Raw genomic sequence first — 55,595 nt, 5'->3', positions numbered from 1 at the left:
GTCGTGCCGATCGACGATGCGGTGGTGCGGGACGAGCAGTGGAACATCGACCTCTATACCCGCGCCAAGCTGGTGCGCCGGCCGGTGAAGGCCGCCGACATCCTGGACCGCAGCTTCAACGACGCGATCCAGGCGGGGCTCAAGGCGAGCTGAGAAAAGGTCGGGGGAAGGAATTCCCCCGGTCAAACCTATAGGTTTGACCCATCTTCTTTTTGTCAGTTGGCGGCTGCGCTTTCCGCCCGCGCAGGAAACCTGAAGGAAAAGATCGGGGTCTGGGGGAATTCATTCCCCCGGCCTTGCTTGCCGGCGCAGCGTCACCGTGCCCCAATCGTCACCGCAACCGTTCGGAGCCGGTGACCTGGAATGCGCGCCCCTTCCACCCCCGCCCCTCTGCCGCCTTCCCTGTACGCCGACACCGCCGTGCCCGCGCCCGCCGCGGCGCCGCTCCAGGGTGAGCAGCGCGTGCCGGTCGCCATCGTGGGCGGCGGCTTCACCGGGCTTTCCACCGCGCTGCATCTCGCCGAACACGGCATCATGGCGGCGCTGATCGAGGCCTCGGAGCCGGGCTGGGGCGCCTCTGGGCGCAATGGCGGGCAGGTCAATCCCGGGCTGAAATGGGACCCGGATCAGGTGGAGGCCGATTTCGGCCCCGAACTGGGCGGGCGCATGATCGCCCTCTCCTACGCCGCGCCGGACCTCGTCTTCGACATCATCCGCCGCCACCAGATCACCTGCGAGGCACGCCAGCAGGGCACGCTGCGCGCTGCCATCATGTTGTCCAACGCCGCCGCAGCCGAGCGCACGGCCGAACAGTGCATCCGGCGCGGCATGCCGGTGGAATACCTCGACCGCGCTGCCGTCGCCGCCCTGACCGGCACCGGGCGCTACGCCGGCGCGATGCTCGACCGGCGCGGTGGCGACCTCAACCCGCTCTCCTATGCGCGTGGGCTGGCGCGGGCGGCGGCGCAGCTCGGCGCGCGCATCCATGGGGGCACGCCGGCCCTGTCGCTCACCCGCGAAGGCGCGCGGTGGCGCATCGCCACGCCCCAGGGCAGCCTGCTGGCAGAGCAGGTGGTGCTGGCGACCAACGGCTATACCGGCGATCTCTGGCCCGGCCTGCGCCGCAGCCTGGTGCCGGTTTTCAGCTCTATCGCCGCCACCGCGCCGCTGCCGGACTCCGTGGCGCAGGCCATCCTGCCGCTGCGCGGTTCCGTCTATGAGAGCGGCAACATCACCGTTTATTACCGGCTCGACCAGGGCAACCGCCTGCTGATGGGCGGGCGCGGCCCGCAACGCCCCATGCAGGACACCGGCCCCGTCCAGTATCTGATGCGCTATGCCGAGCGCCTCTGGCCGGCGCTGAAAGGCGTCGCCTGGACGCATGGCTGGAATGGCCAGCTTGCCATGACGCGCGATCACTACCCGCATCTGCACGAACCCGCGCCGGGCCTGCTCACGGCGCTGGGCTACAACGGCCGCGGCGTCGCGATGGCAACTGCCATGGGCGGGCAACTGGCGCGCCGCCTGCTCGGCACGCCGGTCGAGGAGCTGGACATGCCGGTGCTGCCCATCCGGCCAATTGCCTTCCATCGCTTCTGGCGGCTGGGCGTGATGGCGGCAGTAGCCCAGGGGCGGATCAGGGACCGGCTGGGACTGTAAAAAAGCCCGGGGGAAAGGAATTCCCCCGGGCTTTTCCCGTCAGTGCTGGACGGGCTTGCCGTCTTCCAGCCGCAGCAGGTGCAGCGGGCTGTCGTCGCGCAGTTCCTCCGGCAGCAGGCCGGCCGGGAAGTCCTGGTAGCAGACCGGACGCAGGAAGCGCCGGATGGCCAGCGTGCCGACCGAGGTGCTGCGGCCGTCCGCCGTGGAGGGATAGGGTCCGCCATGCACCATGGCGTGGCTGACCTCGACCCCGGTCGGGTAGCCGTTCACCAGGATGCGGCCGACGCGGCGCTCCAGCACCGGCAGCAGCTTGCGCGCCTCCTCCAGGTCGTGGCTGTCCATCTGCAGGGTGGCGGTGAGCTGGCCTTCCAGCTTCTCGGCCACCTCCCGCATGGCACCCAGATCCGGGCAGCGGATGATCAGCGAGGCGGCGCCGAAGACCTCCTCCTCGAGGCTCGGATCAGCGGCGAAGCTGGCGGCGTCGGTCATGAACAGGGCGGCCTGGCCCTGGGTGGGGCCATTGTGCAGCAGCCCTTCCGCCACCTTCTGCACCTTCGGCGCGCCGGAGAGGCGGGCGACGCCCTCCTGGTAGGCCTTCAGGATGCCAGGCGTCAGCATGGTGGCGGCAGGGGCGGCGCCCAGCGCCTCGGCGGCGGCGGCGACGAAGCGGTCGAGGTCCGGGCCTTCCACCGCCAGCACCAGGCCGGGATTGGTGCAGAACTGGCCGGCGCCCAGCGTCAGCGAGCCGACGAAGGCCTTGCCGATCGCCTCCGCCCGCGCCTTCAGGGCGGCCGGCATCAGGAAGACCGGGTTGATGCTGCTCATCTCGGCATAGACCGGGATCGGCTCGGGGCGGGCAGCGGCGGTCTTCATCAGCGCGGTGCCACCGGCGCGGGAGCCGGTGAAGCCCACCGCCTTGATGCGCGGGTCGGAGACCAGCCCCTGGCCGATGACGTTGCCGGCGCCGAAGAGCATGGAGAAGACGCCTTCGGGCAGGCCGCATTTCCGCACCGCCGCCTGCACCGCACGCCCCGCCAGTTCCGAGGTGCCGGGATGCGCCGAATGCGCCTTCACCACCACCGGGCAGCCGGCGGCGAGCGCGGAGGCGGTGTCGCCGCCCGCCACCGAGAAGGCCAGCGGGAAGTTGCTGGCGCCGAACACCGCGACGGGGCCGAGCGGGATCTGCCGCTGGCGCAGGTCGGGGCGCGGCAGTGGCTTGCGGTCGGGCATGGCGGGGTCGATGCGGGCTTCCAGCCAGAGCCCGTCACGCACCACTTGGGCAAAGAGGCGGAGCTGGCCGGCGGTGCGGGCGCGCTCGCCCTCGATGCGGCCGCGCGGCAAGCCGCTTTCGGCCACGGCGCGCTCGACCAGTTCGTCACCGAGTTCCATCAGTTCCTGCGCGATCGCCTCCAGGAAGGCGGCGCGCTGCTCCAGGCTGGTGGCGCGGTAGGTGTCGGAAGCCGCCCAGGCCAGGGCACAGGCGCGCTCCACCTCAGCCGCCGTGCCGCCGCCATAGGGCGGCTCCATCGTTTCGCCCGTGGCGGGATTGGTGGCGCGGACCGGGCGTTCCGTCCCGCGCAGGCGCGTGGCGCCGATCAGCATTTCGCCGGTCAGGGACATGCGGTCGTTCCTCATCGTTCAGGCGGCAAGCCACTTCGGACCATGCCGCACTTGTCTGATGTCATAGGACAGGCTTTCGGCAGAGGGAGCAAGAGCGGCCGGCGAGGCGCGCCGCCCCTCACCGCGATGCGCGGCTGCGGATCGCGAAGGAGCCGAAGGAGCCGAAGGAGCCGAAGGAGCCGAAGGAGCCGAAGGAGCCGAAGGAGCCGAAGGAGCCGAAGGAGCCGAAGGAGCCGAAGCCTCGGGCATGTCCGGCCGACGCTCAACCGGCGCGGCGACCCCCGCGGGCGGGCTGTGGCGGCACATGGCGGTGAGGCGGAGAGAAAAGAAGCGCCGGCCTCCTCCGGGCGGAGAAGGCCGGCGCGTCAGGGCAGGGCGGAGGCGCTGTCCGGGCGGGCGAAGGGGCCGCTCAGACGGCCATGGCCAGCCCGCCCTCCATTCCGAGGCCGAGATGGGCCCGCCGCGTCCGGGGCGCGGCGGCCTGATGGCGCATCCGTGCGGCCTCCAGGGCGGAGGGGGTCGGCTCCTCCAGCACATAGCCGCGCCCCCAGATGGTGCGCACGATCTCGGCCGAGCCGGCGGCCGCCAGCTTGCGGCGCAGCTTGCAGACGAACACGTCCAGGATGCGCTGGTCCGGCCCGTCCTCCGCACCATAGGAACGCGCCATGAAATGCTCCTTGGTGAGCAGCGTGCCCCGCCGCAGCATCAGCATCTCCAGCACGTCGAACTCGCGGCAGGTGACACGAACGGAACGATCATCGACCGCGACGGTGCGGCGGGTCTGATCCAGCACCACATTGCCGCAGCGGAGCTGGGAGCTGGCATGGCCGAAGCCGCGGCGCAGCACGGCCTGCATCCGCGCATGCAGCAGCGCCAGGGGAGCAGCGCGGCTCAGCACATCATCGGCGCCAAGTTCCAGTGCCGCCAGTTCCTCGTCATGCGTGGGGGAAGCGCTCAGGACAATGACGGGCGCCTGCACACCGCGACGCCGGATGTCCCGCAGAATGGCGAGCGCCTGCAGGCGGATCTCATCCACCTCGAGCAGGATCACATCATAGGGTCCGCTGTGCTGTGCGATCGCGGCGGTCTCGCTGAAGGGGAGGGCGAGGTCGCAGCCATGTCCTTTTTGGACAAGGCTGTCCCGCAACCGCGCGTTATCCTCGAAGGTGCTGGCGAGGAGAATGTACATGGCCCGTCCTTGCGATTTTCGCTGGCGGTGAAAGTCAGAGCCTCTTGGCGCTGGCAAGGAAAAGCTACCTCACGGATCCGTGATACTCAAGACATTCTCATCATGGTTGAAAGAACAGGGCACTTTTCCCCAGACAGGATATTCTTTTTGGATATCTGGTCTTCCAACAGTGATGTCATTTTGATTGAGGATACAATCTCCATTTGAAGACTGATTAGTACAATTTTTAGACGTCATCCAAATATGCGATTTTGTTTCGCGCTCGGCGCACGGTCGCCAGACCCATGGTTGAAGTCAGCCGGTTTGCAGCTCCCTGCCAGAATGCCTCGGAGGCAGAAATTCGGTCACATTTCATTCACCTGCATGGATTATAAGGGCTTCTCTGCCTGTCCGGCGCAGGGCACGCCTGCATCGGCAAGGCGGAGATAGGCGCGCGCAGGGGCATTCCAGGATACGACCCTATTCTCGTTCCGTGAGCAGATCCCGCCGCGAGGGGGCGCATGATCTTTTTTTGGGGAAACCTGCGGTTTCTCTCATTTGCGGTATGCGCCTTACGGCGGCGGGCGAGAGGCCGGATCCGTATCAGGGCCGGAGACGGGGAAGCTCTCTGCCGCTCGGCGGCAGTGTGGCCTGAAGGCAACACAGCACGGAGGACGCGTTCTTCCGCAGCCGGGCAGGCGGGATGATCGTTTGCACCACCATCCGCCGCCCCCCTCGACGGGGCCGGCCCCCACAGGCCGGTGCCTACCCGAAGGCGGGAGGCCGTGCCTCCTTCACCATGATCCGGACGGGGCAGCACCGCCAAGCGCCGCCCCCTCCCCAAGATGCGCCGGCCGGCCCTAGGCCCCGCCGGCCACCGGTGCCGCCGGCACCTCCCAGGCCAGGTCCGGATCCAGCGGCCAGATGGGCCGCGGCACATGCCGGAAGGGCACCCTCGTCAGCACCGGGGTCACCAGTCCCGGACCGTCCACCTCCAGGATCTGCGAATCCGCGAAGAGGTCGTTGAAGCCGGCGCGGAAATGCCCGCGCGACTTCACCACCAGGCCACGCAGGCGGCGCAGGTCGATGCCGAGATGCTCCAGCATCGCCGGATCGTGGCACTGGTGGCGGATCGAGACGAAGACGACGTCGATTCGCTCCTCCAGCCGCAGCCAGGCGGTAGGGCCAAGGGTGAAGGGACGGCCGGCGATGGTGCCGCGGCGGCCGACGATATGGCCGTCACTCAGCGCCATCACCTTCGCCTCGGCCTCCAGCCGCCGGCTGTCGGAATGCGTCTCGGCCCGGTTCAGCACGGCGTGGAATCGGGCACCCGCCCCCCGCGCATGCGCCTCCACCGCCAGTTCCGGGTCGTAGTGGATGGCGAAGGCAGTGTCGGTGACGCCGGCTTCCAGGAAGGCGCGCAGGATGTCGGTGGTGTTGCCCCGCGCGCCGCCGCCTGGATTGTCGGCGACGTCCGCGAAGAGCAGCGCCGGCAGAGCGGGGTTCTCGCAGGCGGCCTTGAGGCGCCGCGCCGCCTCATCGATCGGCAGCAGCCGCGCCACCAGCTCCTGCCGGCGGGACCAGAGCAGCCGGGCCAGCTCGCGCGCCACCGCCTCGGCCGCCGCCTGGTCGCCGCGCGAGGTGACGATCACGCTCATGCCGTTCTTCGGCGAATCGCCCAGGCTGAAATTGGCCAGCACGGAGACGTTCAGGATGCTGCCCCTGCACAGCTCCTGCCCGCGCGCGATGGCCGCGCCATAGGGGCCGCGGTCCGACAGCAGCGACACCGAGGGGGGTAGGATCGGCAGTTTGATGAAGGCCTTGGCGGTCTTCACCCCGCCCAGCAGTTCCAGCATCGCCCGCCCAGCCTCCTGGCCACGCTCGCGCATGTCCACATGCGGGTTGGTCAGGAAGGCGATCAGCAGATCGGTGTGCCGCACCATGGCCGGACTGACATTGGCATGCAGGTCCAGCGTCGAAACGATGGGCACATCCGGGCCGACGATGCCGCGCACCATGGCATAGAGCGCGCCCTCCGGGTCCGGCTCCACCGTGGCGGAGGCGGCGCCATGCGCCTCGATGTAGACGCCGTCGAGCGGCAGGGCCGCCTTCAGCCCTTCCGCCAGGCGGGCGAGATAGCGGTCGAAGAAGCCCTGCTCGGCCGGACCGCTGGCGCCGGCGGAGGTGATGGCGAGCGGCACCGGCTGCCAGGGGCCGGCGGCATCCAGCACCTCGACGAAGCCCTTGATGCCGCCGGGATCGCGCGAGCGGGCGCCGCGGACGTCGTCGAGCAGGTCCTGCCCTTCGAGCCAGAGCTTCTGCCGGAACTCCGCCTCCTCGGCGACCGGGGCGAAGCCGTTCGCCTCGAGCATGAAGCCGAGCAGGGCGATCCTTGGATTGTTGCGCATGGGTCGAGCTTCGTTTCCGATGGAAGCCGGTTCAGGGAGCCGCGGCCAGCAGGTGCCGCAGCAGGCGGCCGAAGCGGGCGTAGGAGACGGAAGGGCCGGGCTGGTCGGTGTCCACGCGGTGGACGACCACCGCCTGCAGCGCGGGCAGCACCAGCAGCACATGGCCGCGCGTGCCGAGCCCGGCGAAGCTGCCCTCCGGCACCACGACGTTGGGGAACATCACCCCCTGCCGCCCGACCCACCACATGTAGCCATAGGCGCCGTGATGCCCGGCCTCGGAGACCGGCAGCACGCTCATCCGCACCCAGTTCTCCGGCACCACCTGCCGGCTAGCGGCCCGCCCGCCCTCGAGGAAAAGCTGGCCGAAGCGCGCCAGGTCCCGCGCCGTCATGCGGAAGGGATAGGCAGGATGCCGCGACTCGGGCAGCGGCACGTAACTGCCATCCTGCTCCGGCCGGAAATCCTCCATGCCACAGGGCGCGGCGATGCGGGCGGCGAAGTCCTGGAAGACGTCGGCCCCCGTGCACTGCCGGAAGACTGTTCCCAGCGCGTTGAAGTCCCAGTTGTTGTAGCACCAGGCCGTGCCCGGCCCGGCACTGTGCCGCGCCGGCTTGATGGCGACCATCCAGGGCGATTCATAGCCGCTCGGGTGGTAGATGCCGGAGCGGACGCAGAGCAGGTCGAGCACCGTGGCCAGCTTCTCGCGCGCGGTCAGGCCGAGCTGGTCGTCAATGCCGAGATCCTCCAGCCGCGCCTCCAGGTCGATCCGTCCCGCCTCCGCATGGATGCCGATCAGCGCCGAGAGCAGGCTCTTGCGGATGGAATGGACGTTGAACCGCGCCGCCACGCGGCCGGCGGAGAGCAGCACGCGCCCGCGCGCCACCACCATCAGGGCCGCGGTGTCGGTGCTCGCGGCATCCTCCAGCGCCGCCCGCAGGCCGGCCGAGGACCAGCCGGCATCCTCCGGCCTGTCCCAGCGCGGCCAGGAGCCGGCATCGGCCTCCGCCGCGCCACCATCGCCGAGAGCTGTCTGCACGGGCTTCGTTCCTTTTGACCATTTTACAGGCGCCCTGACCGATGCAAGGATGGCGCCAGGGAAAACAGGCGGGAAAAGTCTGGCACATGGTTTGCTGGCCGTCCGGCCAAGCGCAAGCGCCTATGCCATGCGAGGGACACTCAGAATGACCGAACATCACCCCGGCCCCGCCATCCGGCGGTCCTGGCGCCGCCTCGCCTTGGCCCTTCTGGCCGGCACCGGCCTCACGGCGATGGCCGAGGGCGCGCGCGCCGCGACGCCCGGCAACGCGATGGTGATGGCCTGGAACATCGACGCCATCAGCACCTTCGACCCGGCGCAGATCGGCGAGGTGGTGACCAGCGAACTGCTGCAGAACACCTGCGACTCGCTGGTGGCCTTCGACCCGAAGGACGAAAGCAAGCTGGTGCCCGCACTGGCCGAGCGCTGGGAGGTCTCGCCGGACAAGCAGCAGATCACCTTCCACCTGCGCGATAGCCTGGCCTTCCCCTCGGGCGCCAAGGCCACCGCGCAGGACCTCGCCTGGTCAATGGCGCGGGTGGTCAAGCTCGGTTTCGGCAACTCGGCAACGCTCACCGAATACGGCTTCACCAAGGACACGGTGGAGCAGCGCATCACCGCGCCGGACGAGCGGACGCTGGTGATGAAGCTGGACAAGCCCTATCCCGTCAACCTCGTGCTGCAGGCCGTCGCCGCGAACCGCGTCGCCACCCTGCTCGACCGCCAGACGGTGATGAAGCATGAGGTGAACGGCGACCTCGGCAACAAGTATCTCGCGACGCACACCGAATGCGTCGGCCCCTACCATCTGCGCCAGTGGAACGCCGGCGAGAGCGTGGTGCTGGAGGCCAACCCGAAATACTGGGGCCCGGCGCCGAAGCTGAAGCGCATCATCATCCGCCACGTCGCCGAGGCGGGCACGCAGCGCCTGCTGCTGGAGAAGGGCGACGTGGACGTGGCGCGCGACCTGACGCCGGAGGACATGCAGGCCATCGAGAAGATGCCCGGCATCACCCTCTCGCGCACGCTGAAGCCGCAGATCGTCTACTGGGGCTTCAACAACGCCAATCCGATCTTTGCCAAGGAGAAGGTGCGCCTCGCGATGCGCTACCTGATCGACTACGAGGGCCTGGGCAAGACGGTGATGGCCTATAACGGCGTGCCGCGCGCCAGCTTCGCGCAGCTCGGCGCCTTCGGCGCGCTGGACGAGAAGGAGGGCCAGCCCTTCAAGCTCGACCTGGAGAAGGCGAAGCAGCTGCTGACCGAGGCCGGCCTCCCCGACGGCTTCGAGGCGACGATGATCTTCGGCACCCTGCCTTATGCGGCGCCGATCGCGCAGCACATCCAGCAGAACGCCGCCAAGATCGGCGTGCGCATCAAGCTGGAGCAGATGGCGAATGCGCAGCTCTTCGCCCGCCATCGCGGCCGCGAGTTCGAGACGGCGATGCTGGCCTGGCAGACCAGCGTTCCGGACGCGCATGGCAATGCCTCGCGCCAGATCTACAACCCCGACAACCGCGCCGAGGCGAAGCTGACGCAGTACCCGTCCTGGCGCCACTCCTTCCAGGACGAGAAGGCCAACAAGATGGTCCAGGCCGCCCTGCTGGAGCAGGACGAGGACAAGCGCGCGGAGATGTACCACGAGCTGCAGCGCGACATGATGCAGCGCGGCCCGACGGCCATCATGTTCCAGTCCATCATGCTCGCCGGCGTGCGCAACACGCTGAAGAACTGGACCTGGAACGGCTTCGCCGCCTACTACGACCTCGCCTCCAAGGAGTAAGGCCCCGATGGCAGAGGCGGCGGCGACATCCGCCCGTCGGAGCGGGGGCGCCGCCCCCGCCCTGCCTGCCTGGGCCGGCACGGCGCTGCGGCTGATCGTCTCGATCGCCGTCACACTGTTCGGCCTGATGGCGCTCACCTTCCTGATTGGCCGGCTGCTGCCGCTCGATCCCGTCGCCGCCATCCTGGGCGACAACGCCACCCAGGAAGCCTATGAGGCGATGCGGGCACAGCTCGGCCTCGACCAGCCGCTCTGGATCCAGTTCGCCCGCTACGTCGGCGACGTGCTGCGGCTCGATTTCGGCACCGCGCTGACCACCGGCAAGCCCGTGCTGGAGGACGTCGCCCGCGTCTTTCCCGCGACCATCGAGCTGGCCACCATGGGCATCCTGATCGGCACCGGGCTCGGCATCCCGCTGGGCGTCTTCGCCGCCGCCTATCGCGACACGCCGCTCGACTATTTCGTCCGTGTTTTCGGCCTGCTCGGCTATTCGACGCCGAATTTCTGGCTCGGGCTGATGGGGCTGGTGCTGTTCTACGCCAATCTCGGCTGGGTCGGCGGCCCCGGGCGGATCGACACCGCCTATCAGTGGGACGTCGAGCCGGTGACCGACCTGCTGCTGCTTGATACCGCCATGGCCGGGCAGTGGGAGATCTTCTGGAACGTCCTCAGCCATATCATCCTGCCCGCCTCCATCCTCGGCTTCGGCGCGCTGGCCTATATCAGCCGCATGACGCGCTCCTTCATGCTGGAGCAGCTGGCGCAGGAATACGTCATCGCCGCGCGGGTGAAGGGGCTTTCCTGGATGCGCACGGTCTGGGTGCACGCCTTCCGCAACGTGGTGGTGCAGGTCATCACCGTGGTGGCGCTGGCCTATGCCTTCCTGCTGGAGGGCGCGGTGCTGACCGAGACGGTCTTCGCCTGGCCGGGCTTCGGCCGCTACCTGACCAACGCCCTGCTGGCCGGCGACATGAACGCGGTGGTCGCCTGCACGCTGCTGGTCGGCGTCATCTTCGTCGGGCTCAACCTGCTGGCCGACCTGCTCTACCGCCTGCTCGATCCGCGGACCCACTGACATGTCCGGCACCTCCCTCTCCCCCACCTCGCTCGGCGCCTGGCTGCGGGCGCCGGTGCCCGCCTCGCCCTTCCAGGCGCGGGTGCAGGCGCTCTGGCTCGGCTGGCGCCGGCTGCGGAGCAACCCGCCGGCGCTGGCGGGCGCGACGATCCTGCTGCTGCTGATCGCTGTGGCGGCCTTCGCGCCGCTGCTCGCCACGCATGACATCTACGCGCAGGACCTGACGGCGCGGCTGCAGCCGCCCTCGGCCGCGCACTGGCTCGGCACCGACGACCTCGGGCGCGACATCTACAGCCGCCTTGTCTATGGCTCCCGCATCACCCTCTACATCGCCTTCCTGGCGGCGCTGATCGCGGCGCCGCTCGGGCTGATCATCGGCACCACCGCCGGCTATCTCGGCGGCTGGACCGACACCATCCTGATGCGGCTGGTGGACATCTTTCTCTCCTTTCCCAGCCTGATCCTGGCGCTGGCCTTCGTCGCCGCGCTCGGTCCCGGCATCGAGAACGCCATCATCGCCATCTCGCTCGCCGCCTGGCCGCCGATCGCACGGCTGGCGCGGGCGGAGACGCTGACGGTGCGCAAGTCCGACTACATCGCCGCCGTGCGGCTGCAGGGCGCCTCGCGCCTGCGCATCATCCTGCATCACGTGGTGCCGATGTGCCTGCCCTCCGTCGTCGTGCGCATCACGCTGAACATGGCCGGCATCATCCTCACCGCCGCCGGCCTCGGCTTCCTCGGCCTCGGCGCGCAGCCGCCCAGCCCGGAATGGGGCGCCATGCTTTCCACCGGCCGGCAGTTCGTCATGACGAGCTGGTGGATCGCCGCCATCCCCGGCTGCGCCATCCTGCTCACCAGCCTCGCCTTCAACCTGTTCGGCGACGGGCTGCGAGACATCATGGACCCGCGCCATGGCTGATCCGGATACCGCCCCCCTGCTCCGCGTGCGCGGCCTGCGCATCACCTTCCCCTCCCCCAGCGGCCCGGTCGAGGCGGTGCGCGGCGTCTCCTTCGACGTCGGGCGGGAGAAGCTCGGCATCGTCGGCGAGAGCGGCTCCGGCAAGTCGATGACCGGGCGCGCGCTGCTGAAGCTCTCCCCCAAGGCGGCGCGCGTCACCGCCGAGCGGCTCGACTTCGCGGGCACTGACCTTCTGGCCGCTTCGGAACGCCGGATGCGCGCCATCCGCGGCGCGCGCATCTCGATGATTCTGCAGGACCCGAAATACTCGCTGAACCCGCTGATGCGCGTCGGGCAGCAGATCGCCGAGACCTGCCGCCTGCACCAGCGCGTCGGCCGTGCCGAGGCGCATGCCAAGGCGATGGCCATGCTGGAGGCGGTGCATATCCGCGACCCGAAGCGGGTGTTCGATCTCTATCCGCACGAGGTCTCCGGCGGCATGGGCCAGCGCATCATGATCGCCATGATGCTGATCACCGAGCCGGACCTGATCATCGCCGACGAGCCGACCTCGGCGCTCGACGTCACCATCCGCCGGCAGGTGCTGACCATTCTGGACGAGCTGGTGATGGGGCGCGGCGTCGGGCTCATCTTCATCAGCCACGACCTCAACCTTGTGGCGGAGTTCTGCGACCGGGTGCTGGTGATGTATGCCGGGCGCATCGTCGAGGAGTTGCGCGCGGCGGACATGCACAACGCCCGCCATCCCTATACCCAGGCGCTGCTGCGCAGCCTGCCGCGGCTCGACCACCCCGTGGAGGAGCTGGCCGTGCCGACGCGCGACCCCTCCTGGCGCGACGGGCCGACCTATCGGCTGGAGGAACTGGCATGAGAAAGAAAGATCGGGGGAAGGAATTCCCCCAAACCCCCTTCTTTTTTCTGTCAGTTCCAGAGCGGCCGAATTCGAAGGAAAAAGATGGGGGTCCGGGGGAATTCCTTCCCCCGGCCTTTCTGGCCAGGGTTCACGCGGCATGACGCTTCCCACACCGCCGGCGCTGGAGGTCATCGACCTCAACATCACCTTCGGCCGCGGCGCCAAGGCCAACCACGCCGTGCAGAACGTCGCCTTCCGCGTGGCCCCCGGCGAGGCCTATGGGTTGATCGGCGAGTCCGGCTCCGGCAAGTCCACCGTGCTGCGCGCCCTGTCGGGGCTCAACACGACCTACGAGGGCGCCATCCTGCTGCACGGCCATGAGCTGCCGCATGTGCGGGACAAGGCCTTCTTCCGCCAGACGCAGATGGTCTTCCAGGACCCTTATGGCTCCCTGCATCCGCGCAAGATGGTCAACCAGGTGCTGCTGGAGCCACTGACCATCCACGGGCTGGACCGGCCGCAGCAGCGGGTGGAGGAGGCGCTGCGGGCGGTCGGCCTCGGCCCGGCCTTCCGCTTCCGCTATCCGCACCAGCTCTCCGGTGGGCAGCGGCAACGTGTCGCCATCGCCCGCTGTCTGATCCTGGAGCCGAAGATCCTGCTGCTGGATGAGCCGACCAGCGCGCTTGACGTCTCGGTGCAGGCGGAAATCCTCAACCTGCTGCACCGGCTGCGGGCCGAGCGGGGCCTGACCTATGTGATGGTCAGCCACGACCTCGCCGTGGTGGCGCATCTCTGCGAGCGGCTGGCCATCATGAACGGCGGCCGCATCGTCGAGGAGATGACGGTGGAGGCGCTGCGCGCCGGCCAGGCGACGGAGCCGTATAGCCGCGCCCTCCTCGCCGCCAGTGCGGGCTATCGGCCCGCTGCCGAGCAGGACACCTTCGCGACGGCCTGAAGCCATCGGCGCCCCCTTCCGGCGCCCCCTCCCCTCGGCAAGGCGGCCGCCGAGGGGAAGGCGGAAGCGGAGACAGGGCATCCATAAGGCCGCCCCGGCTTTTCCTCCGCATCATCCATGGGCCAGCGGCCCCGTGAGGAGGTTGCCAGGGAAAGCGCCATCATTGCCACCTCCCCCGCAGCGTCACCCCACCGCGCAATGCCGCCTGCCTCGTCAAGCATCTTTCCGCCCGATTTGAATCCATAATGGGAAAGGGTTGCAGGAGAATGCATATCGTTTGAACATGCGCCGCTGCTGGGTTGGCTCCCAAGGGGTTTGCGGAGGGTGACATGGACGTCGGCGTTTTCCTGCCCATCGGCAACAATGGCTGGCTCATCTCCACCACCTCGCCGCAATACATGCCAAGCTTCGAGCTGAACCGCGCCATCGTGGAGAAGGCGGAGCGGTATGGCTTCGAATTCGCCCTCTCGATGATCAAGCTGCGCGGCTTCGGCGGCCCCAGCGAGTACTGGGACCACAACCTGGAATCCTTCACGCTGATGGCTGGCCTGGCGGCGGTGACGCAGCGAATCCGCCTCTTTGCCTCGGTGGCGGTGCTGACCATTCCGCCCGCCATCATCGCCCGCATGGCCTCGACCATCGACAGCATCTCGCAGGGCCGCTTCGGGGTGAACATCGTCTCCGGCTGGCAGAAGGCGGAGTACGAGCAGATGGGCCTGTGGCCGGGCGAAGGCTATTTCGCGCGGCGCTACGAGTATTGCAGCGAGTATGTGCAGGTCATGCGGGATCTGTGGACGGAGGGCCGCTCCGACTTCCAGGGCGACTTCTTCCAGATGGCGGATTGCCGCCTCAGCCCGCGCCCTTCCGCGCCGGTCCAGGTGATCGCGGCGGGGCAGAGCGGCCGCGGCATGCGCTTCGCGGCGGAGCATGCGGACTACAACTTCATCAGCAGCACCGGCATCAACACGCCGCAGACCATCGCGCCGCACGCGGTGCGCCTGAAGGCGGAAGCCGCGCGCACCGGCCGCAGGGTGGGAGCGCTGGCACTGCTGATGATCATCGCCGACGAGACGGACGCGGCGGCGATGGCCAAATGGGAGCACTACAAGGCCGGCACCGACCTGGAGGCGCTGGCCTGGCGCGATGCGCAGGCCGCCGCGGATGTGAAGTCCGAGGCCACCTCCACGGTGGGCCGCTTCCTGAACGAGGGGGCGAAGCAGCCCACGGCGATGCTGCGCCTGATCGGCTCCTACGCCACGGTGGCGCGCCTGCTGGATGAATGTGCGGCGACCGACGGGCTGCAGGGCGTCATGCTGACCTTCGACGATTTCCTGACCGGCATGGAGCAGTTCGGCCAGCGCATCCAGCCGCTGATGACGTCGCGCTCCCATGTGCTGGCGCCCATCTGAAGGGAGGTCCGGGAACCTCAGGTTCCCGGCGGGGAGAGCTTGGGAGGGGCGGCGCCCCTCAAGGCCAGTCGGACCGCAAGGGAGGAGAGTCCTGCCATGACCGCCGCCGAGGAAGAGACGCTGATCCGGTTGCTGGCACGCCAGATGGGCCTGGAGATCGCGCTGCGGGACCATGAGGCGGCGCTGCTGGCGGCGGCGCGGCGCGCCTTCGCCCTGCGCGCCGCCCTGGCCGATGCGCTGCCGCCGGAGGCGGAGCCCGCGCCGGCGCAGCGCATCGAGGGGGCCCGGTGAGCCGCCCGCTGCACCTGCTGGGCGCGGCGGAACTGCACCGCGCCTATGCCGCCCGCGCCGTATCCCCGGTGGAGGTGGTGGAGGCGCTGCTGGCCCGCATCGCGGCGCAGGAGGGGCGGGTGCATGCCTTCATTCGCCTGGACGTGAAGGGCGCGCGCGCCGCGGCGGCGGAGGCGGCGCGGGAAATCGCGGCGGCCGGCCCGCGTTCGCCGCTGCATGGCGTACCGGTCGGGCTGAAGGACATCATCGACGTCGCCGGCCAGCCCACCACCTGCCATTCGAAGCTGCGGCTGGACCATGTGGCGGCGCGGGATGCCACAGTGGTGGCGCGGCTGCGGGGTGCCGGCGCCATCCTGCTGGGCAAGCTCTCCACACACGAGTTCGCCGTCGGCGGCCCCTGCTTCGACCTGCCCTTCCCGCCGGCGCGCAACCCCTGGAACCTGGCCCATCATCCCGGCGGTTCCTCCTCCGGCTCCGGCGCCGGGCTGGCGGCCGGGTTCTTCCCGCTGGCGCTCGGCAGCGACACCGGCGGCTCCGTCCGCAACCCCGCCAGCGCCGCCGGGCTGGTCGGGCTGAAGCCGACCTATGGGCTGCTGCCGCGCACCGGCGTCTTTCCGCTTTCCTGGACGCTCGACCATGTCGGGCCGATGGCACGCAGCGTAGAGGACGTGGCGCTGCTGACCCGCGCCCTGGCCGGGCACGACCCCGCCGATCCCGGCAGCGCCGCCGCGCCCGGCTGGACCGATCCGGCGGCCGACCTGGCGCGCGGCGTGGCGGGGCTGCGCATCGGCTTCGTGCGGCATTTCCACGAAGCGGACCTCCCCGCCGATCCTGAGGTTGCCAGCGCGCTGGAGGCCGCCGCGGCCGAGTTCGTCCGCCAGGGCGCCACGCTGCGCGACGTGACCCTGCCCCCGCATGAGCGCTTCGCCGCCGTCAACCGCGTCATCCTGACCGCCGAGGCCTTTGCCATCCACGGGGACTGGCTGCGTCGCCGGCCCGGCGACTATGCCGGGCTGACCCGGGCCGCCCTGCTTACCGGCGCCTTCCTCTCGGCCGAGGACCTGATGCAGGCCATGCGCCTGCGCCGCCTGCTGACAGCGGCGGTGGACGATGCCTTCCGCGAGGTGGACGTGCTGCTCTGCGCCAGCTCGGTGGTGACGCCAGCCCGCATCGAGGATGCGGCGGAGGTCGCCCGCACCTATCCGCTGCACGCGCGGGCGCCGTTCAACGTCACCGGGCATCCGGCGGTGGGGATGATGGCGGGGCTCTCCTCCGCCGGCCTGCCGCTCTCGCTGCAGCTGGTGGCCCGCCCCTTCGAGGAGCGAACCCTGCTGCGTGCGGCCGCCGCCTGGGAACGCGCCGCCGGCCTGCCGCGGCATCCGCCGCTGGCGCTGGAAGCCCTGGGGTGAGGGGAAAAGGTCGGGGGAAGGAATTCCCCCGAACCCCCATCTTCTTTTGATCGGTTTTGACCTGCGCAGGCCGCAGGCGCCGGGAACTCAAGGCAAAGCTGAGGGGAATGAATTCCTCCGGCCTTGATGCGTCGCCTCAGGCCGCCATCCGGCCGCTTTCGAGAAAGCTCAGCGCCGAAATGACGGCGCCCGGGCTGGCCGCCAGCGGCGTGTGCAGGGCACGCACACGGGTGAAGGCGTCCTCCCAGCCGGGCAGGCGGGTTTCCTCGACTGTCACGATGCCGTCATTGTCGCCCGGCAGCAGCGGGTTGAAGCCGCGCCCGCCGGTGCCGCCGGCAATCACCGCCATGCCCCGGCAGTCCGGCAATGGCACCGAGGCGGCGCCGGCAGGCGTCACCGTCTGGCCGCAGCTGCCCGTCAGCGCCCGGTAGGCGGCCACCCGCGCGGCAACCTCGGCAATGCTCGCTCCCCGCGCCGGCGAACCGATCAGCACCAGCCGGCCAGGCCGCCAGCCATCCTCCGCCGCCCGCGCCATGGCGGCCCGCGCCACCAGCCCGCCCAGGCTGTGCCCGACAAAGGCGATCTCGGCGGCGCCATCCTCAGCCAGCGCGGCGGCGACGCGGCTAGCCGCCCGCGCATGATGCTCCAGTGACTGCCGCAGGCTGGCATAGCCGATATTCGCCACCGCCCAGCCGGAATCGGCCAGCGCCACCGCCATCCGCGCCATGCCGCCGGGATGGTGGCCGAGGCCATGCAGCACCACCACCGCGCGGCGGCAGCGGGCGGGACGGGCACGCCGCGCCGCATGCGCCACACAGGCCTCGGCCGGGCCGGTCATGGCAACGCCGCCGAAGGGGTCCACCGCCCGCCCCAGGCCGGTCTTGCAATGCGTCTGCACGCGCCAGCCCGAGCGGGACCAGATATCGGTCCAGGGCTGGAGCACGCCCGCGAAGCGCCGTGTGCCCGTCATCGTGCGCACCGGCAGCCGATGGCCGGAACCGAAACGGATGGGCAGACGCGGTTTCGCAACGGATCTTCCTCACAAGCTTGCCTGAACCGCATCAATATCCGCGCGCGGCCAGGGCTTCGTAAAGATGGGGTGACGGGGCGGCGGAGCAATCCGCCAGGCTTCCGCCACCGCATGGCATGACATGCCCCGCGTCCCGCGCCATATGTCGGGGCCAGCAAGGAGTGCCGGCACGATGTCCTCATTCGTAGCGACCCTGACCTTGAACCCCACCATCGATCTCGCCAGCGAGGCGGAGACGGTGCATCCCGTGCGCAAGATCCGCACGCACGGCGAGCGGCAGGACCCCGGCGGCGGCGGCGTCAACGTGGCGCGCGTGGTGCGGGAACTGGGCGGCGAGACGCAGGCCATCATCCTGGCCGGCGGCGTCACCGGGCGGTTCCTGGAGGAGCTGCTGGAGGAAGGCGGGGTGCCGCATCGCACCATCCCGATCGCCGGGCGCACCCGCATCAGCCACACGGTGCTGGAGCGCAAGACGGGGCTGGAATACCGCTTCGTCGCCGAGGGGCCGACCGTCTCCGCGCCGGAATGGGAAGCCGCCCTCGCTGCCGCCGCCGAGCTGCGCGAGGGCTGGCTGGTCGCCAGCGGCAGCCTGCCGCCCGGCGTGCCGTCCGACTTCTACGCCCGGCTGGCGGCACAGGCCTCCCGGCAGGGGCTGCGCTGCGTGCTCGACACCTCCGGCGAGGGGCTGAAGCTGGCGCTGCGGCAGGGCGGGCTGGAGCTGATCAAGCCGAGCCTTGGCGAGTTCGAGGCGCTGATGGGCCGCCCGCTGCGCGAGCCGGCGGCGCTGGAGGCGGCGGCGATGGACGTGGTCCGCGCGGGCGGCGCGCGGATGGTGGCGGTGACGCTGGGCGGCGACGGCGCCTTGCTCGCCACGGCTGAGGGCACGCTGCGCCTGCCGGCGCTCGACGTGGTGGTGCGCGGCGCGGTCGGCGCCGGGGACAGCTTCCTCGCCGCCATGACCCTCGCCCTGGCGCGCGGCGACACGCCGACCGACGCCTTCGCCTGGGGGGTCGCGGCCGGCGCGGCGGCGGTCTCCAATGCGGGCACGGCGCATCCGACGCGGGCGGAGGTGGGCGCCCTGCGCGCCCGCATCACCTCGGTGCCGCAGATGGCCGGGGCCCTGCCGTGACCCGGCGGCTGCTGGCGGATCTCGGCGGCACCAATGCCCGCTTCGCGCTGAGCGAGGCGGGCGGGCCGCCGCAGGAGGAGCGCAAGCTCGCGGTGGCCGACCATCCCGGCGTGGTGGAGGCCGCGCGCGCCTATCTGGCCGGCCGCACGGTGGAGGAGGCGGTCTTCGCCGTTGCCACGCCGGTGCGCGGCGACACCGTCACCTTCACCAACAATACCTGGCACTTCTCGATCCGTGCGGCGCAGCAGGCGCTGGACCTGGAGCGGCTGACGGTGATCAATGACTTCGTCGCCCAGGCCGCCGCCATCAGCCTGATGACGCCGGAGGACCTGCGGGTGCTCAAGCCGGGGCAGCCGCAGGCGGAGCGGCCGCAGGTGGTGCTCGGCCCGGGCACCGGGCTGGGCGTCGCCTTCGTGCTGCGGGAAGGCGGCGCAGCCCATATCCTGCCCAGCGAGGGCGGCCACGCCTCCTTCGCGCCGCAGGATGCGCTGCAGGCCGAAATCCTGCAGCGGCTGCGGCCGCTTCATGGCGGGCATGTCTCCACGGAGCGGCTGCTCTCGGGGCCCGGCCTGTTGCAGCTCACCCGCATCCTGGGCGAGATCCGCGGGGCGGCGGTCCCGGTGGAAAGCCCGGCGGACGTGTCGCAGCGGGCCGCTTCGGGCGCCTGCCCCATCTGCGCCGAGGCGGTGCGGCTGTTCTCCGCCATCCTGGGCGCCACGGCCGGCAATCTGGCGCTGACGCTGCTCACCGGGGGCGGGGTCTACATCACGGGCGGGCTCTGCCGGGGCCTCGGGCCGCTGCTGGACCAGGAGGCGCTGCTGACGGCCTTCCACGCCAAGGGGCGCTTCGCCGGCCTGCTGGAGGCGGTGCCGGTGGTGCAGGTCCTGCGGCCGCATACCGGGCTGCTGGGTGCCGCCGCCTATCGTCCGCGCCTGATGACCGGCTGAGGCGCAACGACGCGCCCGCCCCAGATTGCCGACGGGTGCGCATCCGGCGGCCGCGCCGGACGTTCTTGTTCCGGTGCAACCGGGGACCAGGGTGAACACGATGACGGAGATGAGGATCGAGCTGCCGGAGAGTCTTGCCGAGGAGATCGAGCGCCGGGCGAGCGAGTTGGGCACCACGCCCGACCAGTTGCTCTCGGTGGTCGTCTCGGAGGCGGTGACCGACCTGCCCAGCCAGGAGGACGAGAGCGACTGGGAACGCCGCTAGCCCTCCCCGCGGCACGGCCGGCGCCGGGGGATGTGACCCGCGCCGGCGCGACCGCCGCCCTGCCCGCCGGTTGATCCGCAAAGGCAGGAGAATCGCATGAGACTGCAGGGCAAGCTCGCCATCATCACCGGTGCGGATTCCGGCATCGGCCGCGCCATCGCGGAGGCTTTCGCGCAGCAGGGCGCGGATGTCTGCCTCAGCTACTTCCAGGACCGGGAAGGCGGCGAGGAAACCGCGCGCCGCGTGCGGGCTGCCGGCCGGCGCGCGGTGGTCGCGCAATGCGACGTCGGCGATCCCGCCTCGGTGGAGGCGCTGTTCAGGGCGGCGGCGGAACTCGGCGCGCCCGAGCTGCTGGTGAACAATGCCGGCACCGGAATGCATGACATGCCCGTCGCCGAGATGGACGACGACGTACTGGAGCGCGTCCTGCGCACCGACATGAAGGGGCCGCTGTTCTGTTGCCGCGCCTTCATCCGGCTGCGCCGGCAGCATGGCGGCCGCGGGCGCATCGTCAACATCAGCTCGGTGGCGCAGTTCCTGCCCACGCCGGACAGCGCCCCCTACGGCATGGCCAAGGCTGCGGTCGGCTCGCTCACCCGCAGCCTGGCGCGGGAGCTGGCGGAGGACAAGATCAACGTCAACAACATCGCGCCCGGCATGATCCAGACGCCGATGACCCAGAAGCGGATCGATGACCCGCAGGCACGCGAATCCTCCTTCGCCGCCATTCCCTGGCACCGAGCCGGCCAGCCGGAGGAAATCGCGCAGCTCGCGCTGTTCCTCGCCGCCGAGACGGGCGACTACGTCACCGGCCAGACCTGGGTGATGGATGGCGGCCTGATGATGAACTGGGGCGGCGCCTGATCGCCCGCCAGACCGGCTGACGGAAAGAAAAAAAGGCCGGGAGGAGTTCCCCCGGCCCCTCCGCGGAGGCTCAGGCGTTCAGCGCGAGGCGACCAGCCGCAGCGGCGCCACCCTGGAGTTGCGCATCTCCTGCGCGATCGCCAGCAGCACGCCGGCCGTCAGCGCCAGGTCCTGCGGCAGCAGCTCCACGCTGCCCTCGATCGCCATGCGGGCATGGTCGGCAATCCAGTAGGCGACATACTCAATGGCCTCCGGCGCGTTGCGGGCCGCCGCGGCGGCAAGTGCCGCGCTGAGTTCGGCGGAAGGCTCACGATAGACGTCTTGTTCCACGGCCGGATGCCATTTCAAGTCAGTTGCGGCCATGATGGTGAGGCCATGCGGTTAAGCGTTTCTTAACCGCCACTTCGCGAATCATGCAGCCGCCGCATTCCGGGAACGCCTGGCGCCGGCAGGTGTTCATGCCGGCATGGAAACCACACTGTTTCACAATCCCTCCGCCGGGGATGAGGGGCATTCGCCGGAAGCGCTCCTGGCACTGCTGCAGGGTGCCGGGCTGACGGCACGCGCCTGCAACACCAGAGGCGACAGCTTCCGCGAGGAGCTGGAAGCCGCCGCCGGGCTGCTGGTCGTCGCCGGCGGCGACGGCACGGTGGGCAAGGTCGCGACGCGGCTGGAGAATCGCCGGCTGCCCCTGGCCATCCTGCCGCTCGGAACAGCCAACAACCTCGCGCGCGCGCTGGGAAGCTGGGAGTCGCCGGAAGCCTTCGCGGCCGGCTGGCGCATGGCTGCGCGCCGCCCCCTGAACCTGGCCTATGCCGAAGGGCCGTGGGGACGGCGCCGCATCGTCGAGGCGGCCGGCTTTGGCGCCTTCGCCCGCGCCGTCGAGCGGGCCGACCGCAAGGGGCTGAAGGGCGTGGAGGCCGGCCGGGCCGCCTTCCGCGCCATTCTCTCCGCCGCGGAGCCGCTCCGCGCCTGCCTGACCATCGACGGCACCGGGCGGGAGGTGGAGACGCTGTTCCTGGAGGTCATGAACATCGGCCTGTTCGGCCCCAACCTGCCGCTGGCGCCGCAGGCAGAGCCCGGCGATGGCTGGCTGGACGCCATCAGCCTGCCCCCCGACCGCCGCGAGGCCATGCTGGCCTGGCTCGACGCCCCCGAGGCCGGCCCGCCGCCGACGGAGAGCTGGCGCGGCCGGCGGATCAGCGTGGACTGGCCGCGTGGCCCGATCCGCCTGGACGACGAAAGTCTCCCGCAGGAACAGCCCTTCACCGCGACCATGGAGATCGAGGCGGAGGCGTTGCAGGTCCTGGTTCCGCCCGCCATGGGCCTTGCAGAAAGGAGTTCGCCATGAACGATGCGCTGCCGCAGGAAACCCTGGAGCGGATCGGGGCGATGGCGCTCGACCTCGCCCGGCTGGCGGGGCGAGAGATGGCCGCCGGGCTCCGCCGCGCGCCAGAGGTCCACTACAAGCCGGGCGGCCATGGCGGGGAGAGCCTGAAGGACCCGGTCTCCGAGGTGGACCAGGCGGTGGAGGCGATGATCCGCGCCCGACTGGCCGAGCATTTCCCGGACCATGACGTGCTCGGCGAGGAATCCGGCGAGCGCCCGGCGCGCGGCAGCCGCTTCCTCTGGGCGGTGGACCCGGTGGACGGCACCGCCAACTACATCAACGGCTTTCCGCTCTTCGCCGGCTCGGTGGGCGTGCTGCTGGACGGCGAGCCGATCGCCGGGGCGGTCTGGTGCGCCGCCAGCCATGCGCTGCGCGCCGGCGTCTATCACGCGGTGCGCGGCGGCGGGCTGTTCTTCGAGGAAGAGCCGGTGCAGCCGCTCTTCAACCCCTCGGTGCGGCGGCGGCTGGGCGGCTTCGTGGATGCCTCGCCACGCTCGCCACAGGCCTGGGAGGCGCGGCGGACCGGCTCGGCCGCGATCGAATGCGCCTTCATCGCCGCCGGCCTGATGGAGGTGGCGCGCTTCGAGCGGCCGAACGCCTGGGACGTGGCCGGCGGCTTCGCGCTGGTGCGCGCCACCGGCGGCGAGATCCGCACCCTTGGGCCGGAAGGCTGGAAACCCTTCGCGCGCTTCACCGCCGGGACGCCGGATGGCGATGCCGGGCAATGGCGCCGCCCGGTGATCCTGGGCCGGCCGGAAGCGGTCCGGCAGCTCTGCGAACTGGCCACCTAGCACCGGGCCGGCTAGGCATCCCGCAGCCCCGCCCTTCTCTCCGACAAGGTGGTCCCCGATGCCCCAGACCTCTTCCCGCCCCGCCCCGGCCCCGCACCGCCGCCTGAGCGCCGCCCTGGCCGACCTGCACCGCACCCTGCTGAACGCCCAGGCGGCCGGCAGTCCGCTCGCCAGCAACCCCTACGCCCTGCTGCAGGCGGTGATGCACGACCCGGACTTTGCCTGGCTGCGCGGCTTCAGCAACCTGATGCTGCGGATCGACGAGGCCGGAGCCAAGGGCGCCACGCCCTCCGCCGAGGCGATGCAGGGCTTCCTGGCCGATGCCCTGCACCTCGTCGAGGGCGGCGGCGATGGCGCCTCGGCCGAGATCCATGCCCGGCTGCAGGGTTTTCAGCTCCGCCCTGAGGTGGCGGCGAAGACGGCCGCCCTGCGCGTCACGGTCAGCGACCTGCGGCAGGCGCTGGCGCAGTAAGCCAGGGGCGCAGCTCCGGCCCCCGCCGCCGCTTGGGAAGCGCAGGTGGGAGCCTGGGGGAGCTCAGCTCTCCCAACGGGGAGGGACCGGGAGGGATGGCACCCCTCCCGGAGGCGGTTCTGATCCCCGGAGCGCACGGACAGGCCGGTGGGAAAACCGGGGGGCGGCTCAGGCGGCTTCCACCCTTTGCCGCGGCGCTGCGGCAGGCCGCCGCGGAGCCTATCAAAGATCTGGATATGCTCCGCCACCCCTGACACAGTGCGGCGGATGAGCAGCCTTTCAAACCGAAGCTTCGTCATGGTCGTGGCCGAGGAGAATGGCGAGACCGTCCGCAGTCTCGCCTCGCCTGTCCGCCTGCACATCCTGCGCCTGCTGCGCGAGCGCGGGCCACTGAATGTCAACGACATCGGCAAGGCGCTCGGCCTGCCGCAGTCCACCGTGGCGACCAATGTGCAGATCCTGGAGAAAAGCGCGCTGCTGCGCACCGAGACGGTGAAGGCCAGCAAGGGTCAGCAGAAGATCTGCAGCACGCCCTTCGACGAGATCGTCATCCGCCTGGCGCGGCCGCCGGTGGAGCGGAAGCAGGACCTCATCGAGGTGGCCATGCCGCTCGGCCTCTACACGAGCTGCAGCGTCAGCGCTCCCTGCGGCCTCTGCTCGGAGGACGGCGTCATCGGGCTGCTCGACGTGCCCGACTTCTTTCTCGACCCCGCGCGCATGCAGGCGATGCTGATCTGGTTCTCGCGCGGCTATGTCGAGTACAAGTTCCCCAACAACGCCAAGCTGATGAAGGCGCAGATCGAGGCGTTGGAGTTCAGCCTGGAAATGTCCTCGGAAGTGCCGGGGACGAACGTCAACTGGCCCTCCGACATCAGCCTCTGGGTGAACGGCGTGAAGATCGGCACCTGGACCTCGCCCGGCGACTACGGCGACAAGCGCGGCACCTACACGCCGCGTTGGTGGAAGCTCGAAGGCTCGCAATACGGCAAGCTCACCAACTGGCGCGTCACCGAGCGCGGCACCTATCTCGACGGCATCAAGCTCTCCTCCGTCAACCTGGCGCAGCTCGACCTGCAGAGCCACCACTCCATCCGGCTGCGTATCGGCATCGAGGAGGGCGCGCGCCACCCGGGCGGCGTTAACATCTTCGGCCGGCACTTCGGCAACCACGACCAGGACATCCTGCTGCGGATGCACCTGCGGCGTTGAACTGCGGCATTCATATCAGATTTCCGGGTCTATACCGCTATTTTCGTTGACCTGCTCGCGGAACGAATCCTAGCGTCCCCTCCAAAGCCCACACCAGAGGGGCCGCAAGGAGACGTCCGATGGAGATCACACGCAGAAGCCTGCTGGCGACACCGCTTGCTCTCGCCGCCGCCCCCGTCCTGGCGCAGGCGCCCGCCGCCAGCCCGGCGCGGCGCGAGACGCTGATCCTGGAGAACCCGGAAGGCACGATCCGCAACCCTGGCTGGTTCAACATCTGGACCATCAATGCCGGCGGCCAGTACACCGGCCTGCACCAGCTCGCCATGGACACGCTGTGGTTCATGGACCCCGAGCAGGGGCTGGAAGGTCCCTGGTACAACGCGCTCGCCGCCGAGAAGCCGATCTACGACGAAGGCTTCAACGAGATGACGGTGAAGCTGCGGCCGGGCATCTTCTGGAGCGACGGCGTCGAGTTCACCTCCGCCGACCTCGCCTATACCGTCGAGACCCAGATGAAGAACACGGCGATGCGCTGGGGCGCCTTGCTGGCGCTGAACGTCGCGGAAGTGACGACCCCCGACCGCCATACCGCGCACTTCAGGCTGAAGCGGGCGAATTCCCGCTTCCACTCGCTGTTCACCGTGCGCTTCAGCGGCATCTGGATGATGCCGAAGCATGTCTTCGAGAAGCAGCCGGACCCGATGCGGTTCGACTTCAACAAGCCGGTCAGCCTCGGCGCCTATGTGCTGCACAGCTACGACCCGGACGGCCGCCGCTTCACCTGGGAGCGGCGCGAGGACTGGCAGCGCACCACGCTCGGCCTCTTCGGCCAGCCCGGCCCGCGCTATGTCAGCTACATCGACCCCGGCCCGCCGGACAAGCGCGTCATCGCGCAGCTCAACCACGACCTCGACGTCATTCATGACGTCGCGCCGGAGGGGATGTTCACCATCGCCCGCCAGTCGAAGGTGTCGCATTCCTGGTTTCCGCGCTTCCCCTACGCTCATCCGGACCCGACGCTGCCGGCGGTGCTGCTCAACAACCAGAACCCGCTGTTCCAGGACCGCCGCGTGCGCTGGGCGCTGGCGCTGCTGATCGACATCCGTGCGGTGGCCATGGCCTCCTATCGCGGCGCCGCCACCATCTCCGCCATCGGCGTGCCGCCGACCGGCACACACCCGAAGGACTATCACGAGCCGCTGCAGGACTGGCTTGCCGCTTTCGAGCTGGACACCGGCAAGCGCAAGATCCGCCCCTATGACGCGACGCTCGGCAGGCAGATCGCCGATATGGTCAGGCGCTCCAACGACGACGTGCCGACCGATCCTGCGGAGGTGGCGAAGTCCTTTGGCCTGGGCTGGTGGAAGGCCGATCCGCAGGCGGCTCAGGAGCTGCTGGAGAGCGCCGGCTTCCGCAAGCAGGGCAGCAGCTGGCAGACGCCGGATGGCCAGCCCTTCAGCATCCGCCTGCTGGTGGAGGGCGAGGCGCGCCCGGTGATGACTCGCGCCGGCACCATGATCGTGCAGAACTGGCGGCAGTTCGGCATCGACGCGCGCACCGAGGTGGCGCAGAGCAGCCTGGTCGATCGCCGCAACGCCGGCGACTACGAGGCCATGGTGTTCTGGAGCGTCGAGACCTATGGCGGGCACCCCGACCTCTCCTACTTCCTCGACAGCTGGCATTCGCAATACGTGGCGCCGCCCGGCAAGCCGCAGCCACCGCGCAATTACCAGCGCTGGTCGAGCAAGGAGCTGGACGCGATCATCGAGAAGATCCGCAAAGTCAGCTTCGAGGACCCGCAGACCGTCGAACTGGGGCGCGAGTACGTGAAGCTCGCGGTGCGCGAGATGCCGACCATTCCGTTGATGGCCTACAATGTCTTTACGGTGATGGACGAGACCTACTGGACCGGCTTCCCCACATCGGAGGAGCCCTACGCCAATCCGGTGCCGAACTGGTCGAACTCCCGCTACATGATGGTGCGGGTCAAGCCGCGCCAGGCCTGAGCGACCAGCCACCCGACGCCCGCACGGCGCGCCCGCGCCGTGCGCCTCCCCGGATCGGACAGGGACGCCCGGCATGACATCCTACGGCTCCTATCTGCTGAAGCGGCTGGCGCAGTTCGTGCTGGTCGTCTTCATCGGCATCAACGTCACCTACTTCATCACCCACGCCACGCCGATCGACCCGGTGGAGCAGACCATCGCCGCCGCCACCTCCTTCGGCCAGACCAGCCCGGCGGCGATCGAGACCATGCGGGAATCGCTGCGCGCGCTCTACGGCGTCGGGGGGAGCCCGCTCGACCAGTACGTCACCTTCTGGAAGCGCATCCTGATCGCGGATTTCGGCCCCTCGCTCTCCGCCTTCCCCACACCGGTCTCGACGCTGATCGCCCGCGCCGTGCCCTGGACCGCAGGGCTGCTCACCGTGGCCACGCTGCTCGCCTGGGCCATCGGCAACCTGCTGGGCGGGCTGGCGGGCTACTACCGCGAGAGCCGGGTGCTGAAGGCGGTGGGCGTCATCGCCATGGGGCTGCACCCGATCCCCTACTACATCATCGCCTTCGTGCTGCTGATCGTCTTCGGCTTTCTCTGGCCGATCCTGCCGATCACCGGCGCGCATGACCCCGGCGTGGAGCGCAGCCTGAACCTGCCCTTCGTCCTGAGCGTGCTGAAGCATGCCATCCTGCCGGCCATGTCGCTGATCCTGGTCGGTATCGGCACCTGGTTCATGGGCATGCGCGCGCTGGTCTCCAACACCGTCACCGAGGACTATACGGTCTATGCCGAGCTGGCGGGCGTGAAGCGCTCGCGCATCATGCGCTCCTACGTGATGCGCAACGCCATCGCGCCGCAGGTGACGGGTCTCGCCATGTCCCTCGGCGCCATCTTCAACGGCGCCATCATCACCGAGCAGGTCTTCGGCTATCCCGGCCTCGGCACGCTGCTGATCGCGGCGGTGCATGCGGGCGACTACAGCCTGGTGATCGGCGTCACCTCGGTCTCGATCATTGCTGTCTCGGCCGCGGTGCTGCTGGTGGACCTTGCCTATCCGCTGCTCGATCCTCGCGTGCGGGAGCGCTGAGCCATGCTGCGAATCCTGCGAGACCTGCTGCGCTACAACCGGGGCTTCGGCCTGGGCTGCTTCCTGCTGCTGCTGGTGGCGGGGATGGCGGCGCTCTCCGCCGTCTCGCCCTATCCGCCGCTCGACGTCTACGTCGTGCCGCCGGATATGCCCCCCTCGGCCGAGTTCATCCTCGGCACCACCTCGCGCGGGCAGGATGTGTTCTGGCAGCTCACCCTGGCCATCCGGAACACGCTGCTCTTCGGCATCACCGTCGCCGTGCTCAGCCGCATCATCTCGCTCACCGTCGGCCTGCTCGCCGGCTATCTCGGCGGCGCGGTGGACCGGGTGCTGATGTCGGTGAACGACACCTTCATCATCATCCCGCTCTTCCCGATCCTCGTGCTGTTCTACTTCGTCATGCGCGACAACATGTCCTGGACCATGCTGGCCGTGGTCACCGCCAGCCTCGGCTGGTCCTACGACGCGCGGCTGATCCGCTCCATGGCGATGAGCCTGCGCACGCGGGAGTTCACGCATCAGGCGGTGTTCTCCGGCATGCGCGCGCCCGAGGTCGTGCTGCGCGAGCACCTGCCCTATGTGCTGCCGATCGTCTTCTCCACCACCATGAACAACATGAACTGGTCGATCGGGCTGGAGGTGACGCTCTCCGTCCTCGGCTTCACCGACATCAACACGCCCACCATCGGCGGCATGATCTACTGGGCAAACCAGCACGCGGCGATGGTCTCCGGCATCTGGTGGTGGGTGGCCTTCCCGGTGGCGCTGGTGGTCTGCCTCTTCGTCGGCCTCTTCCTGCTCGCTGTCTCCATGAACGAGTACATCGACCCGCGCAGCCGGCTGGCGCGCACGGGAGGCGCCGGATGACGGAGGAGACCATGATGCTCGCGCCGCCGCGCCCGACGCCCGCCCTCCCCGCTCCGGTCCTCTCGGTGGAGAAGCTGCGCGCCTACTACCAGATGCGCTTCTTCGGCGTGACGCGCGAGGTGCGCGCGGTGGACGGCATCACGCTGCAGATCGGCCGCAACGAGATCTACGGCATCGCCGGCGAATCCAGCTCAGGCAAGAGCAGCCTGATCAAGACCATCGCCCGCGCCATCCGGCCACCGCTGAACGTGGTGGACGGCAGCGTCCGCTTCGACTTCGGTGAAGGCCCTGCCGACATCTACAAGCTCGATCCGCACGCCCTGGCCGCCATCCGCTGGCGGCACCTGTCCTACATCATGCAGGGCTCGATGAACGTCCTGAACCCGGTGCGGCGCATCCGGCACTCCTTCCTGGACTTCGCCTTCCGCCACATGCACCTGCCGATGCCGGTCTTCCTGCAGCGGGTGGAAGGGCATCTGGCGCGGCTGAATCTGGAGCCGCGCGTGCTGAATGCATATCCACACGAACTCTCCGGCGGCATGCGGCAGCGCGTGACCATCGCCCTCGCCACGGTCTGCCGCCCGGCCTTCATCATCGCCGACGAGCCGACCACGGCGCTCGACGTCGTGGTGCAGAAGAGCGTGCTGACGATGATCCGCGGCATCCAGCAGGAAATGGGTTCCTCCGTGCTGTTCGTGACGCATGACATGGCGGTGCATGCCAACCTGACCGACCGGCTGGGCATCATGTATGCCGGCCGGCTGGTGGAGGAGGCGCCCACCCGCAGCCTGCTGCGGCGGCCGCTGCACCCCTATACGCGGCACCTGGTCGCCAGCCTGCCGCGCATCGGGGATGACGCGCCCAAGGCAGGACTGAACGGCACGCCGCCCAGCCTCGCAAAGCCGCCGCCGGGCTGCCGCTTCCATCCACGCTGCCCGCTCGCCATGGACATCTGCCGGACTGAGGCGCCGCCGATGGAGGAACTGCTGCCCGGACACCGCGTCGCCTGCCACGCCGTGCGCCAGGAGCTTGCGTCATGAGCCTGCCCCTTCTGGAATTGCGCGGCATCGGCAAGAGCTATGGCGGGGGCTGGCTGCGGCACCGCACCCGCGCCGTGCACGATGTCAGCTTCACGCTGGAGACCGGCCGGCCGGAAGTCTTCGCCATCATCGGCGAGTCCGGCAGCGGCAAGTCCACCCTGGCGCGGATGATCCTGAACGCCACGGCGCCCGGCGAGGGCCAGATCCTGTTCCGCGGGCGCGACCTCGCCACCATCCGCCGCGCCGCCGACCGGCGCGCCTTCATGCAGGCGGTGCAGCCGGTCTTTCAGAACCCCTTCGAGGCCTTCAACCCGCTGAAGCGTGTGGACCGCTATCTCTACGCCACGGCGCACCACTTCACCGGGGCGCAGGGCCGCGTGGCGCAGGAGGCGAAGGCGGACGAGGCGCTGCACAAGGTCGGCCTCTCGCTGGCCGAGATCCGCGGCCGCTTCCCGCACGAGCTGTCCGGCGGGCAGTTGCAGCGCGTCGCCATCGCGCGGGCGCTGATCCCCGGGCCCGCCCTGCTTGTCGCCGACGAGCCGGTCTCGATGATCGACGCCTCGCTGCGCATGACGGTGGTGAACCTGTTCCGCCGCCTGCGCGACGAGCTGGGCGTCTCGATCATCTACATCACGCACGATCTCGCCACCGCCTACTACATCAGCGACCGCATCATCATCATGCAGCGCGGCGAGGTGGTGGAGGCCGGCGATGCGCGCCGCGTGCTGATGGCGCCGCAGCACCCCTATTCCATCCTGCTCAGGGCGTCCGTGCTCTCGGCCGATCCGCCCGAGGCCGATGCCGCCGAGGCCGATGCCGCCGAGGCCGGCGTCCCTGCGCAGCCATGGTCGCCCGCCGGCGCAAGCCTGGCAGCAAGAAGCGGAGACGTCCCTTGAAAGCCAAAGCCCTGTTCGACCGAGACTTCGTGGTCGGCGACACCGATCCGCGCCTGTTCGGCGCCTTCATCGAGCATCTCGGCCGATGCGTCTATGGCGGCATCTACGAGCCCGGGCACCCCACCGCGAACGAGAAGGGCTTCCGCCAGGACGTGCTGGACCTGGTCAAGGAACTGGCGCCCACCATCATGCGCTATCCCGGCGGCAACTTCGTCTCGGGCTATGACTGGGAGGATGGCGTCGGCCCCGTCGAGCAGCGGCCCCGCCGGCTCGACCTCGCCTGGATGACCACCGAGCCCAACCTCTTCGGCACCAACGAGTTCATCGACTGGTGCCGCGCCACCGGCATCGAGCCGATGCTGGCGGTCAATCTCGGCACGCGCGGCGCCGACGCGGCGCGGCGCTATGTCGAGTACTGCAACCATCCCGGCGGCACCACCCTCTCCGACCTGCGCAAGCAGCACGGCTGGGCGCAGCCGCACGGGGTCAAGTTCTGGTGCCTGGGCAACGAGATGGACGGCCCCTGGCAGATGGAGACCAAGACGGCCACGGAGTACGGCCGTATCGCCACCGAGGCGGCGAAGATGATGCGCTGGGTGGACCCGAGCCTGACGCTCGCCGCCTGCGGCTCCTCCGCCCGCAACATGCCCACCTTCGGCGCCTGGGAGGAGGAGGTGCTGGAGCACACCTTCGACCATGTGGAGTTCATCTCCCTCCACACCTACCTCAACAACTACAAGGACGACCCGCAGGCCTTCCTCGCCTCGGCCGACCTGATGGACAGCTTCATCGAGGAGGTCGTCGCCATCGCCGATGCCGTGGCGGCCAAGCGACGCTCCGCCAAGCGGCTGATGCTGAGCTTCGACGAGTGGAATGTCTGGTACCGCACGCGCGGCAAGCGCGAGGGCCGGACCATTCCGGGCTGGCCGGTGGCGCCGCCGATCCTGGAAGAGATCTACAACATGGAGGATGCGCTGGCCTTCGGCGGCGCCTGCATCTCCCTGCTGAACCACGCCGACCGCGTGAAGAGTGCCTGCCTGGCGCAGCTCGTCAACGTCATCGCGCCGATCATGACCGAGAATGGCGGACCTGCCTGGCGGCAGACGATCTTCCATCCCTTCGCGCAGATGAGCAATTTCGGCCGCGGCCGGGTGCTGCGCGGCCTCGTGGACTCCCCCACCTACGCCACCGACTACTACGACCCGCGTGGAACGCAGGAGCTGCACTTCCCGCTGCCGGCAGTGCCCTATCTGAAGCTCTCGGCGGTGCATAACGCGGGCAGCGGTCATGTCACGCTGTTCGTGCTGAACCGCCACCTGGACGAGGCGCTCGCCTTCGAGACCGAGCTGCGCAGCTTCGGCCCCCTCGCCGTGGAACAGGCGACGCAGCTCCGGCACGACGACCTGAAGGCGGTGAACACCAAGGAACGGCCCGACCAGGTGGCGCCGGAACCGCTGCGCGGCATTGATTGCGGGCCCGGAAGCCTGCGGGTTTCGCTGCCACCCGCTTCCTGGTGCATGATCCGGCTGGCACCAGCGGCATAAGGAAGAAGTCTGGGGGAAGGAATTCCCCCAGACCCCCATCTTCTTTCTTCGAGTTTGCGGCGCTGCCTGTCAGCGCGTGCGGAAACTGGCAGAAGAAAGAAGGGGCAAACCTATAGGTTTGACCGGGGGAATTCTTTCCCCCGACCTTTTCCCTTCAGGGCGCATGCGTCGCCGCATCGGGGTCCGTCGTCTGCGCCGGCCGGCGCAGCAGCATCGTCAGCGGCCAGAGCAGGAACAGGATGGCCAGCGTGGTGATCGCGCCCACCAGCCAGTTCGACCAGAAGATGCTGAGCGAGCCGTTGGAGGAGAGCATGGACTGGCGGAAGGCATCCTCCGCCTTGTCGCCGATCACCATGGCCAGGATCAGCGGCGCCAGCGGATAGTCGAGCTTCTTCATCGCGTAGCCGACGGCGCCGAAGACCAGCGCGATCCACAGGTCGAAGGGCGAGCTGGCGACAGTGTAGGCGCCCACCATGCAGACCGTGACGATGATCGGTCCGATGATGGAGAAGGAGATCGACAGCATGGCGGCGAAGAGCGGCACGGTGGCGAGCACCAGCACGACGCCGACGACGTTGCCGAGATACATCGAGGCGATCATGCCCCAGACGAAATCATGCTGTTCGATGAACAGCATCGGTCCGGGGTTCAGCCCCCAGATCATCAGGCCGCCCAGCATCACCGCCGCCGTGGCCGAGCCGGGAATGCCGAGCGAGAGCATCGGCAGCATCGCGGCCGTGCCGGCGGAGTGGTCGGCGGTCTCGGGCGCGATCACGCCCTCTGGTTCGCCCTTGCCGAAATTGGCGCGGTTGCGCGAGACGCGGCGGGCGATGCCATAGGACATGAAGGAGGCGGCGGTGGGGCCGCCCGGGGTGATGCCCATCCACACGCCGACCGCGCTGCCGCGCAGCATGGCCAGCCAGTAGCGGGGCATCCGCCCCATGGTGCGGAACATCTCGCGCGGGTCGATACGGCCGCTGGCGCCCTTGAATTCCGGCCCCTCCTCGATCGTCAGCAGCAGTTCGCCCAGGCCGAACAACCCGATCACCACCACCAGGAAGGAGATGCCGCGGACCAGCTGATCGAAGTCGAAGGTCAGGCGCATGTTGCCCGACACCGTGTCGATGCCGACCATGCCGAGGCCGAAGCCCAGGCAGAGCGAGATGATGGTCTTCAGCGGCGTGCCGCCACCGAAGGCGATGAAGGAGGCGAAAGCCAGGAGATAGACAGCGAAATATTCCGGCGGGCCGAAGCGCAGCGCGAAATTGGCAACCGCGGTGGAGAGCAGCGTGATGACGATGACGCCGACCAGCGCGCCGAAGCCGGCGGAGAGGAAGGCGCAGGTCAGCGCCTCGGTCGCGCGGCCCTGCCGCGCCATCGGATAGCCGTCGAAGGTCGTGGCGACGGAGGATGGCTCGCCCGGGATGTTGAACAGGATCGAGGTGGTGGAGCCACCGAACAGGGCGCCCCAGTAGAGGCTGGTCAGCAGGATGATGGCGGAGACCGGGTCCATGCCGAAGGTCAGCGGCAGCAGCAGCGTCACGCCGTTGGGCGCTCCGAGGCCGGGCAGCACGCCGACCAGGATGCCGAGCAGCACGCCGCCCATCATCAGCATGATGTGGTAGCCGGAGAGCGCCACGCCGAAGCCATGCATCAGCGAGTCGATATTGGAGAGCATCGGCGGGAACTCCTCAGCCCAGCCCAAGCATGATTTCAAGCGGCCCCTTGAGCAGGGGTACCTGGAACCAGATCTCGAAGATCAGGAAGGTGGCGATGGATACCCCCAGCGCGACGCCGAGCGCGACATGCCAGGGGCGCTTGCCCCGGAAGCAGATGGTGAAGAACAGGTAGAGCGCCATGGCGACGTAGAGGCCGGTCCACTGCGCCAGCGCCACCATGGCGATGATCGGAAGGCCGAAGCCGAGGACCCGCTTCATCCCCTCATGATCGGTGACGGGGATGCGCCGCAGCGACCCGCGGCTGGCGACGGCCTGCGCCATCACCAGCGCCGAGGCCGCCATCAGGATCAGCCCGACGCGGAAGGGGAAGAACCCCGCCTGCGGCCCATCCGCGCCCCAGCCGAAATCCAGCGCGGTGGCGCCATAGACCCCGATGGCGCCCACGAGGAACACCACGGCGGCAAAGACCAGTTCGAGGTGGTAGCGTGTCATGCGGCGCGGCCTCCCCTGCCCCTGGTTACTTCACCAGCCAGCCGGCTTCCTCGAAGATCTTGCGGGTGTCGGCTTCCTCCGCATTGATCCGCTTCACCATGGCGTCGCCGGTCACGAGCTCGCCGTTCTGGCTGGTGCGGCTGACATAGTCCTTCCACTCCGGCGTCTCGCTGGCGCGGCGGAACACGTCCACCCAGTAGGCCTGCGCCTCCGGCGGCGTGCCGGGCGGCAGGAAGACGGTGCGCGGCATGTTGAACTCGGTGACGTTCAGGCCCTGGCTGGCGCAGGTCGGCACGTCGCCCCAGCCCTTGTCGCCCGCCACCTTCTGGCCTTCCGGCATCGGCGCCTTGCGGAACACGCAGAGCGGGCGCACCTGGCCGCCGCGCCAGCCGCCAAGGCTTTCGGAGGGGTTGTTGGTGTTGGCCTCGATATGTCCGCCGGCCAGCTGCGTGCCCACCGTGCCGCCGCCCTGGTAGGGGATGTACTTGAGCTGGATGTTGGCGGCCTTCTCGACCAGTACGGTCAGCGTCTGGTCGGTATCGTGCGTCTGGCTGCCGCCCATGCGCAGCGTGCCGGGCTTCTCCTTGGCGGCGGCGACGAAATCGGCCGCGGTCTTGAAGGGCGAATCGTTCTTCACCCAGAGCATGAACTCGTCGAAGGCCATGATGGCGACCGGGACGAAGTTCTCCGTCTGCCAGCTGGTCTTGACCACCATCGGCAGGGTCCAGGCATTGTTGGTGCCGAAGATCACCTTGTGCGGGTCGGCCTTGGCGGCGGCGCCATAAATATAGCCCTCGACGCCCGAGCCGCCGCCCTTGTTGGTGACGACGACCGAGGTCGGCACCAGATCATGCTTGGCAATCGCCGCCTGCACCGCGCGGGCGAAGACGTCCGTGCCGCCACCGGCACCAGAGGTGACGACAAACTCGACCGGCCGGGTCGGCTTCCACTCCTCCGCGAGGGCGGCCGGCAGCGTGGCGGCGAGGCTGAGAGCGGCGCCGAGCGCCGCGATGGTCATCCGCATCTTTCGTTGTTCCTCCTGACAATGTACGCGAGCCCTCTTGCGGGGCCTTGCGCAGGCGCCGGGCGGCGGCGCCCGCGGGGGTTCAGGCCGCCATGGCGGCCCTTGCCTCAAGCAGCGAGCCGGAGGCGTCCGGCCGCCGGCGCCGCTGCGCCGCGCCCATCCGGGCGGCCAGCAGCAGCGCGTTGCGAGCGGCACCGGGATGGGCGATGCCCTTCCCGGCGATGTCGTAGGCCGTGCCATGGGCTGGCGTGCAGATCGGGAAGGGGAAGCCGCCCAGCAGCGTCACGCCCTGCTCGAAGCCGATCAGCTTCATCGCGATCTGGCCCTGGTCGTGATACATGGTCAGCACCGCGTCGAAATCGCCACGGCGGGCGCGGACGAAGACCGTATCCGAGGGATAGGGGCCGTCGCAGCCGATGCCCTGGCGCTTCGCCTCCTCCACCGCCGGCCCGATGATGTCGATCTCCTCGCGGCCGAAATTGCCCCCGTCACCGGCATGCGGGTTCAGCCCGGCGACTGCGATGCGCGGCTTCGCCAGGCCGGCATCGCGCAGCGCCGCGTCGGTCAGCCGCAGGTTGCCCAGGATCGCCTCACGGGTGATCAGCGACGCGACGCCGGAGAGTGGCACATGCGAGGTGACACGGGCGTTCCACAGCCCTTCCAGCACGTTGAACTCCTTCGCCACGCCGTCGAAGCCGATGAAGCGGGCGGTGAAGGAGATCTCGTCGTCATAGTCCGGCACATGCAGCCGCATCGCCGCCTTGTTGAAGGGCGTGAAGGTGACGGCGTCCACATGGCCGCGCATGGCGAGCGCCAGGGCATAGCGGAAGTTCTCGGCGGCGAAGCGGCCGCCGGCCTCGCTGATCGCGCCGCGCTGGATGCTGGCCGGATCGAGCGTGCCGAGGTCCACGAAGACCGGCTCCGCCAGATCGCGCGGCAGCGGGGCGTCGGGAGCGATGGTGCGCAGCGCGGGCGCGACGCCGGCAATCCGGGCGCCCTCCTCCAGCACGCGGCGGTCGCCGATGACGATCAGCCCGGCGGCCGCCCGCACCTCGGGGTCCGCCAGGACGCGCGCAGTGAGTTCGGGGCTGATCCCGGCGGGGTCGCCCATGGCCAGGGCAAGGGTCGGAAGGGGGGCGTCCGGCATGCATCTCTCCCGGGGAAGCCGGCCCTGCGGGCCAGTCTGCGTTGAGAGTTTTGTGCACTGTATGCAGAATGGCCGCAAGAGGCTTCGCAGCCCGCCCCTCCAGGGGCCATATACTTCGGGTGATCACAAGACAGGGTGCCATGACCAGCATCGCCTCGACCGAACCTCAGGCCGGCGCCGCGCCCCTGGAGAACTTCGCCATTCCCCGCCAGAGCCTGCACGGGCAGGTGGTGACGCGGCTGCGCGACATGGTGACGGAAGGCCATCTGGCACCCGGCCAGCGCATCAACGAGGTGGCGCTCGGCCAGGCGCTCGGCGTCTCCCGCACGCCGCTGCGCGAGGCGCTGAAGACCCTGGCCGGAGAGGGGCTCGTCGAACTGGTGCCGACCCGCGGCGCGGTGGTGCGCAGCTTCTCCCTGAAGGACATCGCCGACAGCATGGAGGTGCTGAAGGCGCTGGAGCAGCTCGCCGGCCGGCGTGCCTGCGCCGTCGCCACCGAGGCGGAGATCGCCCATGTGCTGGCGCTGCACGAGGAGCTGCGGGAGCGCTACGCGGCGGGCGACCGCCTGCCCTACTTCAAGACCAATCAGGCCATCCACAGCGCCATCGTCACCCTGGCCGATAATCCCACCCTGCTGCGGATGCACGAGATCCTGCAGGCGCAGATGAAGCGCATCCGCTTCATCGGGCATGAGGGGGTGGAGAAATGGGCGGCCGCCATGGCCGAGCATGAGGAGATGGCAGCCGCCCTGGCACGGCGGGACGGCGAGGCGCTGGCGGAGGTGATCGGCCGCCATCACGACCTTGGGCTGGAACGGATCCGCGAGGCGTACTGACGCGCGCAGCGTCTGGACGCTGACGGCGGCGCTGGCGATACTGCATCCTGTATGCAGAATACGTGACGCCGGATATACGGCGCCGGGGAGAGACGCCATGCAGTTCCAGACCCTGTTCCAACCCGCCCTTGAGCGCCCCGTCGCCGCCGCGCTGCTTGGCGCGGGGGAGTTTGGCCTTTCGCTGATCGCCCAGGCCCGCCGGATGCGCGGCCTCGACATCATTGCCGCCTTCGACCTCGATCTGGCGCGGGTGGCGGCGGCCCTGACCGAGATGGGCGTGCCGCACCGCCGCTGCGCCAGCCGCGCCGAGGCCGAAGCGGCCCGCGCCGCCGGCGCCATCGCCCTCTGCGAGCGGATGGAGGACCTGCTGGCCCTGCCACTCGACATGGTGGTCGAGGCCACCGGCCATGCCGAGGCCGCCGCCGCCCATGCCGTGGCCGCCATCGAGGCCGGCATCGGCGTCGCCATGGTGAGCAAGGAGGCCGAATGCGTGGTCGGCCCCGTCCTCGCCCGCCGCGCCGCCGCCGCCTGCGTGCCCTATACGCTGGTGGACGGCGACCAGCCGGCGCTGCTGGTCGGCCTGGTCTCCTGGGCGCGGCTGCTTGGCCTGCCGATCGTCGCCGCCGGTAAGAGCAGCGAGTACGACTTCGTCATCGACCCGGCGACCGAGGAGGTCACCTGGCTGGAGCGCCGTGCCTCGGCCAAGGGCATGATGCGCCACTGGCAGCTCGGCCAGGACGTCGCCGCCACCGTCGCCGCGCGGGCGGAGCTGCTGGCCAGCCTGCCGCTGCGCACCGTGCCCGATTTCTGCGAGATGACGCTGGTGGCCAATGCCACCGGCATCCTGCCCGACCGCGAGGACTTCCACGCCCCCCTCGCCCGCACCGTCGAGCTGCCGGACATCTATGGCCCGCGCGAGGCCGGCGGCCTGCTCTCCGGCCCCGGCAAGCTGGACGTCTTCAACGTGCTGCGCCGGCCGGACGAGACGAGCTTCGCCGGCGGCGTCTATGTCGTGGTGGAACTGGCCGATACGCGCACCGGCGCGCTCTTCGCCGGCAAGGGCATCCCCGTCTCGGCCGACCGGCGGCGGGCGCTGATCTATAACCCCTCCCACCTGCTCGGCGTCGAGGCGCCCCTCTCCATCCTGGCCGGTGGGCGGCTGAAGCATTCGGTTCTCGGCCCGGACTACGCCCAGCGCGTGGACCTGCTGGGCCGCGCCACCCAGGACCTGCCCGCCGGACACGAGCTGCGCATCGAGGGCAACCGCCACGCCGTGCCCGGCATCGACCCGCTGCTGCGCCCGGCCGCCGCGCCCGGCGCCGACGCGCCGCTGCCCTACTATATGGCGGTGGGCTGCCGCCTGCGGCGGGCCGTGTCCGCCGGCACGGTGCTGACGCGCGACATGGTGGAGGCGCCGGCAGACAGCCTGCTCTGGCGCCTGCGCGACGAGCAGGATGCCGCGGGCTGAGAAGGCCGGGGGAGAATGAATTCTCCCCCAGACCCCCTCTTCTTTTTCCTGTCGGTTTTCGGTTGCGCTGACGGCACCCGCTCGCGCCGGGGCTGAAGCAGCCCCGACGACTGCCAGCCGCCACGGAGGGCACCATCGGCGCCCGGGGACCCGAAGAAAGGAAGGGGGGCGCGGGGGAAACCCTGTTCCCCCCGCCCCTATCGCAGCCGCAGCCCCCCTGAGCCCCGCCGGTCGAGCAGCGCGATGGCGACGGCCACGCCCGTCACCAGCGCCGCCCCGGCCAGGAAGCGTCCCGCCGCCCGCTGACGCGGCGCGCGCAGCCCGCCATCGATGCCGCCTGCCACTTTCGGCGGCGCGAAAAGGTTGCCATCCGTCACCGGCGCCGGCCGGGCGCGCTGGAAATAGGCTTCCATGAAGCGCGCCATGGCGCGGCCGACCCAGTTGGGCGCCAGGGCGTGCCCGAGCCGCACCAGATGCACCACCTGGCCGACGATCGCCGTGTCGCGCGGGTGGCGCGCCAGCCCGACGATCGTCTCGGCGACGCGGCGCGCGTCATAGACCGGCGGCGGCGCCGAGAGGGCGCGGCCGGTGTAGTTGGCGCCGTGCAGCAGGCCCGGCGTGTCGATGAAGGCGGGATAGACGTCGCAGACATGGATCTCCGGCTCGGCGGCCAGCTCGGCCCGCAACGCCTCGGAGAAGCCCTTCAGCCCGAACTTGCTGGCGCTGTAGGCCGCCGCGAAGGGCGCCGCCGCGAAGCCGCCGAGCGAGATGGTGTTGACGAAAATGCCGCGCCCCTGCTGCAGGAAGATCGGCACCACGGCATGGGCGTCGTTCATGTGGCCGATCAGGTTGGCGCGGATCACCTGCTCATGCGCCGCCATCGGCGTCTCATGGAAGCGGCCGACGGCCCCTACCCCGACATTGCTGACCCAGACGTCCACATGGCCGCCGAACTCCCGCGCCCGCTTGGCCAGGCGCTGCACGGCCTCGGCATCGGTCACGTCGGTCGGCACGGCGATGGCCTCGGCGCCCAGCGCGCGGCAGCCTGCCGCCACCTCCTCCAGGGCGGCGCCATCCCGCGCGGCCAGGACGAGACGGGCCCGGCGGCGGGCAAAGGCTTCCGCCGTGGCCTGGCCGATGCCGCTGGAAGCGCCGGTGATGACGACGGTCGCGCCGTCCAGGTTCCGCTGGGTCATGCTCGCTCCGGTGCAAGGTTGCTGGGTGAACCGAAGGGCGCGGCGCGAGTTGCTGGCCCGCCCCTTGCTAGACAGTGGACGATGGCGGAACGGGTTTGCAGCGGGCGCGGCGCGGCGCAGGATCGCGCCAGACCGGACAGGGTGACAGGAGCGGATGGAATGCGGGTGATCGTTGTCGGCGCAGGCGTGCTGGGCGCCAGCGCCGCCTATCATCTCATGGCGGGCGGCGCCGAGGTGACCATCCTCGACCCGATGGTGGAGGGCCGCGCCACCGCCGCCGGGGCCGGTATCGTCTGCCCCTGGCGCTCGGCGGTGAGCGATGCCGACTGGTACCGCCTTTCCAGCGGCGGCGCGCGCGACTACCCCGCCCTGGCGGCCCAGCTCGCCGAGGAGGGCGAGACGGAGCTGGGCTATCGCCGCGTCGGGGCGCTGATCATCGCCGGTGAGGATGGCGGGCTGGCGGAGGCCGAGGCGCGCATCCGCGCCCGCATGGAAACCGCGCCCGAGGCCGGCACGCTGCACCGCCTCTCGCCCGAGGAAGCACGCCGGCATTTCCCGCCGCTGCGCCCGGACGAGCCGGCGCTGCACCTGAGCGGCGCCGCGCGGGTGGATGGCCGCCTGCTGGCCGCCGCCCTGCTGCGGGCCGCCATCCGGCGGGGGGCGGAGGTGCAGCGGGACGGCGTGACGGGCCTCATCGGCACCGTCTCGCGGGTGCAGGGGGTGCGCGCCGGGCGGCGCGAGCTTTACGCCGATGCGGTGCTGCTCGCCGCCGGCGCCTGGGCGCCGCCGCTGCTGGCGCCGCTTGGCCTCGACCTCGCGGTGGTACCGCAGCGCGGGCAGATCCTGCATCTGGTGCTGCCGGGCATGCAGACGCGCGACTGGCCGGTGCTGCTGCCGATGAGCAGCCACTATCTCCTGGCCTTCGACGATTCGCGCGTGGTGGTGGGCGCGACGCGCGAGACCGGCTCGGGCTTCGACCACCGCCTGACCGCCGGGGGCGTGATGCAGGTGCTGCAACAGGCGCTCGGCGTCGCCCCCGGCCTCGCCTCCGCGACGCTGCACGAGATGCGCATCGGCATGCGGCCGATGTCGCCGGACCTGAAGCCGCTGCTCGGCCCGGTGCCGGGTCTGGAGGGGCTGGTGATCGGCAACGGCCTGGGCGCCAGCGGCCTGACCATCGGCCCCTATGCCGGGCGCCTGCTGGCGCAACACCTGTTGCGAGGCGAGGCCGAGATTTCCCTGGCGCCCTATGACCCGCTGCGACGCTGAAAATCTGGGGGAATGAATCCCCCAGGCCCCCTGCTTTTTTCTTCGGGTTCCCGCACGGGCGGCCCGCGCGCGCCAGAACTGACAGAAAGAAGATGGGGATCCGGGGGAATTCCTTCCCCCGGCCTTCTGGACAGACCCGCCGGCGGGAAGGCAAAGGCAGGACATGACGGACAGCGTCGGCTTCGACTTCACCCGCCTCTCGCCGCGGGACCGCTACAAGCTGCTGATCGGCACGGTGGTGCCGCGCCCGATCGCCTGGGTCACCACGGTGGGGCCAGAGGGGCGACCGAACGCCGCGCCCTACAGCTTCTTCAACTGCCTCTCGGCCGATCCGGCCATCGTCGCGCTCGGCATCGAGTTCCGCCCCGATGGCGCGCCGAAGGACACGGGGCACAACATCCGCGCCAGCGGCTGCTTCACCGTCAACATCGTCTCGGAGGCGCTGGTGGAGGCGATGAATGTCTGCGCCGTGCCCTTCCCGCCCGAGGTGGACGAGCTGGAGCAGGCCGGGCTCGCCCTGCTGCCCGGCATGGCGGTGGCCAGCCCGCGCATCGCCGCCGCGCCGGCCGCGCTGGAATGCCGGCTGCATTCCTTCCTGGAGATCGGCAGCTCGCGCGAGATCGTGCTGGGTGAGGTGGTGCACGCGCATCTCCGCGCCGATGCGGTGGACGGGCGCCTGCATGTGGACCCTGCGGTGCTGGACGCGGTGGGCCGCATGGGCGGGCACGGCTATGCCCGCACGCGGGACCGTTTCGACCTGCCGACCATGAGCGTGGCCGAATTCGCGGCCCGCGCCGACGCCTCCGATGCCTGACGCCCTGCATGAAAGCGAGACGATGATCCCTGCCCCCGCGCCCCTGCTGGTGACGCACAGCGGCAGCTTCCACTGCGACGACGCGCTGGCCTATGCGGTGCTGCGCCTGGCGCTCGGCCTGGGCCGCGCGGGGGAGGACCATCGCCTCGTCCGCACGCGGGACCCGGCGGTGATCGCCGCGGCGACGATCGCCTTTGACGTCGGCGGCATCCACGATCCCGCCACCGGACGCTTCGACCATCACCAGCGCGGCGCGCCGCAGCGGCCGGACGGGCTGCCCTTCAGCGCCGCGGGGCTGGTCTGGCAGCAGCATGGCGAGGCCGCCACGCGCGCCCTGCTGGCGCCGCTCGGCGCCGGGGGCATGGCCGCCGCCGTGGCGGCCGAGATCGACGCCACGGTGATCCGCAAGGTGGACGCCATCGACAACGGCATCGGCCCGCGCGAGGGTGCGCTCGGCCTGGCCGGGCTGGTGGCCGACTTCAACCCGGCCTGGGACTCCCCCGCGCTCGGCGATGCCGCCACCGAGGACGCCGCCTTCCTGGCCGCCTCGGCGCTGACGGAAGGGGTGCTGCGGCGGCGCGTAGCCGCCATCCGCGCCAGACTGGCGGCCGAGGCGGTGGTGGTCGCGGCGCAGGCCACGGCGGAGGACCCGCGCCTGCTGGTGCTGGATGCCAAGCTGCCCTGGCAGGAGCCGGTCTTCCGGCATGGCTGGCCGGTGCTCTACGCGATCTATCCGGTGCCCAACGGCAACTGGATGGTGGAAGCCATGCCGCCGGAACGCGGCAGCTTCGCCCAGCGCCTGCCGCTGCCCGAGCCCTGGGCCGGGCTGCAGGGCGCGGCGCTGGAGGCGGTCTGCGGCATTCCCGGCGCGGTCTTCGTGCATGCGCGCCGCTTCATCGGCAGCGCCCGCACGCGGGATGCCGCGCTGGCCATGGCGAGCGCCGCCATGGCGACCGGGCATGGCTGAGCGCCGCGGCTTGGCAGACCGGGCAGCCCGCTCCAGCATAATGACGACGCGCCGCCTGCGGGGCGGCAGGCAATGGAAGGCAGCAGCATGAGCGTGACCCAGCAGTCATTCCGGGCGGCGATGTCCCACCTGGCGGCGGCGGTGAACCTGATCACCACCGACGGCCCTGGCGGCCGCGCAGGCATGACGGCAAGCGCAGTGTGCAGCGTGACCGACAGCCCGCCGACGCTGCTGACCTGCATCAACCAGTCCGCCCGGCTGAACGGGTTGGTGAAGGCCAATGGCGTGTTCTGCGTGAACATCCTGGCCGCCGCGCACCAGGAGCTTTCCGGCCTCTTCGCCAACAACCGGGAGGAGATGGAGGCACGCTTCGCCATGGGGCACTGGGGGCGGCTCGTCACCGGCGCGCCGGCGCTGGAGGAGGCGCCGGTCTGCTGCGACTGCCGCGTGACCCAGGTGGTGGAGGCCGGCACGCACACCATCTTCCTGGGTGAGGTGGTCGGGCTGCGGGTGACGGAGGGCGAGCCGGACGGGCTGGTCTATTTCCGCCGCGCCTACCACCAGCTCGCCACGCTGCGGCCGCTGCCCAAGGCCTGAACCTTTCCCGAACCGGCCCAAAGGTCGAACCGGGGGAGAATGAATTCTCCCCCGCCCCCCCTCTTCTTTCCCGTCAGTTTGGCCGCGCTGACACAGCGCGCCCGCGCCGGGGCTGAAACAGCCCCGGCGACTGCGGCCGAGAACCGCCCCCGACACGGGCGCGACTGGAAACTGACAGAAAAAGGAGGGGGTTTGGGGGAGTTCATCTCCCCCAACCTTTCTTCGTCCAAGGGCAGCCTTGCGCTCCCTGGCCTTCCTACGCCGCCGGCGCCAGCGGCAGCACGACATGCGAGGGCCGCTCGGCATCGAGGCAGAGGGTGTTCACCGCCACCCGCATCCGCAGCCAGTCGCCTTCCGGCTCGCCGGTCTGCGGGTTGATGTCGTAGTGCGGGAACTCGCTGGCGGCGATGTCGAGCCGGATGCGGTGCCCAGCCTTGAACAGGTTGGCGGTCGGGAACAGCTCGACGGTCACGCGCTCCACCTGCCCTGGCACCATCGGCTTCGGGTTGGCGGGGTTCTCGCGGTAGAGCAGGCGAAGGATGCCCTCGCAGAGATTCATGGCGAAGCCCTGCGGGTAGTCCGCCGAGGCGGGATGCACGTCCACCAGCTTGGCGGCGATGTCGGCATCCGGCCCGTCGGTCGCCACCCAGAGATGCGCGGCCACCGGGCCGATCACCGTGATGTCCTCGGCCAGCGGCTCGGTCTGGAAGACCAGCACGTCCGCACGGGAGGCAAGCGGCAGATAGGGCGCGCGGTGACCGAACATGTCGGGCCGCTCGCGCTGGTCGTAGGGACCGCCGGAAATCACCGGCTCCATCGAGGTGATGGCGCCGCCCACCGTCGGCACGGGGTTGGCCGGGTCGGAGGTCCAGGAGAGCGGCGCGGCGCCGGCGACGGGCTTCGCTTCGCGCAGGCCGCCGTCGCGGTGCAGGTGGAAGGGCGTGAAGCGGGTGCCCGGCAACGGCCAGTCGGCAGCGCTGCGCCAGTGGCCGCCATGCTCCAGCCGGCCTTCGGCATTCTTTCGCCCGGAGCCGCCGCCCATGACGAAGACGCGCACCGGCGGGTCGTCCTCCACGCCGTTGCGCTCGCCCTTCAGCCAGCGGTCGAAGTAGCGGCGGCGGAACTGACGCCAGTCGCCGGCCCAGGAGTCGATGGTGGCCGCGGGGCCGAACTCCACCTCGCCGAAGGCGGTCTGCGAGCGGTTGCCATGCGTCCAGGGGCCGAGGATCAGCGAGGGCCGGCCGCGCCCGGCATCGCGCAGCCCGCAGTAATTCTCCACCGCCGTGCGCGGATAGGGGTCGTACCAGGAGGACATGTGGACGCTCGGCACCTCGGCATAGCGGCCGTGCCAGCCCTTGGCGTAGAGGCCGAGCCTCTTCCAGTAGTCGCCGAAGGCGCCCTGCCGCCACTGCTCGAAGAGATAGGCCTCATAGTCCGGCGCGTGGCGCACCGGGGAGTGGCCGGGCTTCCAGGGAAAGCGGGTGAACCAGGCGCGCAGGTCCTCCGCCTCGAAGGCGGCCGCGCGCACCGGGTCGGCCTGGGTCTCGGGGGCCAGCCGGCCCTGGTTGAAGGCCCAGCTCGCCTGCTTCAGCTCGAAGGCGCCGCCACGCCGGATGCCGCCATTCCAGGCATCGGAGAAGCCGCCGGAGTCGAGCACCTGCGCCGCCAGCCCCGGCGGGTCGAGGCATCCCAGCGAGGCCTGGGTATGCGCCGCATAGGACAGGCCCATGGTGCCGATGCGCCCGTTGCACCAGGGCTGCGCCACGATCCAGGCGCAGCAGTCGTAGCCGTCCTCGCCATCGGCCAGGTACTTCTCGAAGCTGCCCTCGCTGCCCCAGCGCCCCCGGCAGTCCTGGTAGACGACGGCATAGCCGGCCTGGGTGAAGAAGGCGGCGACGGCCTCGCGCGTCGCGGGCTTCGGCGCGGCGGCGGTCAGCTCGGCGCGGGAGGTCTCGCGCTTGCCGTAGGGAGTGCGCTCCAGGATGACAGGGAAGGGCCCGGCGCCTTCCGGCAGATAGACGTCAGTGGCCAGCCGCACGCCGTCGCGGCAGGGGACCATGTACTCATCTCGGCGCATCGGCGACTCGTCTCCGGTGATGGACGGCGCGGCAGCTTAGGCCAAAGCGCCAGCCCGTGCGCCTTCCGGGCCGGGCATTCCCGCCGCCCTCAGTGCAGGTGGCGCTTGCGCACCGCAGGCAGAGGGCAGGAGGGGCAGCCGGCCTCGAAGCCCGCCAGCCGATAGCGCAGGCAGCAGACGCGGCGGCGGACAGCGGGGGTGCCCTCCTCCTCGACATGCCGGACGGTCTGCGGCAGCGGGTTGGCCCAGGCGGCCTCCGCTCCCGCCTCCTCCGCCCCCTCCTCCTCCGCCCCCTCCTCCTCCGCCCAGTGCGGCAGGCCGAAGAGCAGGCGCTGCGCCGGGGCGGTATCCGCCTGGCCTTCCAGCAGGCGCAGCACATGGTCGCAGCGGATTCCGGCATTGCACCAGAACAGCCGCGGCGAGGCGCCGCTGGCCTCGCTCAGCGCCTGCACGATCGGCTCCAGATGGCCGCGCAGCAGGCCGGCAAAGCGGCTGCAACTCTGCGGCTGCGCGCAGGGGCGCCCGGCATGGGCGATGCGGAAGGCCGCCGGCGCGCCGTCCGGCCCCAGGATCAGCGCCATATCCTCCGCCCGCACCGGAAGGTCGCGCCCGAGCAGCAGGCTGGCGCCGAGCACGGGATAGATCAGGCGAGCGAAATAGTACTGGCTCCACATGGAGAAGCTGGCCTGCCGTTCCTGCCGCGAGAGGCGCTCGGTGAAGGGCGTGGCGATGGCGGCCAGGGTCTCGGCCTCGCAGAGGGCCGCGCAGGGGATCGCCGGACGCCCGTCATCGGCCGGCACGAGGCATTCGCGGGCGAAGGCCAGCGGTCCGGAGAGGGCGGGGGCGAGGTCCGGAATCATCGGCGGCGGGACTCCAATCGCAGCGGCAGGGCCACGCCGTTTGTTGACATTAATTCGCATTTGCGTCCAGCCCCATCGGGGTCTCCGGCAAACTTCCCGCGCGCCGCACGTTACCCCGGGAGCTGAAGGGGGACGGACCATGACTCGTCTGCACGGCGCTTCCTGCCCGCACTGCTCCGGCACGGGGCTGCTCGGCTCCATCGGCCTCGGCGTGGCCGCCGGGGTCGCCGCGGCCGCGGGCGTGATGCTCGGCCGCAAGGCCGTCACGGCCGCACAGGTCGGCCAGGGCCACCCGCTCAAGCACCGCCTGCTTGATGCGGCGGCGGGCGCGATGCAGCGGAAATACCCGCTGGAGGCGATGAGCACCTATCTCAACGGCTTCCACTTCTATGCCGACGACATGGGGCGGCAGGTCGAGGCGACGCATTTCTGCATCCACCTCCAGCACGACCTGCATCAATGCGTGATTTTCGACTCCAACCGGCCGGACGCGCGGCTGATCGGCATCGAGTACATCATCAGCGAGGAGCGCTTCAGCCGCCTGCCCGAGGAGGAGAAGCGCCTCTGGCACAGCCACCACTACGAGGTGAAGTCCGGCACGCTGATGGCTCCCGGCATCCCCGAGCTGGCGGAGCACGCCTACTTCAAGGACCTCGTCAGCACCTACGGCAAAACCTTCCACACCTGGCAGATCGACCGGGATGACTTCCCCTACGGCATCCCGCAACTGATGATGGGCTTCACCGGGGATGGCCAGGCCGACCCGGCGATGATCGGGGCACGCGACGGCCGGCTCGGCGTCTCCTCGGAACGTCGCCGCCAGCAGCGGGCCGACATCCCCATGCCGGATCTGGTTCCGGGGGCCAATTCCTGGGAGAGCGGCCGGACCGTGCAGACGCGGCTCGAAGAGATGGACTTCAAGGGCCAGCCGCCACGCCGCTGAGGCGGACGAAAAAAACGTGCGCTGGCGACCAGAGCGCTTTCCGTTCGCTCTGGCCCATGGAAAACGCCCTGGCCGTTTGTTTTGACGAGCATCTTCACCCGTTCCGATGATGCCATCGGAACGGGATCTGCTCTGGCGCCGGAAACTCGAAGAAAAAAGATGGGGGTCTGGGGGAATTCATTCCCCCAGCAATACCTCAACCTGCCCGTCGTTCACCCGCGTCGGGAAGGTGCGCAGGTCGCACTCGGCCGGGCTGCTGAGCGCCTTTCCTGTCTGCACATCGAATTGCGCGCCGTGCAGCGGACATTCCACCGTGGTGCCGTCCAGCCAGCCATCGGAGAGCAGCGCGAAGGCGTGGGTGCAGACATTGTCGGTCGCGAAGAAGGCGCCGTCGACATTGTAGAGGGCGACATGGACGTCGCCCACCTTCGCGGCGAAGATCTCGCCGTCCGGCAGATCACCGGCAGCGATCATGCGGTGCCAGGACCCGGTTTCCTCAGCCATGTCTCATCCTTCTAAGGCGTGGCGGCAGGCCTGCATCATACGCTGTAAAAGTCGAGCGCGGTGGGGATCATGTCGTTCACCAGCAGGACCTTCTTGCGGGCGATGCGCCAGATCCCGTCCGCCTCACGGCGCAGCTGGTGCTCATAGCGGCCGAAATAGAGATGCGGCTTGCCCACGCGCGGGTCGTAGTCGTGCACCGTCCAGCTCGCGGTGGATTCGATGCTGTCCTCGGCGATGCGCAGCGGCAGGATGTTGGTCACCATGTGCACCGTGCGCGGCAGCGGCAGCGCGGTGACCGACTTGCGCGTGCGGATGCGCAGGATGCGCTCCTCCAGCCCGACGCGGCTGTCGTGATAGATCAGCGAGATCTCCCGGTCGGGATCGCTGGTGGTGCGGTGCTCGTCGATCCAGGCGGGAATCCAGAACTCGGCATCCTCGGTGTAGAGGTCCAGCCAGGCGTCCCAGTCCTGCCGGTCGAGCAGCAGGCCCTCGCGGTAGAGCAGTTCGGCGCAGAGCGCCGTGGTCGCGGCATCGGTCATGGCGCTCACCCCCTCGGCGCGCCGCGCGTCATCAGGCGCAGCCATTCCCGATAGCTGGCGTGGAAGCAGGTCTCGTCGCCGAAGGCGAGGCTGCCGCGCGCCTCCGCCAGCGGCCGGGCACCGATCTCGGCGGCCAGCGCCTCCGCCCGCGGCGTCCCGCCGAGGCCGCGCGCATAGCCCTGGGTCCAGCCATCCGCGTCCGCCGCGTAGCCGGACTGGCAGAACTCGTACATCACGTTGTCGTCGGAGGTGGCGAGGCCGGTCGGGTTGAAGAAGTCCTCGTAGTTGCGGATGCGCAGGCGGCGCGCCGCCGCGTCCTCGCCGGCCGGCGCCAGGCAGTGCGAGGTCATCTCGGTGCGGTCCGCCGCCAGCGGCCGCCAGGTGCGGAGCTGCAGCGAGACGATGTCGATGATCTGCAGGTTCGGGAAGATCGTCAGGTTGCGCTGGCGCAGCATCCACTTGAGCTTCGCATCGCCGACCCGCGCGCGCACCTCCGCCATCCGTTCCCTGTCGAAGGAGAGCGGGCGCAGGCCGCGCGGCGGGTTGCGGATCGACCACATGACCGAGTGGCCATTGGCAAAGCTGAAGCTGCCCTGTTCCTCCGGGTCGTGTTCCGCCGGCAGCGGCACCGGCGAGGGTGCGCGCTTCGCCCGGCGCTGCAGCACGTCCACATAGGAGCTGTGGGTGGAGGCGAAGTGATAGAAGTCCAGCCCGTTCTCCAGCTGCAGCTTCCAGTTGGCGTCGTAGGTATAGGTCACCGGGCCGGGCACGTATTCCCAGCCGGTCGTGCTCTGGTCCAGCACCAGGTCGAGCATGGCGCGCGCCTCGCCGAGATGCTCCTCCAGCGCCGGCACGTCCGCCGAGAGGCTGGCGAAGAGCAGGCCGCGGTAGTTGCCGAAGCGCGGCACCTCCACGAGGTCGTGGCTCTCTTCCTCGAAGGCGGCGGGGTACTGCGCGTCCTCGCGGTCGGTGATCAGGATGTTGCGGCCGCCGCTGTCATAGGCCCAGCCGTGATAGCGGCAGACATGGAACTTCTGCCGTCCCTGGCGGAAGGGGCAGACCACGGCGCCGCGGTGGCGGCAGGTGTTGAGGAAGCAGTGCAGCTTCCCCTCCCCGTCCCGCGTCAGCAGGATGGGCTGGCGGCCGAGATGGGTGGTGACGAAGTCGTTCGGCCGTGCGACCTGGCTCTCCAGCCCGACGAACATCCAGCTCCCCTCGAAGATGCGCTGCATCTCCATCTCGAAGATGGCGGGATCGCGGAACATGTCGCGATGCACGCGGAACACGCCATCGGCGGGCCGGTCCTCGACCAGTTCGGCCGGGCTCCTGGGGCGAAGGCTCATGGGCGGATCTCCCGGTTGAAGTGCGGAGGCGCGTCAGTCGAGCGCGATGTCGGCGGTCTTCGCCACCTCGCGCCACCTGGCCATCTCGGCCTGCAGGAAGGCCTGCAGTTCCTCGGCGGTGGACGGCTCGGGCTCGACGCCGAGCGGCCGCACCCTGGCGGCGAAGGCGCCGGAGGCGACCACCGCCCGCAGGTCGGCGGAGATCTTCCGCGCGATCTCGGGCGGCAGGCCGGCAGGCGCCACCATGGCCTGGAAGGCCGAGACGACGAAGCCGGGATAGGTGGCAGCGATGACCGGGTACTGCGGCGCGTCCGGCAGCGGCGCCGCGCTGGCGACGGCAACGACCTTCAGGCGCCCGGCCTCGACATGCGGCCGCACCGAACTCCACAGGTCGAACATCAGCGGCACGCGGCCGGCCAGCACGTCGGTGAGCGCCGGGGCGCTGCCGTTGTAGGGGACGTGCTCCAGCCGCAGGCCGGCCCGCTGCTTCAGCAGCTCACCGGCCATGTGGCCGCCGGTGCCGGGACCAGGCGAGGCATAGGCCAGCGGCTCGCCCTCCGCTGTGGCCCGCGCCGTGAGCCGGGCGAGCGTATCGGCCTCGAACTTCGGCGAGGCCACCAGCACGAAGGGCGAGGTGACCATCATGCCGATGGCGGCGAAATCCTTCTCCGTGTCGTAGGAGAGCGACTTGCGCACCGCCGGGTTGATGACGAAGGAGTTGGTGGCGACGCCGATCGTGTAGCCGTCATGCGGCGCCTGGGCCATGAGGTTGGTGCCGAGGATGGTGCCGGCGCCGCCGCGGTTCTCCACCACGACCGGCTGTTTCCAGATCTCGCCCAGCGCCTCCGCCACGATACGGGCGATCACGTCGGTCGGCCCGCCCGCCGCGAAGGGCACGATGATGCGGACGGGGCGCGCCGGGAAAGCCTCCGCCGCCACGCTTCCGCGCACCAGGCCGGCGGTCAGCGCCGCCGCGGCGCCGGCCAGGGCCGCGCGCCTGCTCACTGTCGTCATCGTCCTTCCTCCTCCGCCCCCTTCTCGTGGGGGATCTTGTGCAAGCCTCACCCGCTTGCCGCCTCGGCCCGGTGCGCGACGGGGATGCGCGCGGCCGGATCGGCGAGCAGCGCCCGTGGCACCGGCTGGCCGGCGCGGATCGCCTGGCGCAGCATGCCGATGTCCCGCCCGTTGTTCACCGCCACCGCGCCGACCGGCCGCCCGGCCTCGTCCAGCGCCACCAGCGTCCATTTGCGCGTGGTCACATCGCCCCGCGCCACCAGCTCAACCCCCGCATCCGGCAGGCCAATGGACTGGATGTTGCAGCCGAACTGGTCCGACCAGAGCCAGGGCAGCTCCACGTAGCGCGCGGGCAGGCCGCACATCGCGCGGGCGGCGGTCAGCGGTTGCTCCGAGGCGGTCCTCCAGGATTCCACACGCAGGCGGCGGCCCAGGGCAGGGACGGGATGGCAGGTCACCTCGCCGGCGGCGAAGATCAGCGGATCGGCGGTGCGGCAGGCCTCGTCCACCAGGATGCCGTCCTGCACCGGCAGGCCTGCCGTCATCGCCAGTTCGACATTCGGCCGGATGCCGATGCCCACCACCGCCAGGTCGGCCTGCAGCGCACCGCCCGCGAAGCCCAGGCTCACGGCGCCGGCCGCGCCGCCGCCGGTCAGCGCCTCGACACAGGCACCGAGGCGCAGCTCCACGCCTTCCGCGCGGTGCAGCGCCGCCACCCAATCGGCCAGCGCCGCCGGCATCCCGCGGGCGAGCAGGCGCGGTGCCGCCTCGACGACGGTGACGGCGCAGCCGCGCATCCGGGCGGCGGCGGCCACCTCCAGCCCGATGAAGCCGCCGCCGACCACGGCGACGTGCCGCGCTTGCGTCAAGGCGGCGCCGAGCCGCTCCGCATCGGCGAGGCTGCGCAGCAGATGCACCGCCTCGCCCTCCGCCAGGGCCGCCGGCAGGCCGCACGGGCGCGAGCCGGTGGCCAGCAGCAGGCGGTCATAGGGGAAGTGGCGGCCATCTCCGGCGGTCACCCGCTGAGCGGCGCGATCGATCTCCACGACCTGCGTGGCGGGATGATGCGCGATCCCGAGCGCCGCATAGTCGGCCGCCTCCTTGAGCACCAGCGCCTCCGGCCGGATCTGGCCGAGCAGGAATTCCTTGGAGAGCGGCGGCCGGTCATAGGGCAGGCCCGGTTCGGCGCCGAGCAGCGTCACCTGCGCGGTGGTGTCCAGCCGGCGCAGCTCGACGGCGGCCCGGTGACCGGCCAGCCCGGCGCCGACGATCACATGGCGCAGGCCCTGCCCCTTCCGTGGCGTGTCCGGCGGTTCGGCGCGCGTGCGCTCGGCGTCCATGGCGTTGTCCTGCCTCCCTTTGCAGGCAATCTCGGCCGGAAGCGCCTGGACCGGTAGTATCAGATTTCCGCAATATGAACCGGTACAGTCGGCGTGAGGAGGAGGCCGGATGCGGCGCTACGAGGCCGTCGCCGGGACGGTGCGGCGGCAGATCGAGGCGGGCACGCTGAAGGCCGGCGACCGGGTTCCCTCGATCCGCGAGATGAAGGCGCAGACCGGCTTCAGCACCGTGACGGTGCAGCATGGCTATGCCCTGCTGGAAAGCGCCGGGGAGATCCGCGCGCAGGCGCGCTCCGGCTACTTCGTCGCGGCCGCGCCGCAGCGGCCTGCCGAATTCCCGCAGGAGGCCGAGGCCGCGCCACGGCCCGGGGCGCGGCCGGTGAATCTGGATGAGCTGGCCTTCCGCATCGCCTCCGCCGGGCAGCGGGAGGGGCAGGAAGCCTTCGGCGCCGCCCTGCCCAGCCGCGACCTGTTCGACGAGACCGGCCTGCACCGGCAGCTCTGCCGGGTGCTGCGGCGCACGGCGCACCGGGGCGTGGAACCCTGCCCGCCGGATGGCGACCCGCTGCTGCGCGAGATGATCGCGCGGCGCGCGGCGCGGCGCGGCGTCATCGTCAGCCCTGACGCGGTGCTGACCACCAGCAGCGGCCTGGCCGGGCTCAACCTCTGCCTGGACACGCTGACCGCGCCGGGCGACGTGGTGCTGGTCGAGAGCCCTTCCTTCTTTCCCCTGCTCGCCGCGTTGCACCGCCGCCGCCTGCAGGCGCTGGAGATCTATTCGCACCCGCGCAGCGGCGTGGACCCGGACCAGTTCGAGCACCTGCTGCGGCGCAATGCGGTGCGGCTCTGCGTGATGATGCCGGCGCACCACTCGCCGACGGGCGTGACCTACAGCGAGGCGGCGATGCGCGGGATCGTGGCGGCCGCGGCGCGGCATGGCGTGCCGATCCTGGAATGCGACGTCTATGGCGAGCTGGGCTATGGCGCCGAGCCGGCCCCCTCGCTGAAGCGCTACGACACGGAGGAGACGGTGGTGCAGTTCGGCAGCTTCGCGGGCACCCTGCCGGCGGGCTACGGGCTGGGCTGGGTCCTCGGCGTCCGCCACCGTCGGACATTGCTGGAGCAGCAGTTCCTCAACAGCCTGGTGACCGACGACGCGGCGCGGCAGCGCGCGGTGGCGGACTACATCCTGCAGCGCCAGTACGAGCGGCGGCTGCGGCGGGTGCAGCAGGCGCTGGCGGCGCGGATGCAGCACGGGCTCTCGCTCATCGCCCGGCACTTCCCGCCGAGCTGCGCCGTTTCACGGCCCAGCGGCGGCTTCATGTGCTGGATCCGCGGCCCGCGCGAGTTCGACGCGCTGGCGGCCTCCCGCCAGGCGCTGCGACTCGGCATCTCGCTGGCGCCGGGACCGATATTCTCGGTCACGCAGGCCTTCGAGAACTTCATCGGCCTGAACTTCTCCTTTCCCTGGGATGCGGCGCAGGAGGAGAAGCTCCGGACGGTCGGCCGGCTGCTGGCGGGCCAGGGGCCGGCGCCGCCCACAGCCGCCTCCCCCTGAAGCCGGAGGAAAAAAGGACCTTGAGAGGAATTCCTTCCCCCAGCCTTTTGCCGCCCTCAGGGCCGCCGATACGGCCCGGTGAAGAGGTCGCCCAACGCCCAGCGCAGGCGGTAGGTGATGCGGCGCTGCGCCAGGTGGTGGGGCCTGTCGTGCAGCAGATGGCAGCGCTGGCAGAGGCTGCGCAGGTTGCGCGGATGGTTGTGCGTCGGGTCATGGTCCAGATGGGCGGTGGCGAGCACCACGCGGCTGGTCCGGGCGGCCGCCAGTTCCTCCGGCTTCACGGCGGCGCAGCGGCGGCCGTCCCCGTCACGCCAGGGGCCGCCCTCCGCCTCCTGCCAGCGGCCGTCGGGCAGGCACCGGACGGTGGCGCCATGGGGACGGCGGCAGCGCTCGCAGCGCCCTCCGGCGCGGCCGAAGCGGATGGCATGGCTGAGCTGGGCCCAATCGATCGGGTAGAGCCAGCGCAACTCGGGGCGGATGGGCATGGCCGGCGAGCGTATCACGGCCGGCGGGGCAAGGCGAGAAAGGCCGCGCTTCACCTCCGCGGTGTAGAGATGGAGAGGAAGCTGCATCCGACCCGCCTCCCCGGCGTTCCTCCCCTGCCGTCACCTTAACGGAGCTTGGAAGATGCCCGCGAAAAAGGACAAAGAGGTTGTCGATAAGCCGAAGCCCGGCAACAAGCCGAATGCGCTGCAGCAGCCGCTGAAGCCCTCGCCGGAACTGGCCGGCATCGTGGGGGCCGAGCCGCTCTCCCGCGGCGACGTGGTCAGCAAGGTCTGGGACTACATCAAGGCGAACAATCTGCAGAACCCGGAGAACCGCCGCGAGATCGTCGCCGACGACAAGCTGCGCAAGGTCTTCGGCAAGGATCGCGTCACCATGTTCGAGATGAACAAGCATCTCTCCAACCACCTGAAGTGAGGCGGCGACAGCGGGCGAAGGGCCGGGCGTGGCTTTGCGGCGCCGGGCTGGCGCTGCTCGCCGCGCTCGCCGCCTGCGATGACCAGCCCGCCAGGGAGACGTCCGAGGCCGCCGAGGCGGGCCCCGCGCGGCGCGCGGCCGAAGCGGCGCTGCAGGCCACGGCCGGCGGCGCTGTCGCCATGCGGGGGGTGCAGGTCTATCGGCAGGCCGTCGGGCGGAGCAGCGCCGTCTGCGGCCAGGTGAACCTGCAGCCGGGCGGGGGAGAGAGCCTGTTCACCCTGTTCGTCGCCATCGTCACGCCGGCGGAGGGCGAAGGCCGTCCCACCGTCGAGCAGCATGTCGCCACTTCGAGCACAACCGCCTCGCGCGTCTTCGTCGAGATGGTGAGCCGCTGCTATGACGGTGGTGGGCCGCAGCCCGGCCAGCGCCCAGGCGCGCCGCCGCTGATGCCCCCCGTGCCGGACCGGATGCCGCAGGCCACGCCGGCACCGCCCGCCCCGCCACCACGCGCCGAGCGCGAGCCGATGCCCATGCCCTCGCCGTCCGCAGCGGCGGCACCGCAGGAGACGGCCGCTCCCTCTCCCGCAGCCGGCGGCCGTCGCGTCACGCTGCGCCAGAACGGGAACGTGCGCGCGCATCCCAATGGTGGCGGCATGGTGCTGCGGGTGGTGGAGCAGGGCTTCACGCTGCGCGTCTTCGCCGAGGCGCCGGGCGGATGGCTGCAGGTTGGCGACACGGAGCCCTGGGGCTGGCTGCATGAAAGCCTGGTGACACCCTAGGCGGTGGTGACGATTTCCTGATCTGAGGGATTCCGCTGCTGAGCGGGGCGTGATTCAAGGCTGGCTTTTGGAGGCTGGCCTGGATGAGCGCGGACCCGGATGCGTTGCGCGATGA

Annotated in this window: 53 protein-coding genes (1 of these 53 running past the window's edge); 34 read left to right on the top strand and 19 right to left on the bottom strand. The window is 70.3% G+C overall.

Going from position 1 to position 55,595, the window contains the following annotated elements; all coding sequences use genetic code 11:
• Positions 1-153, top strand: partial view of an ABC transporter substrate-binding protein gene (locus QMO56_RS13970; protein ID WP_283526556.1) — the final stretch only. 813 nt of this gene lie to the left of the window's left edge; 153 of the gene's 966 nt are visible here — the last part of the coding sequence; its start codon lies beyond the left edge, outside the window; the stop codon is at positions 151-153.
• A 210-nt stretch (positions 154-363) separates the two neighbouring features.
• Positions 364-1,659, top strand: coding sequence for an FAD-binding oxidoreductase (locus QMO56_RS13965; protein ID WP_283526555.1), 1,296 nt, complete (start codon positions 364-366; stop codon positions 1,657-1,659).
• A 39-nt stretch (positions 1,660-1,698) separates the two neighbouring features.
• Here QMO56_RS13965 and QMO56_RS13960 read toward each other — a convergent pair whose 3' ends face one another.
• The 4 genes from QMO56_RS13960 to QMO56_RS13945 all read right to left on the bottom strand — a co-directional run bounded on the left by QMO56_RS13960 (position 1,699) and on the right by QMO56_RS13945 (position 7,891).
• Entirely contained in the window at positions 1,699-3,279 is a 1,581-nt protein-coding gene (locus tag QMO56_RS13960) for an aldehyde dehydrogenase (NADP(+)) (protein ID WP_283526554.1), read from the bottom strand.
• 409 nt (positions 3,280-3,688) lie between these two features.
• On the bottom strand, positions 3,689-4,468 hold the full coding sequence (locus QMO56_RS13955; protein ID WP_283526553.1) for a response regulator transcription factor: 780 nt from the start codon (positions 4,466-4,468) through the stop codon (positions 3,689-3,691).
• 839 nt (positions 4,469-5,307) lie between these two features.
• Positions 5,308-6,855, bottom strand: coding sequence for a M81 family metallopeptidase (locus QMO56_RS13950; protein ID WP_283526552.1), 1,548 nt, complete (start codon positions 6,853-6,855; stop codon positions 5,308-5,310).
• A 31-nt stretch (positions 6,856-6,886) separates the two neighbouring features.
• On the bottom strand, positions 6,887-7,891 hold the full coding sequence (locus QMO56_RS13945) for a serine hydrolase (RefSeq protein WP_283526551.1): 1,005 nt from the start codon (positions 7,889-7,891) through the stop codon (positions 6,887-6,889).
• A gap of 145 nt (positions 7,892-8,036) precedes the next feature.
• Between QMO56_RS13945 and QMO56_RS13940 the strand changes: the two genes are divergently transcribed.
• The 8 genes from QMO56_RS13940 to QMO56_RS13905 all read left to right on the top strand — a co-directional run bounded on the left by QMO56_RS13940 (position 8,037) and on the right by QMO56_RS13905 (position 16,585).
• Positions 8,037-9,674, top strand: a complete 1,638-nt coding sequence (locus QMO56_RS13940) for an ABC transporter substrate-binding protein (protein ID WP_283526550.1) — start codon at positions 8,037-8,039, stop codon at positions 9,672-9,674.
• Positions 9,675-9,681: 7 nt separating this feature from the next.
• Positions 9,682-10,749 carry an ABC transporter permease gene (locus QMO56_RS13935; protein WP_283526549.1) on the top strand — a complete coding sequence of 356 codons (1,068 nt, stop codon included), beginning with the start codon at positions 9,682-9,684 and terminating at the stop codon, positions 10,747-10,749.
• 1 nt (position 10,750) lies between these two features.
• Positions 10,751-11,668: a nickel transporter permease gene (gene nikC, locus QMO56_RS13930; RefSeq protein WP_283526548.1), complete on the top strand. Its 918-nt coding sequence runs from the start codon at positions 10,751-10,753 to the stop codon at positions 11,666-11,668.
• Entirely contained in the window at positions 11,661-12,539 is an 879-nt protein-coding gene (locus tag QMO56_RS13925; protein ID WP_283526547.1) for an ABC transporter ATP-binding protein, read from the top strand. The genes nikC and QMO56_RS13925 overlap by 8 nt, the downstream gene beginning before the upstream one ends.
• Positions 12,540-12,678: 139 nt before the next feature.
• Entirely contained in the window at positions 12,679-13,476 is a 798-nt protein-coding gene (locus tag QMO56_RS13920; protein WP_283526546.1) for an ABC transporter ATP-binding protein, read from the top strand.
• Positions 13,477-13,805: 329 nt separating this feature from the next.
• Complete coding sequence (gene rutA / locus QMO56_RS13915) at positions 13,806-14,885, top strand: pyrimidine utilization protein A (RefSeq protein ID WP_283526545.1); 1,080 nt, start codon at positions 13,806-13,808, stop codon at positions 14,883-14,885.
• A gap of 96 nt (positions 14,886-14,981) precedes the next feature.
• Complete coding sequence (locus QMO56_RS13910; protein WP_283526544.1) at positions 14,982-15,176, top strand: hypothetical protein; 195 nt, start codon at positions 14,982-14,984, stop codon at positions 15,174-15,176.
• Complete coding sequence (locus QMO56_RS13905; RefSeq protein ID WP_283526543.1) at positions 15,173-16,585, top strand: amidase; 1,413 nt, start codon at positions 15,173-15,175, stop codon at positions 16,583-16,585. The genes QMO56_RS13910 and QMO56_RS13905 overlap by 4 nt, the downstream gene beginning before the upstream one ends.
• Before the next feature lie 136 nt (positions 16,586-16,721).
• Here QMO56_RS13905 and QMO56_RS13900 read toward each other — a convergent pair whose 3' ends face one another.
• On the bottom strand, positions 16,722-17,555 hold the full coding sequence (locus tag QMO56_RS13900) for a triacylglycerol lipase (protein ID WP_283526542.1): 834 nt from the start codon (positions 17,553-17,555) through the stop codon (positions 16,722-16,724).
• A gap of 232 nt (positions 17,556-17,787) precedes the next feature.
• Here QMO56_RS13900 and QMO56_RS13895 point away from each other — a divergent pair, with 232 nt between their 5' ends.
• The 4 genes from QMO56_RS13895 (at position 17,788) to QMO56_RS13880 (ending at position 20,820) form a co-directional block, all read left to right on the top strand.
• Complete coding sequence (locus QMO56_RS13895) at positions 17,788-18,744, top strand: 1-phosphofructokinase family hexose kinase (protein ID WP_283526541.1); 957 nt, start codon at positions 17,788-17,790, stop codon at positions 18,742-18,744.
• Complete coding sequence (gene glk, locus QMO56_RS13890) at positions 18,741-19,691, top strand: glucokinase (protein ID WP_283526540.1); 951 nt, start codon at positions 18,741-18,743, stop codon at positions 19,689-19,691. Before QMO56_RS13895 ends, glk begins: the two co-directional genes overlap by 4 nt.
• Before the next feature lie 100 nt (positions 19,692-19,791).
• A complete protein-coding gene (locus QMO56_RS13885) occupies positions 19,792-19,956 on the top strand; it encodes a hypothetical protein (protein ID WP_283526539.1) in 165 nt (54 codons plus the stop codon).
• Between the two features lie 96 nt (positions 19,957-20,052).
• On the top strand, positions 20,053-20,820 hold the full coding sequence (locus QMO56_RS13880; RefSeq protein WP_283526538.1) for an SDR family NAD(P)-dependent oxidoreductase: 768 nt from the start codon (positions 20,053-20,055) through the stop codon (positions 20,818-20,820).
• A gap of 78 nt (positions 20,821-20,898) precedes the next feature.
• On the opposite strand, the gene QMO56_RS13875 is transcribed toward QMO56_RS13880, so the two are convergent.
• On the bottom strand, positions 20,899-21,150 hold the full coding sequence (locus tag QMO56_RS13875) for a hypothetical protein (RefSeq protein ID WP_283526537.1): 252 nt from the start codon (positions 21,148-21,150) through the stop codon (positions 20,899-20,901).
• A gap of 136 nt (positions 21,151-21,286) precedes the next feature.
• On the opposite strand from QMO56_RS13875, the gene QMO56_RS13870 reads away from it, so the two are divergent.
• The 10 genes from QMO56_RS13870 to QMO56_RS13825 all read left to right on the top strand — a co-directional run bounded on the left by QMO56_RS13870 (position 21,287) and on the right by QMO56_RS13825 (position 32,113).
• Positions 21,287-22,171: a diacylglycerol kinase family protein gene (locus QMO56_RS13870; RefSeq protein ID WP_283526536.1), complete on the top strand. Its 885-nt coding sequence runs from the start codon at positions 21,287-21,289 to the stop codon at positions 22,169-22,171.
• A complete protein-coding gene (locus QMO56_RS13865; protein ID WP_283526535.1) occupies positions 22,168-23,001 on the top strand; it encodes an inositol monophosphatase in 834 nt (277 codons plus the stop codon). The genes QMO56_RS13870 and QMO56_RS13865 overlap by 4 nt, the downstream gene beginning before the upstream one ends.
• A gap of 58 nt (positions 23,002-23,059) precedes the next feature.
• Complete coding sequence (locus tag QMO56_RS13860; protein WP_283526534.1) at positions 23,060-23,473, top strand: hypothetical protein; 414 nt, start codon at positions 23,060-23,062, stop codon at positions 23,471-23,473.
• A gap of 267 nt (positions 23,474-23,740) precedes the next feature.
• Positions 23,741-24,682, top strand: a complete 942-nt coding sequence (locus QMO56_RS13855) for a transcriptional regulator (protein ID WP_283526533.1) — start codon at positions 23,741-23,743, stop codon at positions 24,680-24,682.
• 119 nt (positions 24,683-24,801) lie between these two features.
• Positions 24,802-26,688 (top strand): ABC transporter substrate-binding protein, encoded by a 1,887-nt coding sequence (locus QMO56_RS13850; protein WP_283526532.1) that lies wholly within the window; start codon positions 24,802-24,804, stop codon positions 26,686-26,688.
• A 73-nt stretch (positions 26,689-26,761) separates the two neighbouring features.
• Positions 26,762-27,766 (top strand): ABC transporter permease, encoded by a 1,005-nt coding sequence (locus QMO56_RS13845; protein ID WP_283526531.1) that lies wholly within the window; start codon positions 26,762-26,764, stop codon positions 27,764-27,766.
• 3 nt (positions 27,767-27,769) lie between these two features.
• A complete protein-coding gene (locus QMO56_RS13840; protein WP_283526530.1) occupies positions 27,770-28,633 on the top strand; it encodes an ABC transporter permease in 864 nt (287 codons plus the stop codon).
• Positions 28,630-29,673, top strand: coding sequence for an ABC transporter ATP-binding protein (locus tag QMO56_RS13835; RefSeq protein ID WP_283526529.1), 1,044 nt, complete (start codon positions 28,630-28,632; stop codon positions 29,671-29,673). The genes QMO56_RS13840 and QMO56_RS13835 overlap by 4 nt, the downstream gene beginning before the upstream one ends.
• Positions 29,670-30,569 carry an ABC transporter ATP-binding protein gene (locus QMO56_RS13830; RefSeq protein WP_283526528.1) on the top strand — a complete coding sequence of 300 codons (900 nt, stop codon included), beginning with the start codon at positions 29,670-29,672 and terminating at the stop codon, positions 30,567-30,569. Before QMO56_RS13835 ends, QMO56_RS13830 begins: the two co-directional genes overlap by 4 nt.
• Entirely contained in the window at positions 30,566-32,113 is a 1,548-nt protein-coding gene (locus QMO56_RS13825; RefSeq protein WP_283526527.1) for an alpha-N-arabinofuranosidase, read from the top strand. Before QMO56_RS13830 ends, QMO56_RS13825 begins: the two co-directional genes overlap by 4 nt.
• 154 nt (positions 32,114-32,267) lie before the next feature.
• Here QMO56_RS13825 and QMO56_RS13820 read toward each other — a convergent pair whose 3' ends face one another.
• The 4 genes from QMO56_RS13820 to QMO56_RS13805 all read right to left on the bottom strand — a co-directional run bounded on the left by QMO56_RS13820 (position 32,268) and on the right by QMO56_RS13805 (position 36,455).
• On the bottom strand, positions 32,268-33,791 hold the full coding sequence (locus QMO56_RS13820) for a tripartite tricarboxylate transporter permease (RefSeq protein WP_283526526.1): 1,524 nt from the start codon (positions 33,789-33,791) through the stop codon (positions 32,268-32,270).
• 13 nt (positions 33,792-33,804) lie between these two features.
• Entirely contained in the window at positions 33,805-34,284 is a 480-nt protein-coding gene (locus QMO56_RS13815; protein ID WP_283526525.1) for a tripartite tricarboxylate transporter TctB family protein, read from the bottom strand.
• A gap of 25 nt (positions 34,285-34,309) precedes the next feature.
• Positions 34,310-35,308: a tripartite tricarboxylate transporter substrate binding protein gene (locus QMO56_RS13810; protein WP_283526524.1), complete on the bottom strand. Its 999-nt coding sequence runs from the start codon at positions 35,306-35,308 to the stop codon at positions 34,310-34,312.
• 82 nt (positions 35,309-35,390) lie between these two features.
• On the bottom strand, positions 35,391-36,455 hold the full coding sequence (locus QMO56_RS13805; RefSeq protein WP_283526523.1) for a 4-hydroxythreonine-4-phosphate dehydrogenase PdxA: 1,065 nt from the start codon (positions 36,453-36,455) through the stop codon (positions 35,391-35,393).
• Positions 36,456-36,595: 140 nt separating this feature from the next.
• Between QMO56_RS13805 and QMO56_RS13800 the strand changes: the two genes are divergently transcribed.
• Positions 36,596-37,291 carry a GntR family transcriptional regulator gene (locus QMO56_RS13800; RefSeq protein ID WP_283526522.1) on the top strand — a complete coding sequence of 232 codons (696 nt, stop codon included), beginning with the start codon at positions 36,596-36,598 and terminating at the stop codon, positions 37,289-37,291.
• A gap of 97 nt (positions 37,292-37,388) precedes the next feature.
• Positions 37,389-38,759, top strand: a complete 1,371-nt coding sequence (locus QMO56_RS13795) for a homoserine dehydrogenase (RefSeq protein WP_283526521.1) — start codon at positions 37,389-37,391, stop codon at positions 38,757-38,759.
• Positions 38,760-38,956: 197 nt separating this feature from the next.
• Here the strand turns inward: QMO56_RS13795 and QMO56_RS13790 are convergent, their stop codons facing one another.
• Positions 38,957-39,955, bottom strand: coding sequence for an SDR family oxidoreductase (locus tag QMO56_RS13790; RefSeq protein ID WP_283526520.1), 999 nt, complete (start codon positions 39,953-39,955; stop codon positions 38,957-38,959).
• 159 nt (positions 39,956-40,114) lie between these two features.
• Here QMO56_RS13790 and QMO56_RS13785 point away from each other — a divergent pair, with 159 nt between their 5' ends.
• The 4 genes from QMO56_RS13785 (at position 40,115) to QMO56_RS13770 (ending at position 43,602) form a co-directional block, all read left to right on the top strand.
• Entirely contained in the window at positions 40,115-41,224 is a 1,110-nt protein-coding gene (locus QMO56_RS13785; protein WP_283526519.1) for an FAD-binding oxidoreductase, read from the top strand.
• Positions 41,225-41,387: 163 nt separating this feature from the next.
• A complete protein-coding gene (locus tag QMO56_RS13780; protein ID WP_283526518.1) occupies positions 41,388-42,038 on the top strand; it encodes a flavin reductase family protein in 651 nt (216 codons plus the stop codon).
• Between the two features lie 22 nt (positions 42,039-42,060).
• Positions 42,061-43,005 (top strand): MYG1 family protein, encoded by a 945-nt coding sequence (locus QMO56_RS13775; protein ID WP_283526517.1) that lies wholly within the window; start codon positions 42,061-42,063, stop codon positions 43,003-43,005.
• An 87-nt stretch (positions 43,006-43,092) separates the two neighbouring features.
• Positions 43,093-43,602 (top strand): flavin reductase, encoded by a 510-nt coding sequence (locus QMO56_RS13770; protein ID WP_283526516.1) that lies wholly within the window; start codon positions 43,093-43,095, stop codon positions 43,600-43,602.
• A 256-nt stretch (positions 43,603-43,858) separates the two neighbouring features.
• On the opposite strand, the gene QMO56_RS13765 is transcribed toward QMO56_RS13770, so the two are convergent.
• The gene (locus QMO56_RS13765; protein WP_283526515.1) at positions 43,859-45,679 is read right to left on the bottom strand and encodes a CocE/NonD family hydrolase; all 1,821 of its coding nucleotides are present in this window, start codon (positions 45,677-45,679) and stop codon (positions 43,859-43,861) included.
• An 89-nt stretch (positions 45,680-45,768) separates the two neighbouring features.
• Positions 45,769-46,539 (bottom strand): siderophore-iron reductase FhuF, encoded by a 771-nt coding sequence (gene fhuF, locus QMO56_RS13760; RefSeq protein ID WP_283526514.1) that lies wholly within the window; start codon positions 46,537-46,539, stop codon positions 45,769-45,771.
• A 139-nt stretch (positions 46,540-46,678) separates the two neighbouring features.
• Between fhuF and QMO56_RS13755 the strand changes: the two genes are divergently transcribed.
• A complete protein-coding gene (locus QMO56_RS13755; RefSeq protein ID WP_283526513.1) occupies positions 46,679-47,482 on the top strand; it encodes an OBAP family protein in 804 nt (267 codons plus the stop codon).
• 177 nt (positions 47,483-47,659) lie between these two features.
• Here the strand turns inward: QMO56_RS13755 and QMO56_RS13750 are convergent, their stop codons facing one another.
• Genes QMO56_RS13750 through QMO56_RS13730 form a run of 5 tightly spaced genes read right to left on the bottom strand, consistent with a single transcriptional unit; the run spans position 47,660 to position 52,222 of the window.
• Complete coding sequence (locus tag QMO56_RS13750) at positions 47,660-47,986, bottom strand: non-heme iron oxygenase ferredoxin subunit (RefSeq protein ID WP_283526512.1); 327 nt, start codon at positions 47,984-47,986, stop codon at positions 47,660-47,662.
• Positions 47,987-48,021: 35 nt separating this feature from the next.
• Positions 48,022-48,525, bottom strand: a complete 504-nt coding sequence (locus tag QMO56_RS13745; RefSeq protein ID WP_283526511.1) for an aromatic-ring-hydroxylating dioxygenase subunit beta — start codon at positions 48,523-48,525, stop codon at positions 48,022-48,024.
• A gap of 5 nt (positions 48,526-48,530) precedes the next feature.
• Positions 48,531-49,868, bottom strand: a complete 1,338-nt coding sequence (locus QMO56_RS13740) for an aromatic ring-hydroxylating dioxygenase subunit alpha (RefSeq protein ID WP_283526510.1) — start codon at positions 49,866-49,868, stop codon at positions 48,531-48,533.
• Positions 49,869-49,901: 33 nt separating this feature from the next.
• Entirely contained in the window at positions 49,902-50,882 is a 981-nt protein-coding gene (locus tag QMO56_RS13735; RefSeq protein ID WP_283526509.1) for a tripartite tricarboxylate transporter substrate binding protein, read from the bottom strand.
• Positions 50,883-50,929: 47 nt separating this feature from the next.
• Positions 50,930-52,222 (bottom strand): NAD(P)/FAD-dependent oxidoreductase, encoded by a 1,293-nt coding sequence (locus tag QMO56_RS13730; protein WP_283526508.1) that lies wholly within the window; start codon positions 52,220-52,222, stop codon positions 50,930-50,932.
• 109 nt (positions 52,223-52,331) lie between these two features.
• On the opposite strand from QMO56_RS13730, the gene QMO56_RS13725 reads away from it, so the two are divergent.
• Positions 52,332-53,780, top strand: a complete 1,449-nt coding sequence (locus QMO56_RS13725; RefSeq protein WP_283526507.1) for a PLP-dependent aminotransferase family protein — start codon at positions 52,332-52,334, stop codon at positions 53,778-53,780.
• 56 nt (positions 53,781-53,836) lie between these two features.
• Here the strand turns inward: QMO56_RS13725 and QMO56_RS13720 are convergent, their stop codons facing one another.
• Positions 53,837-54,352: a hypothetical protein gene (locus QMO56_RS13720; RefSeq protein WP_283526506.1), complete on the bottom strand. Its 516-nt coding sequence runs from the start codon at positions 54,350-54,352 to the stop codon at positions 53,837-53,839.
• A 55-nt stretch (positions 54,353-54,407) separates the two neighbouring features.
• On the opposite strand from QMO56_RS13720, the gene QMO56_RS13715 reads away from it, so the two are divergent.
• Positions 54,408-54,701: an SWIB/MDM2 domain-containing protein gene (locus QMO56_RS13715; protein WP_283526505.1), complete on the top strand. Its 294-nt coding sequence runs from the start codon at positions 54,408-54,410 to the stop codon at positions 54,699-54,701.
• Positions 54,698-55,480, top strand: a complete 783-nt coding sequence (locus tag QMO56_RS13710) for an SH3 domain-containing protein (protein WP_283526504.1) — start codon at positions 54,698-54,700, stop codon at positions 55,478-55,480. Before QMO56_RS13715 ends, QMO56_RS13710 begins: the two co-directional genes overlap by 4 nt.
• Positions 55,481-55,595 lie beyond the last annotated feature (115 nt).

It is taken from the genome of Roseomonas sp. E05 (assembly GCF_030063475.1).
Taxonomy (GTDB): domain Bacteria; phylum Pseudomonadota; class Alphaproteobacteria; order Acetobacterales; family Acetobacteraceae; genus Pseudoroseomonas.
The sequence above is the reverse complement of the archived record's forward strand: the minus strand, read 5'-3'. Positions and strand labels throughout refer to the sequence as shown.

Excerpts from the sequence above, each read along its gene's own strand:
- QMO56_RS13965 (WP_283526555.1), top strand. The coding sequence starts at position 364 with ATGCGCGCCCCTTCCACCCCCGCCCCTCTGCCGCCTTCCCTGTACGCC.
- QMO56_RS13960 (WP_283526554.1), bottom strand. The coding sequence starts at position 3,279 with ATGTCCCTGACCGGCGAAATGCTGATCGGCGCCACGCGCCTGCGCGGG.
- QMO56_RS13955 (WP_283526553.1), bottom strand. The coding sequence starts at position 4,468 with ATGTACATTCTCCTCGCCAGCACCTTCGAGGATAACGCGCGGTTGCGG.
- QMO56_RS13950 (WP_283526552.1), bottom strand. The coding sequence starts at position 6,855 with ATGCGCAACAATCCAAGGATCGCCCTGCTCGGCTTCATGCTCGAGGCG.
- QMO56_RS13940 (WP_283526550.1), top strand. The coding sequence starts at position 8,037 with ATGACCGAACATCACCCCGGCCCCGCCATCCGGCGGTCCTGGCGCCGC.
- QMO56_RS13935 (WP_283526549.1), top strand. The coding sequence starts at position 9,682 with ATGGCAGAGGCGGCGGCGACATCCGCCCGTCGGAGCGGGGGCGCCGCC.
- nikC (WP_283526548.1), top strand. The coding sequence starts at position 10,751 with ATGTCCGGCACCTCCCTCTCCCCCACCTCGCTCGGCGCCTGGCTGCGG.
- QMO56_RS13925 (WP_283526547.1), top strand. The coding sequence starts at position 11,661 with ATGGCTGATCCGGATACCGCCCCCCTGCTCCGCGTGCGCGGCCTGCGC.
- QMO56_RS13920 (WP_283526546.1), top strand. The coding sequence starts at position 12,679 with ATGACGCTTCCCACACCGCCGGCGCTGGAGGTCATCGACCTCAACATC.
- rutA (WP_283526545.1), top strand. The coding sequence starts at position 13,806 with ATGGACGTCGGCGTTTTCCTGCCCATCGGCAACAATGGCTGGCTCATC.
- QMO56_RS13910 (WP_283526544.1), top strand. The coding sequence starts at position 14,982 with ATGACCGCCGCCGAGGAAGAGACGCTGATCCGGTTGCTGGCACGCCAG.
- QMO56_RS13900 (WP_283526542.1), bottom strand. The coding sequence starts at position 17,555 with ATGACGGGCACACGGCGCTTCGCGGGCGTGCTCCAGCCCTGGACCGAT.
- QMO56_RS13895 (WP_283526541.1), top strand. The coding sequence starts at position 17,788 with ATGTCCTCATTCGTAGCGACCCTGACCTTGAACCCCACCATCGATCTC.
- QMO56_RS13885 (WP_283526539.1), top strand. The coding sequence starts at position 19,792 with ATGACGGAGATGAGGATCGAGCTGCCGGAGAGTCTTGCCGAGGAGATC.
- QMO56_RS13880 (WP_283526538.1), top strand. The coding sequence starts at position 20,053 with ATGAGACTGCAGGGCAAGCTCGCCATCATCACCGGTGCGGATTCCGGC.
- QMO56_RS13870 (WP_283526536.1), top strand. The coding sequence starts at position 21,287 with ATGGAAACCACACTGTTTCACAATCCCTCCGCCGGGGATGAGGGGCAT.
- QMO56_RS13865 (WP_283526535.1), top strand. The coding sequence starts at position 22,168 with ATGAACGATGCGCTGCCGCAGGAAACCCTGGAGCGGATCGGGGCGATG.
- QMO56_RS13860 (WP_283526534.1), top strand. The coding sequence starts at position 23,060 with ATGCCCCAGACCTCTTCCCGCCCCGCCCCGGCCCCGCACCGCCGCCTG.
- QMO56_RS13855 (WP_283526533.1), top strand. The coding sequence starts at position 23,741 with ATGAGCAGCCTTTCAAACCGAAGCTTCGTCATGGTCGTGGCCGAGGAG.
- QMO56_RS13850 (WP_283526532.1), top strand. The coding sequence starts at position 24,802 with ATGGAGATCACACGCAGAAGCCTGCTGGCGACACCGCTTGCTCTCGCC.
- QMO56_RS13845 (WP_283526531.1), top strand. The coding sequence starts at position 26,762 with ATGACATCCTACGGCTCCTATCTGCTGAAGCGGCTGGCGCAGTTCGTG.
- QMO56_RS13840 (WP_283526530.1), top strand. The coding sequence starts at position 27,770 with ATGCTGCGAATCCTGCGAGACCTGCTGCGCTACAACCGGGGCTTCGGC.
- QMO56_RS13835 (WP_283526529.1), top strand. The coding sequence starts at position 28,630 with ATGACGGAGGAGACCATGATGCTCGCGCCGCCGCGCCCGACGCCCGCC.
- QMO56_RS13830 (WP_283526528.1), top strand. The coding sequence starts at position 29,670 with ATGAGCCTGCCCCTTCTGGAATTGCGCGGCATCGGCAAGAGCTATGGC.
- QMO56_RS13820 (WP_283526526.1), bottom strand. The coding sequence starts at position 33,791 with ATGCTCTCCAATATCGACTCGCTGATGCATGGCTTCGGCGTGGCGCTC.
- QMO56_RS13815 (WP_283526525.1), bottom strand. The coding sequence starts at position 34,284 with ATGACACGCTACCACCTCGAACTGGTCTTTGCCGCCGTGGTGTTCCTC.
- QMO56_RS13810 (WP_283526524.1), bottom strand. The coding sequence starts at position 35,308 with ATGCGGATGACCATCGCGGCGCTCGGCGCCGCTCTCAGCCTCGCCGCC.
- QMO56_RS13805 (WP_283526523.1), bottom strand. The coding sequence starts at position 36,455 with ATGCCGGACGCCCCCCTTCCGACCCTTGCCCTGGCCATGGGCGACCCC.
- QMO56_RS13800 (WP_283526522.1), top strand. The coding sequence starts at position 36,596 with ATGACCAGCATCGCCTCGACCGAACCTCAGGCCGGCGCCGCGCCCCTG.
- QMO56_RS13795 (WP_283526521.1), top strand. The coding sequence starts at position 37,389 with ATGCAGTTCCAGACCCTGTTCCAACCCGCCCTTGAGCGCCCCGTCGCC.
- QMO56_RS13790 (WP_283526520.1), bottom strand. The coding sequence starts at position 39,955 with ATGACCCAGCGGAACCTGGACGGCGCGACCGTCGTCATCACCGGCGCT.
- QMO56_RS13785 (WP_283526519.1), top strand. The coding sequence starts at position 40,115 with ATGCGGGTGATCGTTGTCGGCGCAGGCGTGCTGGGCGCCAGCGCCGCC.
- QMO56_RS13780 (WP_283526518.1), top strand. The coding sequence starts at position 41,388 with ATGACGGACAGCGTCGGCTTCGACTTCACCCGCCTCTCGCCGCGGGAC.
- QMO56_RS13775 (WP_283526517.1), top strand. The coding sequence starts at position 42,061 with ATGATCCCTGCCCCCGCGCCCCTGCTGGTGACGCACAGCGGCAGCTTC.
- QMO56_RS13770 (WP_283526516.1), top strand. The coding sequence starts at position 43,093 with ATGAGCGTGACCCAGCAGTCATTCCGGGCGGCGATGTCCCACCTGGCG.
- QMO56_RS13765 (WP_283526515.1), bottom strand. The coding sequence starts at position 45,679 with ATGCGCCGAGATGAGTACATGGTCCCCTGCCGCGACGGCGTGCGGCTG.
- fhuF (WP_283526514.1), bottom strand. The coding sequence starts at position 46,539 with ATGATTCCGGACCTCGCCCCCGCCCTCTCCGGACCGCTGGCCTTCGCC.
- QMO56_RS13755 (WP_283526513.1), top strand. The coding sequence starts at position 46,679 with ATGACTCGTCTGCACGGCGCTTCCTGCCCGCACTGCTCCGGCACGGGG.
- QMO56_RS13750 (WP_283526512.1), bottom strand. The coding sequence starts at position 47,986 with ATGGCTGAGGAAACCGGGTCCTGGCACCGCATGATCGCTGCCGGTGAT.
- QMO56_RS13745 (WP_283526511.1), bottom strand. The coding sequence starts at position 48,525 with ATGACCGATGCCGCGACCACGGCGCTCTGCGCCGAACTGCTCTACCGC.
- QMO56_RS13740 (WP_283526510.1), bottom strand. The coding sequence starts at position 49,868 with ATGAGCCTTCGCCCCAGGAGCCCGGCCGAACTGGTCGAGGACCGGCCC.
- QMO56_RS13735 (WP_283526509.1), bottom strand. The coding sequence starts at position 50,882 with ATGACGACAGTGAGCAGGCGCGCGGCCCTGGCCGGCGCCGCGGCGGCG.
- QMO56_RS13730 (WP_283526508.1), bottom strand. The coding sequence starts at position 52,222 with ATGGACGCCGAGCGCACGCGCGCCGAACCGCCGGACACGCCACGGAAG.
- QMO56_RS13725 (WP_283526507.1), top strand. The coding sequence starts at position 52,332 with ATGCGGCGCTACGAGGCCGTCGCCGGGACGGTGCGGCGGCAGATCGAG.
- QMO56_RS13720 (WP_283526506.1), bottom strand. The coding sequence starts at position 54,352 with ATGCAGCTTCCTCTCCATCTCTACACCGCGGAGGTGAAGCGCGGCCTT.
- QMO56_RS13715 (WP_283526505.1), top strand. The coding sequence starts at position 54,408 with ATGCCCGCGAAAAAGGACAAAGAGGTTGTCGATAAGCCGAAGCCCGGC.